This window comes from Cognatundibacterium aquatile, assembly GCF_014699135.1.
In the GTDB taxonomy this organism is placed as follows: domain Bacteria; phylum Pseudomonadota; class Gammaproteobacteria; order Burkholderiales; family Burkholderiaceae_D; genus Undibacterium; species Undibacterium aquatile.
On record NZ_JACOFT010000002.1, the window covers coordinates 634387 to 692057 of the forward strand.

Annotated in this window: 55 protein-coding genes and 1 other RNA gene (2 of these 56 only partly in view); 29 read left to right on the forward strand and 27 right to left on the reverse strand. The window is 51.0% G+C overall.

Annotated elements, in window-relative coordinates; genetic code table 11:
- The 6 genes from recR to ubiD all read right to left on the reverse strand — a co-directional run.
- On the reverse strand, positions 1 to 389 hold the 5' portion of the coding sequence (gene recR, locus H8K26_RS07210) for a recombination mediator RecR (protein WP_186883566.1). 208 nt of this gene lie to the left of the window's left edge; 389 of the gene's 597 nt are visible here — the first part of the coding sequence; its start codon is at positions 387 to 389; the stop codon falls past the left edge of the window.
- 2 nt (positions 390 to 391) lie between these two features.
- Complete coding sequence (locus tag H8K26_RS07215; protein WP_186883567.1) at positions 392 to 718, reverse strand: YbaB/EbfC family nucleoid-associated protein; 327 nt, start codon at positions 716 to 718, stop codon at positions 392 to 394.
- A gap of 79 nt (positions 719 to 797) precedes the next feature.
- A complete protein-coding gene (locus H8K26_RS07220; protein WP_190478410.1) occupies positions 798 to 3008 on the reverse strand; it encodes a DNA polymerase III subunit gamma/tau in 2211 nt (736 codons plus the stop codon).
- Between the two features lie 71 nt (positions 3009 to 3079).
- Positions 3080 to 3874 carry an ion channel gene (locus tag H8K26_RS07225; protein WP_190478412.1) on the reverse strand — a complete coding sequence of 265 codons (795 nt, stop codon included), beginning with the start codon at positions 3872 to 3874 and terminating at the stop codon, positions 3080 to 3082.
- 204 nt (positions 3875 to 4078) lie between these two features.
- Positions 4079 to 4177, reverse strand: an RNA gene (ffs, locus tag H8K26_RS07230) — signal recognition particle sRNA small type.
- Between the two features lie 367 nt (positions 4178 to 4544).
- Positions 4545 to 6029: a 4-hydroxy-3-polyprenylbenzoate decarboxylase gene (gene ubiD / locus H8K26_RS07235; RefSeq protein ID WP_190478833.1), complete on the reverse strand. Its 1485-nt coding sequence runs from the start codon at positions 6027 to 6029 to the stop codon at positions 4545 to 4547.
- 486 nt (positions 6030 to 6515) lie between these two features.
- Between ubiD and H8K26_RS07240 the strand changes: the two genes are divergently transcribed.
- Complete coding sequence (locus tag H8K26_RS07240) at positions 6516 to 7454, forward strand: transglycosylase SLT domain-containing protein (RefSeq protein ID WP_190478414.1); 939 nt, start codon at positions 6516 to 6518, stop codon at positions 7452 to 7454.
- Positions 7455 to 7504: 50 nt separating this feature from the next.
- Here H8K26_RS07240 and H8K26_RS07245 read toward each other — a convergent pair whose 3' ends face one another.
- The 7 genes from H8K26_RS07245 to H8K26_RS07275 all read right to left on the reverse strand — a co-directional run bounded on the left by H8K26_RS07245 (position 7505) and on the right by H8K26_RS07275 (position 14356).
- A complete protein-coding gene (locus H8K26_RS07245; RefSeq protein ID WP_190478416.1) occupies positions 7505 to 8683 on the reverse strand; it encodes a pyridoxal phosphate-dependent aminotransferase in 1179 nt (392 codons plus the stop codon).
- 83 nt (positions 8684 to 8766) lie between these two features.
- A complete protein-coding gene (nusB, locus tag H8K26_RS07250; protein WP_186883572.1) occupies positions 8767 to 9228 on the reverse strand; it encodes a transcription antitermination factor NusB in 462 nt (153 codons plus the stop codon).
- A 101-nt stretch (positions 9229 to 9329) separates the two neighbouring features.
- On the reverse strand, positions 9330 to 9827 hold the full coding sequence (gene ribH, locus H8K26_RS07255) for a 6,7-dimethyl-8-ribityllumazine synthase (RefSeq protein ID WP_186883573.1): 498 nt from the start codon (positions 9825 to 9827) through the stop codon (positions 9330 to 9332).
- Between the two features lie 84 nt (positions 9828 to 9911).
- Positions 9912 to 11033 carry a bifunctional 3,4-dihydroxy-2-butanone-4-phosphate synthase/GTP cyclohydrolase II gene (gene ribBA / locus H8K26_RS07260; protein ID WP_186898344.1) on the reverse strand — a complete coding sequence of 374 codons (1122 nt, stop codon included), beginning with the start codon at positions 11031 to 11033 and terminating at the stop codon, positions 9912 to 9914.
- A 132-nt stretch (positions 11034 to 11165) separates the two neighbouring features.
- Complete coding sequence (locus H8K26_RS07265; RefSeq protein WP_190478418.1) at positions 11166 to 12053, reverse strand: PhzF family phenazine biosynthesis protein; 888 nt, start codon at positions 12051 to 12053, stop codon at positions 11166 to 11168.
- 516 nt (positions 12054 to 12569) lie between these two features.
- Positions 12570 to 13922, reverse strand: a complete 1353-nt coding sequence (locus H8K26_RS07270; RefSeq protein WP_190478420.1) for a M56 family metallopeptidase — start codon at positions 13920 to 13922, stop codon at positions 12570 to 12572.
- Positions 13919 to 14356 (reverse strand): BlaI/MecI/CopY family transcriptional regulator, encoded by a 438-nt coding sequence (locus tag H8K26_RS07275; protein ID WP_190478422.1) that lies wholly within the window; start codon positions 14354 to 14356, stop codon positions 13919 to 13921. The genes H8K26_RS07270 and H8K26_RS07275 overlap by 4 nt, the downstream gene beginning before the upstream one ends.
- A gap of 317 nt (positions 14357 to 14673) precedes the next feature.
- Between H8K26_RS07275 and H8K26_RS07280 the strand changes: the two genes are divergently transcribed.
- Together H8K26_RS07280 and H8K26_RS07285 are read left to right on the forward strand one after the other, a co-directional pair.
- Positions 14674 to 14982: a DUF1272 domain-containing protein gene (locus H8K26_RS07280; protein ID WP_190478835.1), complete on the forward strand. Its 309-nt coding sequence runs from the start codon at positions 14674 to 14676 to the stop codon at positions 14980 to 14982.
- A 115-nt stretch (positions 14983 to 15097) separates the two neighbouring features.
- Positions 15098 to 15979, forward strand: a complete 882-nt coding sequence (locus H8K26_RS07285) for an EamA family transporter (RefSeq protein WP_263398850.1) — start codon at positions 15098 to 15100, stop codon at positions 15977 to 15979.
- Positions 15980 to 16128: 149 nt separating this feature from the next.
- Here the strand turns inward: H8K26_RS07285 and thrC are convergent, their stop codons facing one another.
- From thrC to H8K26_RS07315, 6 genes are all read right to left on the reverse strand, one after another.
- Complete coding sequence (gene thrC, locus H8K26_RS07290; RefSeq protein WP_190478426.1) at positions 16129 to 17589, reverse strand: threonine synthase; 1461 nt, start codon at positions 17587 to 17589, stop codon at positions 16129 to 16131.
- 184 nt (positions 17590 to 17773) lie between these two features.
- Entirely contained in the window at positions 17774 to 18661 is an 888-nt protein-coding gene (gene fdhD / locus H8K26_RS07295; RefSeq protein ID WP_223826884.1) for a formate dehydrogenase accessory sulfurtransferase FdhD, read from the reverse strand.
- A complete protein-coding gene (locus tag H8K26_RS07300; protein WP_190478428.1) occupies positions 18643 to 18936 on the reverse strand; it encodes a hypothetical protein in 294 nt (97 codons plus the stop codon). Before H8K26_RS07300 ends, fdhD begins: the two co-directional genes overlap by 19 nt.
- Positions 18929 to 21235 (reverse strand): FdhF/YdeP family oxidoreductase, encoded by a 2307-nt coding sequence (locus tag H8K26_RS07305; protein WP_190478430.1) that lies wholly within the window; start codon positions 21233 to 21235, stop codon positions 18929 to 18931. The genes H8K26_RS07300 and H8K26_RS07305 overlap by 8 nt, the downstream gene beginning before the upstream one ends.
- A 21-nt stretch (positions 21236 to 21256) precedes the next feature.
- Positions 21257 to 22900 carry an OFA family MFS transporter gene (locus tag H8K26_RS07310; RefSeq protein ID WP_190478432.1) on the reverse strand — a complete coding sequence of 548 codons (1644 nt, stop codon included), beginning with the start codon at positions 22898 to 22900 and terminating at the stop codon, positions 21257 to 21259.
- 261 nt (positions 22901 to 23161) lie between these two features.
- Complete coding sequence (locus H8K26_RS07315) at positions 23162 to 23734, reverse strand: helix-turn-helix domain-containing protein (RefSeq protein ID WP_186883585.1); 573 nt, start codon at positions 23732 to 23734, stop codon at positions 23162 to 23164.
- A 160-nt stretch (positions 23735 to 23894) separates the two neighbouring features.
- Here H8K26_RS07315 and kbl point away from each other — a divergent pair, with 160 nt between their 5' ends.
- Genes kbl through H8K26_RS07330 form a run of 3 tightly spaced genes read left to right on the forward strand, consistent with a single transcriptional unit; the run spans position 23895 to position 27491 of the window.
- On the forward strand, positions 23895 to 25100 hold the full coding sequence (kbl, locus tag H8K26_RS07320) for a glycine C-acetyltransferase (protein WP_190478434.1): 1206 nt from the start codon (positions 23895 to 23897) through the stop codon (positions 25098 to 25100).
- Between the two features lie 9 nt (positions 25101 to 25109).
- Entirely contained in the window at positions 25110 to 26081 is a 972-nt protein-coding gene (locus tag H8K26_RS07325; RefSeq protein WP_190478436.1) for an NAD-dependent epimerase/dehydratase family protein, read from the forward strand.
- A gap of 27 nt (positions 26082 to 26108) precedes the next feature.
- Positions 26109 to 27491: an L-serine ammonia-lyase gene (locus tag H8K26_RS07330; protein ID WP_190478438.1), complete on the forward strand. Its 1383-nt coding sequence runs from the start codon at positions 26109 to 26111 to the stop codon at positions 27489 to 27491.
- A gap of 50 nt (positions 27492 to 27541) precedes the next feature.
- Here the strand turns inward: H8K26_RS07330 and H8K26_RS07335 are convergent, their stop codons facing one another.
- Positions 27542 to 29728, reverse strand: coding sequence for a prolyl oligopeptidase family protein (locus tag H8K26_RS07335; protein ID WP_190478440.1), 2187 nt, complete (start codon positions 29726 to 29728; stop codon positions 27542 to 27544).
- Positions 29729 to 29917: 189 nt separating this feature from the next.
- Here H8K26_RS07335 and H8K26_RS07340 point away from each other — a divergent pair, with 189 nt between their 5' ends.
- Together H8K26_RS07340 and H8K26_RS07345 are read left to right on the forward strand one after the other, a co-directional pair.
- Positions 29918 to 30232 (forward strand): hypothetical protein, encoded by a 315-nt coding sequence (locus H8K26_RS07340; protein ID WP_186883590.1) that lies wholly within the window; start codon positions 29918 to 29920, stop codon positions 30230 to 30232.
- A 200-nt stretch (positions 30233 to 30432) separates the two neighbouring features.
- Entirely contained in the window at positions 30433 to 30678 is a 246-nt protein-coding gene (locus H8K26_RS07345; protein WP_186883591.1) for a hypothetical protein, read from the forward strand.
- Between the two features lie 107 nt (positions 30679 to 30785).
- Here the strand turns inward: H8K26_RS07345 and H8K26_RS07350 are convergent, their stop codons facing one another.
- Positions 30786 to 31232, reverse strand: a complete 447-nt coding sequence (locus H8K26_RS07350; protein ID WP_186883592.1) for an Lrp/AsnC family transcriptional regulator — start codon at positions 31230 to 31232, stop codon at positions 30786 to 30788.
- A gap of 144 nt (positions 31233 to 31376) precedes the next feature.
- Here H8K26_RS07350 and H8K26_RS07355 point away from each other — a divergent pair, with 144 nt between their 5' ends.
- From H8K26_RS07355 to H8K26_RS07440, 18 genes are all read left to right on the forward strand, one after another.
- Positions 31377 to 32468: a saccharopine dehydrogenase family protein gene (locus tag H8K26_RS07355; protein WP_186883593.1), complete on the forward strand. Its 1092-nt coding sequence runs from the start codon at positions 31377 to 31379 to the stop codon at positions 32466 to 32468.
- A gap of 99 nt (positions 32469 to 32567) precedes the next feature.
- The gene (gene amaB, locus H8K26_RS07360) at positions 32568 to 34079 is read left to right on the forward strand and encodes an L-piperidine-6-carboxylate dehydrogenase (protein ID WP_190478442.1); all 1512 of its coding nucleotides are present in this window, start codon (positions 32568 to 32570) and stop codon (positions 34077 to 34079) included.
- Positions 34080 to 34316: 237 nt separating this feature from the next.
- Entirely contained in the window at positions 34317 to 34517 is a 201-nt protein-coding gene (locus H8K26_RS07365) for a VF530 family protein (RefSeq protein WP_190478444.1), read from the forward strand.
- A 165-nt stretch (positions 34518 to 34682) separates the two neighbouring features.
- A complete protein-coding gene (gene iscR, locus H8K26_RS07370; RefSeq protein WP_186883596.1) occupies positions 34683 to 35165 on the forward strand; it encodes a Fe-S cluster assembly transcriptional regulator IscR in 483 nt (160 codons plus the stop codon).
- Between the two features lie 16 nt (positions 35166 to 35181).
- Positions 35182 to 36435, forward strand: a complete 1254-nt coding sequence (locus H8K26_RS07375) for an IscS subfamily cysteine desulfurase (RefSeq protein ID WP_186883597.1) — start codon at positions 35182 to 35184, stop codon at positions 36433 to 36435.
- A gap of 84 nt (positions 36436 to 36519) precedes the next feature.
- On the forward strand, positions 36520 to 36906 hold the full coding sequence (gene iscU / locus H8K26_RS07380; protein ID WP_190478446.1) for a Fe-S cluster assembly scaffold IscU: 387 nt from the start codon (positions 36520 to 36522) through the stop codon (positions 36904 to 36906).
- Between the two features lie 96 nt (positions 36907 to 37002).
- Complete coding sequence (gene iscA, locus H8K26_RS07385) at positions 37003 to 37326, forward strand: iron-sulfur cluster assembly protein IscA (protein WP_186883599.1); 324 nt, start codon at positions 37003 to 37005, stop codon at positions 37324 to 37326.
- Positions 37327 to 37334: 8 nt separating this feature from the next.
- Positions 37335 to 37838 (forward strand): Fe-S protein assembly co-chaperone HscB, encoded by a 504-nt coding sequence (gene hscB, locus H8K26_RS07390; RefSeq protein WP_190478447.1) that lies wholly within the window; start codon positions 37335 to 37337, stop codon positions 37836 to 37838.
- A gap of 63 nt (positions 37839 to 37901) precedes the next feature.
- A complete protein-coding gene (gene hscA / locus H8K26_RS07395) occupies positions 37902 to 39767 on the forward strand; it encodes a Fe-S protein assembly chaperone HscA (protein ID WP_190478449.1) in 1866 nt (621 codons plus the stop codon).
- Positions 39768 to 39821: 54 nt separating this feature from the next.
- Entirely contained in the window at positions 39822 to 40160 is a 339-nt protein-coding gene (gene fdx / locus H8K26_RS07400) for an ISC system 2Fe-2S type ferredoxin (RefSeq protein WP_186883602.1), read from the forward strand.
- 16 nt (positions 40161 to 40176) lie between these two features.
- Positions 40177 to 40371, forward strand: coding sequence for a Fe-S cluster assembly protein IscX (gene iscX / locus H8K26_RS07405; RefSeq protein WP_186883603.1), 195 nt, complete (start codon positions 40177 to 40179; stop codon positions 40369 to 40371).
- A 238-nt stretch (positions 40372 to 40609) separates the two neighbouring features.
- Complete coding sequence (locus tag H8K26_RS07410; protein WP_190478450.1) at positions 40610 to 42223, forward strand: sensor histidine kinase; 1614 nt, start codon at positions 40610 to 40612, stop codon at positions 42221 to 42223.
- Positions 42224 to 42462: 239 nt separating this feature from the next.
- A complete protein-coding gene (locus tag H8K26_RS07415) occupies positions 42463 to 43257 on the forward strand; it encodes a thymidylate synthase (RefSeq protein WP_186898326.1) in 795 nt (264 codons plus the stop codon).
- Between the two features lie 25 nt (positions 43258 to 43282).
- Positions 43283 to 43765 (forward strand): dihydrofolate reductase, encoded by a 483-nt coding sequence (locus tag H8K26_RS07420; protein WP_190478452.1) that lies wholly within the window; start codon positions 43283 to 43285, stop codon positions 43763 to 43765.
- A gap of 11 nt (positions 43766 to 43776) precedes the next feature.
- A complete protein-coding gene (locus tag H8K26_RS07425; protein ID WP_186883607.1) occupies positions 43777 to 44346 on the forward strand; it encodes a DUF4337 domain-containing protein in 570 nt (189 codons plus the stop codon).
- A 15-nt stretch (positions 44347 to 44361) separates the two neighbouring features.
- A complete protein-coding gene (locus H8K26_RS07430) occupies positions 44362 to 45150 on the forward strand; it encodes a MipA/OmpV family protein (RefSeq protein WP_190478454.1) in 789 nt (262 codons plus the stop codon).
- A gap of 303 nt (positions 45151 to 45453) precedes the next feature.
- Positions 45454 to 47724, forward strand: a complete 2271-nt coding sequence (locus H8K26_RS07435) for an arginine/lysine/ornithine decarboxylase (protein ID WP_186883609.1) — start codon at positions 45454 to 45456, stop codon at positions 47722 to 47724.
- A gap of 183 nt (positions 47725 to 47907) precedes the next feature.
- Complete coding sequence (locus H8K26_RS07440) at positions 47908 to 48831, forward strand: flagellar brake protein (RefSeq protein WP_190478456.1); 924 nt, start codon at positions 47908 to 47910, stop codon at positions 48829 to 48831.
- A gap of 91 nt (positions 48832 to 48922) precedes the next feature.
- Here H8K26_RS07440 and dcd read toward each other — a convergent pair whose 3' ends face one another.
- From dcd to H8K26_RS07465, 5 genes are all read right to left on the reverse strand, one after another.
- The gene (gene dcd / locus H8K26_RS07445; protein WP_186883611.1) at positions 48923 to 49489 is read right to left on the reverse strand and encodes a dCTP deaminase; all 567 of its coding nucleotides are present in this window, start codon (positions 49487 to 49489) and stop codon (positions 48923 to 48925) included.
- Positions 49490 to 49595: 106 nt separating this feature from the next.
- Positions 49596 to 50615 (reverse strand): XdhC family protein, encoded by a 1020-nt coding sequence (locus tag H8K26_RS07450; RefSeq protein ID WP_190478458.1) that lies wholly within the window; start codon positions 50613 to 50615, stop codon positions 49596 to 49598.
- Positions 50616 to 50746: 131 nt separating this feature from the next.
- Entirely contained in the window at positions 50747 to 51550 is an 804-nt protein-coding gene (locus H8K26_RS07455; protein ID WP_186898321.1) for an ABC transporter substrate-binding protein, read from the reverse strand.
- Between the two features lie 302 nt (positions 51551 to 51852).
- A complete protein-coding gene (locus H8K26_RS07460) occupies positions 51853 to 52077 on the reverse strand; it encodes a DUF1653 domain-containing protein (RefSeq protein ID WP_190478460.1) in 225 nt (74 codons plus the stop codon).
- Between the two features lie 82 nt (positions 52078 to 52159).
- A complete protein-coding gene (locus H8K26_RS07465; protein WP_190478462.1) occupies positions 52160 to 52783 on the reverse strand; it encodes a 3'-5' exonuclease in 624 nt (207 codons plus the stop codon).
- A gap of 262 nt (positions 52784 to 53045) precedes the next feature.
- On the opposite strand from H8K26_RS07465, the gene H8K26_RS07470 reads away from it, so the two are divergent.
- The 3 genes from H8K26_RS07470 to H8K26_RS07480 all read left to right on the forward strand — a co-directional run bounded on the left by H8K26_RS07470 (position 53046) and on the right by H8K26_RS07480 (position 57320).
- Positions 53046 to 54338, forward strand: coding sequence for an MFS transporter (locus tag H8K26_RS07470; protein ID WP_190478465.1), 1293 nt, complete (start codon positions 53046 to 53048; stop codon positions 54336 to 54338).
- Between the two features lie 287 nt (positions 54339 to 54625).
- Complete coding sequence (locus tag H8K26_RS07475; protein WP_190478467.1) at positions 54626 to 56884, forward strand: OPT family oligopeptide transporter; 2259 nt, start codon at positions 54626 to 54628, stop codon at positions 56882 to 56884.
- A 169-nt stretch (positions 56885 to 57053) separates the two neighbouring features.
- A complete protein-coding gene (locus H8K26_RS07480) occupies positions 57054 to 57320 on the forward strand; it encodes a hypothetical protein (RefSeq protein ID WP_190478469.1) in 267 nt (88 codons plus the stop codon).
- 52 nt (positions 57321 to 57372) lie between these two features.
- Here H8K26_RS07480 and flgL read toward each other — a convergent pair whose 3' ends face one another.
- A protein-coding gene (gene flgL, locus H8K26_RS07485) for a flagellar hook-associated protein FlgL (RefSeq protein WP_186883617.1) crosses the window boundary here: on the reverse strand, positions 57373 to 57671 show its final stretch. 916 nt of this gene lie beyond the right edge of the window; 299 of the gene's 1215 nt are visible here — the last part of the coding sequence; its start codon lies off the right edge, out of view; its stop codon occupies positions 57373 to 57375.

The following is a 57671-nucleotide window of genomic DNA, read 5'->3' on the forward strand; positions in this document are numbered from 1 at the left end:
CGTGCAATCAATTTTTCCAGATAGATGTCTTTCGGACCTATGCCATCAAGCGGCGACAAACGCCCCATCAGCACAAAGTACATACCTTTGAACGTCAGGGTCTGCTCTATCATCATCTGATCTGATGGCGTCTCGACGACGCACAGCATGCTGTCATCACGCTCAGCATCCTGACATGTTTCGCAGATGTCGATCTCAGTAAAGGTGTTACAGGAAGCGCAGTGATGAATGCGGTCAACCGCATTCAGTAAGGCATGACCGAGCCCGGATGCGGCTTCGCGGTCATGTTGCAGCAGATGATACGCCATGCGCTGCGCAGACTTTGGCCCTATGCCGGGCAAGCGGCGCAGGGCTTCCGCCAGATGTTCGAGGCTACCGTTTTTTTTCACGCTCAGAATGGCATTTTGAAGCCAGGAGGCAAAGGCATACCTGCCGTCAGACCTGACATTTTTTCAGCCGATGTTGCTTCTGCCTTACGCACAGCATCATTGAACGCCGCAGCGACCAGATCTTCCAGCATATCTTTATCATCGCCAAACAGGGATGGGTCAATGGTCACGCGCTTCACATCGTTTTTACATGTCATAACCACCTTCACCATGCCTGCTCCCGCCTGCCCTTCAACTTCGATCAGAGCGAGTTGATCCTGCGCTTTTTTCATATTGTCTTGCATAGCCTGCGCTTGTTTCATCAAGCCAGCGAGTTGATTTTTCATCATAAGAGTTGCTCCTGAAAAGTAAGGAAATAAATAAATTAGGAAGGAAATAAATAAATTAGGAAGGAATGAACAAACCAGATCAGATCGGACGCACGCTGCCAGTCACAATCGCAGCGCCAAATTCCCGCATCAGGGTTTGCACGAAAGAGTCGTTTTGTATTGCCAGCTCAGCCTGTTGCTGCCGCACCTCGCGGTCCGCGACTGCTTTTGCGTTGGCCGTCAGTTCAACAGCACCGATTTTGCTTTCCACCCGAATGTTTTTACCGAAACGTTCGGATAAAGCGGCAGCTAACTTATCGATACTCCCCGCAGACAATAAGGTCGATAGCGGAACGCGCAATTCAAACACAAAAGCATTCCCGTCTTGCTTGCAATGAATCAGTTCGCTTTGTTGCGCCAGTTGTTGCGCCACACCGCGCACAGGCAAACTCGCAGCCAGGACTGGCCAGTTACCATCCCATTCCAACGCTGGAACCGGGCCCGACCACAAAGTGCGGTCCATAGCCACTGGCTCGACGTTTGCCACCGGCGGAACTGTGGCAGTTGCCACAGCAGGCATTTCTGATACAGCCACTGGCGCCAAAGACTCAGCGACTGTATTTTGCTGAAAATTTCGTGTTACCGCAGGACTCGAAATCGGTGCAGATGCGGGCGCAGATGCGAATGCCGATGCCTGCCAGACGTCATCATCCCATGGCGGTGGCATATCATCCATGCCGACGGGCTCCATTTCCTGTGGTGCTCTGGCAGCCGCAGGCGTAGGTACCGGTGCAGGTTCAGTGGCGGGAGCAACTACTGGAGCAATCTTAGCAACAGCAACCGGGGCAGGCATTGCAGAGGCGACAGGAGAAACAGGAACAACTGGCGTCACAATCGGCGCGACATCATTTTCTTGCTTCGATGCCGCAGGCTTTGACGTCGATCCGGCTTTTGTGCTGGCCGCTCGGGCAGCCGCAAGCGCGGCCATTGCAGGGCTCATCGGCTTTGCAGCCGGAACAGCAGTTGCAACCGTCGCCGTTGGCTGAGTAGAGACATTCTGCTGAGTCTGAGCAGAGGCAGAATTGACCGCCGCCGTTGTAACAGGTATTGCAGGTGCCGCCGGTGTTGACGAAGCAGCTCCCCTTACCAGAGCAGAAGGCATCCCACTACCCGGCCGAGGAGCTGGCGATATACCCGTGCCGCCTGACTGCGTCAGCACGCCACCATCCACCGGACGGAAAGCCAGCATACGCAACAGCGTCATGCTGAAACCGGCATATTCATCGGGGGCCAGCGCCAGTTCATTCCGGCCATGCACAGCGATCTGGTAAAACAATTGCACTTCTTCTTTGTTAAATACGTTCGCCAGGCGCAACACCTGTTCACGCTCAGGCAAATCATCAGCAACCGCTGCTGGCACCATCTGCGCAATCGCCAGCTGATGCAGCAAAGTACCGAGATCCTGCAACGCAGATTTATACGACAAACTGCGTGCAGCCATTTCATCTGCCACATCCAGCAGAGCTTTGCCGTCATTCTCAGCCAGTGCATCCAATAAACGGATCAGATACGATTGATCCAGCGCACCGAGCATCCCTTGCACCGCGTCGAGACTCACTTTACCAGCGGCATAAGCAATCGCCTGATCGGTCAGAGATAAGGCATCGCGCATAGAACCATGCGCGCCTTGCGCCAGCAAACGCAGCGCTGGCTGCTCGAATTCAATGTGCTCCTGTCCGAGAATATTTTCCAGATGGCCGACAATATGGCCCGGTGGCATTTGTTTGAGATTAAATTGCAGGCAACGCGACAAGACTGTGACCGGAATTTTTTGCGGGTCTGTCGTTGCCAGAATGAATTTGACGTGTTCAGGCGGTTCTTCCAGCGTTTTCAACATGGCATTGAAAGCGTGGTTGGTCAGCATGTGTACCTCGTCAATCATATACACTTTAAATCGTGCATTCGACGGCGCATAAATTGCCTGCTCCAACAGTGATGCCATTTCATCGACACCACGGTTAGACGCCGCATCCATCTCTATATAATCGACAAAGCGGCCAGCATCAATGGCGACACAGGCATCACAGACACCACAAGGGTTGGCGGTAATGCCGGTTTCGCAGTTAAAGGATTTGGCCAGTATGCGTGACAACGTCGTTTTACCGACACCACGTGTTCCGGTAAACAGATAGGCGTGATGCAACCGCTGCTGCTCCAGCGCATGCGTTAAAGCACGGACCACGTGCTCTTGCCCCACCAGCGTGTCAAAGCTTTTGGGACGATATTTTCGGGCGAGAACTTGATAGGACATCCTGCGATTTTACCCTATTCGTTGCGCGACATAGTGCCTGCAGCAAAGGAAATTTAAATAACTGATCGCCATCATTCCCGCCCTTCATGTCTATCCAATTGCTCCTGCAAATGCAGCATGATCTTATCCCGCTGACGCAGCTCTTCACGTAGAGCCTGAACTTCGCGCGTCAGCACCCGGATATCAGCATGAAATTCCCGCTCGAACAGTTTTTCCTCTTCACCAACAAACAGCGCTGCGATATTTGCCGTGACTATAGAAAACATCGCGTAACCGAGCAGCACAATAAACACCGCAAAAATTTTTGATGCCGGGGTCGATGGCACAATATCCCCGTACCCAACAGTTGCTACCGTTGTAAACGCAAGCCAGACACCATTGGCGTAACTATTCACGTTCGGCTCCAGCCAGTAAAACCCGGCGCCGGCGGTGCTCAACATTAACAAAGCCAAACCAATCACCTGCATCAGGTGACTGGGTTTTAATTTCTGCAAGAGTAGCGTTGCCATCCTCAGCAGTATCACCGTGCAGAGAGAGAGTCGCAGCAACCACTCAATCACCCCCCACTCACCACTGGTCGGCCAGCCACTCAGCACACAACCAATAATAATGATGGCGTCCATAATCAGTTTGCCGTGGCGACGGCGACGACGATGACGGTTTTTTGCCCACTGCAGATAAACATCGATAGAGATAATGAGCGCGGAAAAAATGTATGTACCGTGCCCGATTTTCCGATACACATCGGTCTCACCAGCCAGCAACAAATAAAAGGCGGGGATAGACAACAACAAGCCGCCCAGCAAAATGGGACGAGAAAACCACGCAATAAATCTTTGCGTCATCGGATAGAGAGTACGACTCATTTCAAATATACATTTCAGAAGAAAAGACAGTGATTGGTAATTCTGCGGAAAAAACAATGGATGCAAACAGCCATGATTTCAGCTTTCATTCTGGTGTGCAATTAAAATCAAAACGATTCCAAAATGAACGATGCTGAACGCAACAATGCCGGCGAAAAGTAAAAGTGGGAGAGTAAAAAACAGACGGATGGGAAACGGAGGAAGGTTGGCGAGCCTGATCTGCGGCACTTGCGGTAAATGACTGTGGCTGCTTCGTTCCCGACCTGACCAGATTGGCCATGCCGCAATGCGCAGGGGCCCGCCAGTGCGCATTATAGCGCAATCCTGCATAGATATGCACAAGTTTCCGAGTGAGAAATGCTACTTCAAATTAAAGGGACGGATGATGCCAACGCTCGACAGGATATTTTGTCGCACTGACTCAGCTTAGAGTGACACCCTGCCCCAGAGAATACTCTGCTCAGACAAAAGATAACGCTGCCAGCAACACTAAAGAACCGACATACCGATAAACAATGTTGCTCATATATATACCAGCACACAATCAAGGGAGTATGTAGGAAATATAGCTCCTTGCCGTTAATAACAAACGACCTTCTAGCTATATAGCTCCATACTCCCCCCGAGTATGTGAACGGTGCAGAGGATGAACCTGCAAACTAAATATACGTCAGAGCCCGAGCTGTTGCCAGATCTGATCGACCCTGGCTTTAACTTCGGGAGCCATCGTGATTGTCGTTCCCCATTCGCGATCAGTTTCACCTGGCCATTTATTGGTCGCATCTATCCCCATCTTCCCGCCAAGCCCACTGACTGGCGAGGCGAAATCCAGATAATCGATAGGTGTGTTATCGACCAGCGTGGTATCCCGCACCGGATCGACGCGGGTGGTGATGGCCCAGATCACCTCTTTCCAATCACGAATATTCACGTCCTCATCCACCACCACGATGAACTTGGTATACATAAACTGACGCAGAAAGCTCCAGACGCCGAACATGACACGCTTGGCATGGCCTGCATACGATTTTTTCATTTGCACTACCGCCATACGGTAGCTGCAACCTTCCGGCGGCAGATAAAAATCAGTGATCTCGCTGAACTGCTTTTGCAGCAACGGGATAAACACTTCATTCAACGCAACGCCAAGTATCGCCGGCTCATCCGGTGGTTTGCCGGTATAAGTCGAGTGATATATAGGATCGCGTCGCATGGTGATTCTGTCTATCGTAAATACCGGAAACCAATCCTGTTCATTGTAATAGCCGGTATGGTCGCCATACGGCCCTTCGAGAGCATGTTCATACCCCGATGAATGGTTCTCATCAGGATAGATATGCCCTTCCAGCACAATTTCTGCCGATGCCGGCACGCGCAATTCACTGCCTATCGCTTTCACCAGCTCAGTGCGGCTGCCACGCAGCAAACCGGCAAACTGATATTCCGACAGACTATCCGGCACGGGCGTCACCGCACCTAAAATTGTCGCCGGATCAGCCCCCAGCGCCACGGCAATAGGATATGGTTTTCCTTTATTGACGATGCAATGCTCACGAAAATCCAGCGCACCGCCACGATGAGCGAGCCAGCGCATAATCACCTTATTCCGCCCCAGCACCTGCTGGCGATAGATACCCAGATTCTGGCGCTTCTTATTCGGTCCTTTGGTAATCACCAATCCCCATGTAATCAGCGGCGCGACATCGCCCGGCCAACAGTGCTGTATCGGCAGGCGGGAAAGATCAACATCATTTCCCTCCCATACGATCTCCTGACATTTAGCACCGCGAACTTCTTTCGGTGCCATATCCCACACTGCTTTCACCAGAGACCCCATACCCATCAGATCTTTGAGACCTTTTGGCGGCTCCGGTTCTTTGAGAGCCGATAACACATGGCCGATCTGGCGCAACTCACTGACGTCGTCAGCCCCCATACCGAGTGCAACGCGGCGTGGAGTACCGAATAAATTTGCTAACACAGGGATGCGATGGCCGGTTGGTTTATTGAATAAAAGCGCAGGGCCTTCAGCACGCAAGGTGCGGTCACAGACTTCAGTCATCTCCAGATGAGGTGAAACTTCGATATCGATCTGCTTTAACTCGTCGATTCGTTGCAGTTGAGAAATAAAATCTCTCAAATCAGAATATTTAATCATTTTTCGCTTTTTTACATGTCTGAATCAGATGATCAAGCTTAATTCGCCAAGTGCTTGATTTTATTGATTTTTGCTGCATTGCGGTAGATTTTATTATACCTATAAGTTATATAAAACAAGTTTGATAGTATTGACTCGATATAAAACCGCCCCTACAATTCGCCCAACTTGATGCAGAAGTCAAAACTTCCGCCACTTTCGATACAAGGAAAGTTTCGCCAATATCGGTAACATCATTCACGGGGATCGGGCCCCACACAACATTGTAAGGATTGTTTTCAAAAGGCGTCTGCCTTCCCCCGAAAATAGTTGTTTATCACTGGACACTCCAGTACCAAGTCTGACGGACTTAATTTGATAAACAGCTCCGGCGTCTTCCGATCGCGACTTGCGACGAGGACGATGTTTCTGATTCGCGAAAGTATAAATTTGCAAACGGCTTGTCGTTCGGCTTTTTTGCGACGCGTATATTCAGGAGGTAATATGTTTCAACGTTTTATTTTAGCTGTACAACAAAGTAGTTTAACTAAACAAGAGAAGCGCGCCGCGCTGCAATCAGTAGCACGTGATACAACCAGCGGTTTTATCACTTCCATGCGCCACCTGTTCATGGCTTTCGGTATCACCTCCATTGCTATGCTGGCGATGATGTTTATCAAACCTGAACTGGCTGACAAATTTAAAAATCTGTCCCCCTTCGCTGAGGCAGAAACCACTGTCGAAGCAGAAGTACCACCACCCAGCCTTGCGATGCTGATGCAAGCGCCAGGCAAGGCCAATACCAGTGCCAACGTACATGCGGCTGGATACTCTGAAGAAGATGCCAAAATGCTGGGCAATCAACGCCAGCAGGAATGGGTTACCAACTGGTTATCAAAACGTTATCGTGTCGCCAGTGATGCAACCAACATGCTGGTATCGGCAGCGTATCTGACAGCCAAAGAAATCAAGCTTGACCCTTTACTGATCCTGTCAGTGATGGCAATTGAATCTGGCCTGAATCCGTTCGCGGAAAGCCCTGTCGGCGCACAAGGCCTGATGCAGGTCATGTCCAAAGTCCATCATGAAAAATTTGAGGATATGGGCGGCGTCAAAGCAGCATTGAACCCTGTCGCCAATATCAAAGTCGGCGCTTTGATTCTGAAGGACTATGTGTCACGCACTGGCTCTGTTGAAGCTGGCCTGAAGATGTACGTTGGCGCAGGGGCTTTTGACTCTGATTCCGGCTACGGCTCAAGGGTTCTGACCGAATATAAACGCCTGAAAGACGTTTCTGCCGGTAAAAAAGTACCGACAACATTTGCCGCACCAGCGACCGCAACACCGTTACCGCGCCCACTGGAAGCGGCACCGGCGATAAAATCCGAACCAACGGAAGCAAAAGCAAAAACAACGCATACCGAACAGGTTGCTGCGCTGTAAGCTGTTCTGCTAAAAAAAAAGCAGCCTGACGTTACATCAGGCTGTTTTTTTTATTTGTATGCGAGTCTTGATTGCAAAAACTGGCTGAGCCGCGCCACGGCTTCTTGCAGATTCTCAAATGAATTCGCATACGAAAGACGCACATAGGTATTGGCTGTCGCCGGACCAAAGTCAAGACCAGGAACTATCACGACTCCTGCTTGCGTCAGGACTTCCTTTGCAAAAGCATCGGCATCGTCGGTAAAACGCGAACAATCGGCATAGACATAAAACGCGCCGTCAGGCATCACAGGAATCCCAAAACCCAATGCCCGCAAAGCAGGTACGATGTAATCACGACGGCGCTTAAACTCTGCTTTACGGTTTTCGTAAATCGCCATTGTTTCAGGCGTAAAACAGGCAAGTGCTGCATGCTGGGCGACAGACGACGCGCAGATGAACAGATTTTGCGCCAGTTTTTCAATTTGCGGCACGATGCGTTCCGGCACGACAATCCAGCCCAGACGCCAGCCCGTCATGTTGAAATACTTGCTGAAGCTGTTAATCACAACCACATCGTCATCCAGTGACAACGCAGAAAATGGCGCTGCATCATAGGATAAGCCCTGATATATCTCATCAACAATCGTAAAGCCACCGCGCTGCTTTACGCTGGCAATGATCGCCTTCAACTCGGAGGTGCTGATCGAGGTGCCCGTTGGATTGGATGGCGATGCCAATAATACGCCGCTGGTGTTGTCACCCCAGTTCTGACGCACCATCTGATCGGAAAGCTGAAAACGATCCTCGGCGCCGCTTGCCACCAGTTTCGCCTGACCATTAAACGCCGCAACAAAATGGCGATTACATGGATAACAAGGATCTGGCATCAAGACTTCTTTGCCTGGCTCAACCAAAGCCGCACATGCCAACAACAGCGCAGCCGAGGCGCCGGCAGTCACAATAATGCGTGAAGCCGGAATCGTCAGACCGTATTGCTGCAAGTAATACGTCGCAATGGCTTCGCGCAAAGCAGGCAGGCCGAGAGCGGACGTATATTGCAAACGTCCATCTGCCATCGCTTTAGCTGCAGCATCAATTACCGTCTGCGGCGCAGTGAAATCCGGCTCGCCTATCCCCATATGAATCAGATGACGCCCCTGCTCTTCCAGCGTCGAAGCCATCTTCATCAACTCCATGACATGAAACGGGGCAATATGATCGAGACGGGAGGCGAGATTATTATGCATACAAATGAAACCCTGAAAAAAAACCGCCTGTTTTCTTTTGTAGAAAAGAGGCGGTGTGATCTGTGTTACAGGAATACAAAGAATTACTTCGCAGCAACCTCGTTCGGACGCAATTTAGCGGCCAGCTTATCCAAAACACCATTGACGTATTTATGACCATCGAGGCCACCAAAAGATTTGGTCAACTCTACCGCTTCATTAATCACGACACGGTAAGGAATTTCTACGTGATTTTTTAGCTCATACGCACCGATCAATAAAACTGCATGTTCTATCGGTGACAATTCAGCAATCGTACGATCGATCAACGGTGCAAAATCTTCGCGCAAGGCGATGGAATTATTGATCGCGCCATGCAACAAGGCATCAAAATGCTCACGATCCGCTTTATCAAAGCCATGTGCCTGACGAATATGCGCATCAATCACGCCGGAATCTTCATTATTCAACAGCCATTGATACAGGCCTTGCAACGCAAACTCGCGCGCGCGGTGACGTGGTGAACGGCTTTTACTTGGATTGGCGTGTATGGAATTATTATTCATATTTTCTCTTGCTGAATTCTTGCTTGATCTTACTTGTTCTTCAACTGCGGTGTCAGCGCCGAACCTGCATCAATACAGATGCAAGCCGGCCTGAACACAACTTAAGCGTCGTAATCGACTTCTTCTGTGGCTTCGGCCAATTCTTCAAGCGCCAGGGTCAGATTCGCCATTTCAACTGCGACCCGTGCCGCATCTGTACCTTTTTCAAACATGCGCACTTCTGCCTGTTCATCGTTTTCCGTCGTCAGAATCGCATTCGCAATAGGAATGCCAGAATCCAGACCAACACGGGTGATACCGGCACCGGATTCATTCGATACCAACTCAAAGTGGTAAGTCTCACCACGGATAACAGCACCTAACGCGATCAACGCATCGAATTGATTGGTTTCAGCCAGTTTTTGCAATGCCAGTGGCACTTCCAGTGCGCCCGGTACAGTGACATGCAAAATATCCTCGTTCATCACACCAAGACGTGCGAGTTCAGCAAGACAAGCTGTCAGCAAGCCATTGCCGACGACTTCGTTAAAACGTGCCTGCACGATACCGACACGTACACCCGCGCCGTCCAGATTTGATTCGTAATGTCCTACTGTCATAATATTCTCTCTCGCGCTGACGCGCCTGAATGGGATGGGTTAACAAAAACTAGAAACCAGAAACAACTGAGCACGACGACAATATTATTGCGCTGCTTCCGGCTTATCCATGTAACCGACTACTTCCAGATTAAACCCTGTCATTGAAGGCATTTTACGCGGACTGGCCAACAGCTTCATCTTACGTACACCAACATCTTTCAAAATTTGTGCGCCGATACCATAGTTACGCAAATCCATGCGGGCAGCGCGACCAGTCGCAGGGCGGCTGTCTGGCGTTTGCAGCGCTTTAAACTGATCAAACATTTGCTCGGCAGTTTCTTCGCAATTTAACAACACGATGACGCCGGAATCCGCCGCTTGCACCGTCTGCATCGCCGCTGCGATATTCCATGAATGCGTGGTCGCCTTACTTTCCAGCAGATCCAGAATCGACACCGGCTGATGAACACGCACCAGCGTTTCTTTTTCTGCCGAAATATCACCGTGGATCAAAGCCAGATGCGCTGATCCGCTTGGTTTGTCGCGATACACCACCGCCTGAAAACTGCCATGCACTGTATCCATCTTACGTTCGGCAACGCGATCAACGATGCTTTCAGTCTGACTGCGGTAATGAATCAGATCAGCAATCGTACCGATTTTCAGTTGATGCTCTTTAGCGAATTCGATCAGATCCGGCAAACGTGCCATCGTGCCGTCGTCCTTCATGATCTCGCAAATAACAGAAGCCGGTGTCAGCCCCGCCATTTCAGTCAGATCGCAACCCGCTTCCGTATGGCCGGCACGCATCAGCACGCCGCCCTTTTGCGCTTTCAACGGGAACACGTGACCTGGCTGCACGATGTCATGCGCAGTCGATTTCTTGTCCACCGCCACTTGCACAGTACGGGCGCGGTCTGCGGCGGAAATACCCGTAGTCACACCTTCTGCAGCTTCAATCGATACCGTGAAATTAGTGCCGAACGATGTGCCGTTACGGCTCGTCATCATCGCCAGATTCAGCTCATCGCAACGTTCTTCTGTCAATGTCAGGCAGATCAGGCCACGGCCATATTTCGCCATGAAATTAATCGCTTCCGGCGTGACGAATTCCGCTGCCATCACCAGATCACCTTCATTTTCACGGTCTTCTTCATCAACCAGAATCACCATGCGTCCAGCACGCAATTCTGCGACGATTTCTAATGTATTTGACATGCTCATAGGGGAATATCCTGTAGTGGGCTCAGCACCGGCGCTTGAGGCGGCGCTCCACTGACTGCATTTGAATGAAGTCGCTATTTTAAAGGATTTCCAGAAACACTTCCCGTGCTTTCTGCGGATTCCGCCGTCTTTTTAGCTGATTTGAATCATGCCTCGGCCGATTTCGACAACTTTGCCGCCAACCCTGATCGTTTTATCAAGCGCCACGTCCAGATACAACTGGCTAGGGCGTCGCATTTGCACGCCCTGCTCCACCACGAGGCTGGCGGGTAGATCACGTCCTGACGTCAGCCACCAGCCGCCCAGATTGGCGCAGGCAGAGCCGGTCGCCGGGTCTTCACCAACGCCACCTTCAGGGCGGACAAAGAAATAACGCGCAGTCACCGGCTGGCGGCTTGCCGCATCCGCATCGGCAGTAGCGCCAAACGCAAAGAGATACGCAGTGCGCCGCCCCAGACTGCTTACAGGCCAGGTATCCAGCAAAGCGGCATCCGGTCGCGCGCGACGCACTGCATCCGGTGTTTTCAGAGCAACTAATAATTGATCAGACCCGGTACTCACCCACAGCGGCGCTGACAATAAGTCGTCTTCGCGTAAGCCCAGCAAGCGGGCAATCTCTGCCGGACTCACCTCACACTCGCGCGTCTGCACCGCCTGCGGTGCGGCAAACGTCCAGACCTGATCGCGCAGGTTCAGCGGCACTATTCCCGCTTTACATTCCAGCGTCAGCGCATCTCCAGCTGCATCTCCCACATGACAAAGCGCAGACACAACATGCGCAGTACCAATGCTGGGATGACCTGCAAACGCCATTTCTGTGCCCGGCGTAAAAATACGCATGCGGGCTGTTGCTGTGTCGGACGGCAGAATAAATGTTGTTTCTGATAAATTGAACTGCAAAGCCAGCGCCTGCATTTCAGCATCCGACAAGCCTTCGGCATGTTCAAACACACACAAAGGATTACCGCCAAAGTCAGACTCAGCAAACACATTCAGGATTCGGTATGGGTAGCTACGCATCATCATTCACCTTTAGGACTGGCGCAAAACCGCCCCAGCGGTGTTATGGCTCCTAGCCGTACTATTCGTACTGTCTTCGTCGCCATGCCTTGCCGGTGCAACTTTGCGTCAGTCCTGACCTTATTACATACGACTATGGTTGGTTGGAGTGGTCTCGCATCTGACTGGTGCAAAGCATTTTGCACTCGTCACAGAAAACCTCAAAAAACAAGAAAAGAAGGGAGTATGTGCAATTTTCGCCTTATTGTCAGCATAAAATAAGGCGCTTAAAAAATACTCCCGGGAGTATGTTTTTGAGCAAACACCCGTACCCACCGCATACGAGCTCACGCTTCCTGAGAATTCAATATGCAATATTAAATAACCGCATATCTTTATTGATGAGTCAGATTTTTTTCATGTCGAACTGATTTTATCGGCACGAAAAAATCGACAGGTAAGGAGCAATTCTCAACCTCACGAAGTCGGCTGCAAATCGTCGTAATGCTTCGCGCATGATGCAACCAAGTGAATTGCTTAGCGCGGAAGATCTGCGAGTCTCGGTTTAATAACGATGCGATATTGCTTGTCTGGGGTTGTGTATTCAAATGAGGGGGTTTGTGCAATAGCAGCAGACATATCTAGTTGCTGAATGAGAATCCAACCCTTGTCTCCGTTTTGATAAATAAGCGATTCCACATATGAACGCTGACCTTGAGGTTTTTGCGCTATGCTGACTATCTTTATCTGATTATCTACTTCGACGCTGGCTTTTTGACCAAATTCAGACAACAGTACGGGTTGTGCCAGAATTTCACCATTTCTCTTGATGGATATCTCAAAACGCACTCCTTTACCACGAATATCAAGATCAGCTTCATTCAACTTCAACAAGCTGCAACTAGCAATTGTCAGAGATAAGACAAGCAAACCAAAAACACTGGCTGTTTTTTTGAAGCCTTGCTGCGATTTGACTTCCCTCATAAACAAACGAAATACGCGCTGCTTTAACATCGTGTTCCTTTCAAAAAGTTGATTCCCAAAAGCTATTTGATGCGACACCGATAAATTCATTTCCGCGCACACTTGCAAGGTCCGCGCATATAAAAATGTATCGCCGCAAGCCTGAACCGCCAAATCATCGCAAGCATGCTCACGCTCCAGATCGGTGCAGCGTGAAAGATAAAGCAATGCTGGATTAAAAAAGAACACGATTTTCAACACAATCTGCACATAGTTAATCAGGACGTCGTTGCGTCTGATATGTGCCAATTCATGAAGGACAATCATCTCTATTTGCAGCGGACTCAAGCCGAGAAATACACTGCTTGGCAACAGTATGACGGGCTTAAAGTAACCGACAACACATGGAATAGATAATTTCTGAGACAAGCGAATAGCAACATCTCTACTTACACCGATATTCTTTTTTAATCGTGTCAATGTAATCTGCCATTCGGCGTTGCGTATCTCTGTACTATGTCGCTTCAACAGCCAGCTATGCATTACTTCAGTGACTAATTTCACCAGAAAAAATAGAATGCCGATGCCCCAGAATAATGCTATCAAAACCAGAAAGCGCATTTCAACTGGCTGCTCACTTGCTGACCATGCAGCCATTGTTTCGGTCAAACGACCTGTCGTTGGAGTGATTATGTCTTGTGTAACGCGTGATTTATACAACTGAGAAAAAGTGAGTGTGCTCCATGCTCCGCAAATCACCATACTAAGACTATATAGATTACAACGCAGGTTGGAATTATTTAGCGCCGTCAATTGTGAAATTGCCAGAGCAAATAGAGCAATCAAACTGCACTGCCATATTGAATGAATGACGGTCCATCCCAATGCAAAAACAATGGAAGAAATCGTTTCGGCATCGACACTCATAATTTTCCTCCCTTGTCTTCAATTAAACGGGCACTCAATGAGCTCCGAGGCTGAGTATCTGTTGGAGAGGAGGATTCAAGCTGATCCAGGAAGTTTTTTAACTCCAGAACTTCACCTTTACTCACAGCTTGATTTCCAAAGAGGCTCATCACTAGCGCTGTCTTTGATCCGGCAAATGCACTATTCAATAGCCGCTCGAGCAAAGACACTTGGGTCGATTGTTGATTTTCGAGTGGGTAGTAAATATGACTCCTACCATCCCTCCTCCGCCCAAGCAAACCTTTTTGCTCCATGATCTGCATGGTCTTGAGAGTAGTTGTGTAACCAACAGGGCGTATTTGGCAAAGTTCGTCATTTACCGCCTGGATTTTGCTTTCACCTAATCGCCACAAAATGGCAAGAATTTCTAGTTCAGCAGGGGTAGGAGGATTCATATAGCCACATTCCAAAAATATTAATTACGAAATTTATCGTAATAATATACGAAGTTTTTCGTAATTTGATGATATCTCTACTTATCCGTTGTTTTAACTCCGTCCTGAGCGAAGTTGCACGCCACATACGATCTGATCGTCCAGATACAAAAATAAGAATCATGGATCAGGCATAACTCCAATCAGGAAGCCCCAGGGATATCGACAAAAAATACACATACACTCAAGGTAACCGTAAAAGACAAGCAAAAATGTTTTTATCGCCAACAGAGGCTGTTATGCTGAAGGCATACTTTCCACCGACCATTTTGATCATCATGTTAGAACTTCGTCCCAGCTGTGAACATTGCGATACCGATTTACCGCCTGCCGCGAGCAATGCGCGGATTTGCAGTTTTGAATGTACTTTTTGTGCCGACTGTGCGGAGACGATATTGCATAACGTTTGCCCGAATTGTGGCGGTGGTTTCAGCCCGCGCCCTGTGCGTCCGGCACAGAACTGGAAAGGCGGCAATGATCTGACAAATTATCCGGCAAGCACCAGCAGAAAATACCGCCCTGCTGATCTTGCTGCGCATCAGGAGTTGCTGCAACGTTTGCAAGGACGCGCTGCGGATCAACGCTGACACTCTTGCATTCAAATAAGCAAAACCAGAGTAATCTGAAAGCAGCCCTCCACCTTCCCCACCTTTTTTGACGGACGATATGTCGCAGAACAGCCTTAGCCCCCGCCACCTTCTGATGGCATTGATCGTGGTGTTTTTGTGGGGGATGAATTTCGTCGTCATCAAAATCGGGCTGCGCGGCATTCCGCCGTTTCTGATGGGGACCCTGCGTTTCATGCTGGTCGCGTTTCCGGCAATACTGTTTTTGCCGCGTCCAAAGGTATCGCTGAAACTGTTGGTGGCGTATGCGATGACGATCAGCCTCGGGCAATTCGCTTTTCTGTTTTCCGCCATGGCGATAGGTATGCCAGCGGGTCTGGCATCACTGGTTTTGCAGGCGCAGGCTTTTTTTACGGTGGGTTTATCGGCGCTTGTTTTTGGCGACAAACTACGCCCCAGCAATCTGCTGGGCATGCTGATTGCCAGCACAGGGCTGGTCTTACTCGGCAGCGCCAGCATTGCCAGCTCGGCCAGTCAGGTCACCTTAGCGGGTTTTGCACTGACCATTTGCGCCGCCATTTCGTGGGCAAGCGGCAATGTGATCAGTAAGAAAATCGGCCCGACAGCCGTGCTGAGTCTGGTCTCATGGAGTGCGCTGGTGCCGGTGATTCCTTTTTTTCTGCTGTCGCTCTGGTTTGAAGGCAGTGAACAGATCAGCCACAGCCTGATGGATATGAGCCTGCCATCGGCGCTGACCATCGTTTATCTGGCGTTTGCCGCCACCCTGACCGGCTACACTTTATGGGGACGATTACTGGCTAGTTTGCCCACACACATGGTCGCGCCACTGACTTTGATGGTGCCGGTCATCGGCCTGACAGCCGCATGGGTATTACTCGGCGAGGCGCTCAGCGCGTTGCAGATTACCGGTGCGCTGATCGTGATGGGAGGTTTGCTGATCAATGTGTTCGGGCCGCGGTTACTGAACCACTTGCGGGACATTTTCCGCTCCCGCTGACCAGATCTCAAATACAAACCAAAAAAACAAAATCGCAGTCGAAAAAAAATACACTCTCAATAAAAATGCGCCTTAGCAGGCAAAAACCTGTGGCAAGGCGCATCAATAAACAGGTAATCAGCAGAAGTTACAAACCAATTAGAAACCAATTACAAACCGGTATTGGCAGCGATAAACGCTTTCATTTTGTCGACATCGGCTGTCATCACTTCAAAGCGCTGCGGCAGCGCTTCAATGTTTTCAAAACCGGCTGGACGTTCCGCATCGCGCCCCAGCGCTTCACGGATGGTTTCATTGAATTTCGCTGGCAAGGCAGTTTCCAGCACGATCATAGGCACGCCTTTTTCTATATGCTCCAGCGCGACCTTGATACCATCGGCGGTATGCGTATCGATCGTAATGCCATAGTTTTTTTCAACCTGACGTATGGTATTCAAGCGATCTGCATGTACCGATTTGCCTGATTGAAAACCGAAGCGGGCCACCTTTTTGAATTCGTCACCGTCGCTACCAGGCTGGCCGGACAAATCAAAACCGCCTGCCGTTTCTACTTTGCCAAACAAGGCTTTTACCCGGTCTGCATCGCCATCAAGCAAATCGTAAATGAAACGTTCAAAGTTTGAGGCTTTGGAAATGTCCATCGACGGGCTGGTGGTATGCCAGGTTTCAGCCGATTTACGTACGCGATACACGCCGGTGCGGAAAAACTCATCAAGCACATCATTTTCATTGGTTGCCACGACCAGCTTATCAATAGGCAAACCCATCATGCGTGCGATGTGTCCGGCACAGATATTGCCGAAATTACCCGAAGGCACAGTGAACGACACCTTTTGCGTATTGCTGGTCGTCGCACTCAGGTAGCCACGGAAGTAGTACACCACTTGCGCGACCACACGTGCCCAGTTAATCGAATTGACTGTGCCGATTTTCTGGCGTTCTTTATACGCCAGATCATTGGAAACTGCCTTCACCATATCCTGACAATCATCAAACACGCCTTCGACCGCGATATTAAAAATATTCGGGTCTTGCAGGCTGAACATTTGTGCGGTCTGGAACGCGCTCATTTTTTTATGCGGCGACAGCATGAAAACGCGTATGCCTTTTTTGCCACGCATTGCATATTCAGCTGCGCTGCCGGTATCGCCGGAAGTGGCACCAAAAATATTCAGCTCTGCCTGTTTTTTTGCCAGCGCATATTCAAACAGATTGCCGAGCAATTGCATCGCCATATCTTTAAACGCCAGCGTCGGGCCATTCGACAAGGCTTGCAGGATCAGCTTGCGGCCATCTTTATCTTCGAGCACGCGCAAGGGTGTGATCTGCGCTGCGTCTTCACCCTGACGCGCATTGCGATAGACATCGGCGGTATACGTTTTTTCAACAATCGCTTTCAGGTCGTCTGCCGGAATATCTGTCGCAAATTTTTTCAACACTTCAAACGCCAGACCGGCGTATGACAAACCGCGCCAGGCATCCAGTTCAGCACCGCTGACCTGTGGATAGCTGGTGGGCAAATACAATCCGCCATCCGGCGCCAGACCACCTAAGAGAATTTCTGAGAAATTTTGTGCGGCGGCATGTCCGCGGGTTGAAGCGTATTGCATAAGATGGCTGAAGTATATTAAGAGGTTAGATGAATTTTCCATCTATTATATCGCCCTTACCCCCTCAAAACCCAGGCAAAACGAATGAAAGTAAGTCTGGCGTTGTTACGGTGCGGCAGTCAGCAACACGAATCAGACGATGAGCTGTCGTAACAGCTAAGCACAGTTTTACAATGCAACAGCCTCATGCACTTCCAGCTTGCAGGCGTTGCGGATGAGTGTACACAACAAAGCCATGTTCGCGGACAAAACCGATCAGACAGATACCGGCTGATTCCGCCATGCTGATGGCTAAGCTGGTCGGGGCAGAAATCGTCGCCAGTATGCTGATGCCCGCACGCGCCGATTTCTGCAGCAACTCGTAACTGGCACGGCTGCTCATGATCGCGAAACCGGCTGCCAATGCGTTTCCCGCGACAGAATCACGAATATCGGTAACATCACTGCGCTCACAACGCAATGCCCCAATCAGTTTATCCAGCGCATTGTGACGGCCGACATCTTCCCGCACGCAAAGGATGTTGCCGTCCAGATCAGCCCATGCGGCCGCATGCATAGAGCCTGTAGCCGCATTGAGCACCTGCTTGCTGCTGAGTTGCCCAAACGCTTTGGCCAGTGCTGCTTTACTCACACGATGGTCAGCATTCAGACGCGGCGTGGCAAGATCCAATGACTGCAAACTTTCAAGACCGCACAAGCCACAACCGGTTTTACCCGACAGGCTACGACGTTTATTTTTGAGTCTAACAAAACATTCAGAGGCGATCTGTATCTGCAGTTCAATGCCGAGTATCGCGGTATTGCTGACCACCACAATATCGTAAATCTGCGAAGGCTGATCGACGATACGCTCTGCCAGACTGAAGCCGATTGCAAAATCCTCCAGATCCAGCGGCGTCGCCATCATTACCGCATGTGAAATGCCATTAAAGACCAGCGCAACCGGCACTTCCTCAGCAATACTGTCGCTGGTTTGCAAGAACCATCCATCGGCAAACTTATGTTGATCCACAGTCATTTCACGACTGCCGCGCGCAAATATATCCGGCGAATTCAGCGTTTCTGTTGCCATTTTTCCTGTTGCCATTGATCACGACCTTTTTGTGTCAGGCTCAACAAGGTTCTGTCGCCATCCAGATGTAGCTGCACCCAACCGGGACCGGGGTTGCCAGCGATAATGTCCTCCCCCAGATAAGCGACGCAACGCAGCAAGCTGCTCAGGCGCACGTGCAAACGCTTGGTAAGACGCAGGACGGGAACGGGGGCGCTGCTCAATGCCAATTCATCCAGTAAAACATCAGCCAAGGTTGACGATGCCGGATTCATCAATACCGCTTCATTATTCATGACCAGCCTGATGTGGATGCAAGATCACAGGTATCGATTTCGACGTCGGCGTGCGGGCGTAATCTGCAAAACTCGAAAGTGGAACAAGCCCGTTCGTTTCAGGGAAATAAGCCGCCAGACAACCGCGCGGGATATTGTATTCAACCAGCATAAACCGCTTTACCTGACGCCGGATGCCATCGTCAGACAGGCTTTCGATATCCACCCAGTCACCCGCCTGCATGCCGATGGCAGCAATATCTTCCGCATGAATAAATAAAACACGACGCTCGCCGAACACGCCGCGATAGCGATCATTCAAACCATAAATGGTCGTGTTGTACTGATCGTGAGAGCGCATCGTTGCGAGGTTAAATACCGGCGAATCACGCTGTTCACGCGCCTGATGAATTGGCAGATCAGTCGGTACCGGATGCGCATAGAAATTGGCTTTCGCCGATGTGGTCAGCCATTCCCGCTCGCCGGCAGAATTACGCAAATGAAAGCCGCCCGGCACTTTGACGCGCGTATTAAAGTCGGCAAACTCATCAAATACCAGCGCGATTTTGTCGCGGATGCGGTCGTAATCGGCCACCAGCCCCATCCAATCGGTGTTACTTTTTTCACCTAAAGTTGCCATCGCCAGCCGCGCCACGATCATGGGTTCCGATAGTAAATCAGCCGATGCCGGTGGATTGATGCCTGAAGATAAATGCACCATGCTCATCGAATCTTCCACCGTCACCGCTTGCGGCCCGCTGGCCTGAATGTCAATTTCAGTGCGCCCGAGACAAGGCAAAATCAATGCCTCGCGACCACAAACCAGATGACTGCGATTGAGCTTGGTTGTGACATGCACGGTCAGCGCGCAGTTTTGCAAAGCGCGATGGGTCAATGGTGTATCCGGCGTCGCCGTGGCAAAGTTACCGCCCATGGCAAAGAACACTTTATCCGGATTGTCGAGCATCGCCTGAATTGCGCTGACAGTGTCGTAACCATCTTCCAGCGGCGGAGCGAAATCAAACGCTTTACCAAGACGTTCAAGAAAAGCCCGCTTCGGTCTTTCATTGATGCCCATCGTGCGATCACCCTGCACATTGCTGTGCCCCCGTACAGGACATGGGCCGGCACCCGGCCTGCCGATATTGCCGCGCAACAGCAGCAGATTCAATATCATCTGTATCGTCGCCACCGAATGCTTATGCTGCGTGATTCCCATTCCCCAGCACGCGATCACCTTGCCTGCCGCCATGTAACTGTCAGCAGCACGTTGTATCTGCGCGCGATCCAGCCCGGATTCGTTAATGATTACATCCCAGGACTCGGCCAGCACATCCGCCGCAAAAACTTCAAAATTCGCCGTATGCTCTGCAATAAATGCAACATCGATCACACGCGGTTGAGCATTGGCCTGCGCGACGATATCAGCCTCCAGCACACACTTAATCATGCCTTTAACGGCGGCGAGATCGCCACCAATGTTGAGCTGAAAATAATCCGAGGAAATTGCCGTCACTTTGCCGCCCAGCATCTCAGACATATCTTGCGGATTCTGAAATTTTTCCAGACCACGTTCACGCAAAGGATTGAATGACATGATCGCGGCACCACGCTTTGCTGCTGCGCGTAACTCACCAAGCATACGCGGATGATTCGTACCTGGATTCTGTCCAAAAATCAGAATGGCATCCGCTTTCTGAAAATCAGCTAACAACACCGTACCCTTGCCAGTTCCGATGGCCTCACGCATCGCATATCCGGAGGGTTCGTGACACATGTTTGAACAATCAGGAAAATTATTTGTACCGAATTCACGCACAAACAGCTGATACAAAAATGCGGCTTCATTACTGGTACGACCAGAGGTATAAAAAATGGCATCGTCTGGCGTCGGCAGAGCACGCAAATGCATGGCAATTAATTCAAACGCGGTATCCCACGACACCGGCAGATACTTATCGCTAACCCTGTCATAAGCCAGTGGATGTGTCAGGCGCCCCTGCGCTTCCAGCCAGTGATCCGTTTTTTCAGCAAGCTGGGTCACGGTGTAGTCAGCAAACAAATCCGGTGTGGCTCGTCGCGCGGTTGACTCCGCAGCAACCGCCTTAGCGCCGTTTTCACAAAATTCAAAGGTTGATGTGTGATCAGCATCCGGCCAGGCGCAGCCGGGACAATCAAATCCATCAGGCTGATTCGCGGATAACAGCGTGCGTGCGCCCTTGGCAGGATTTCCTTGCTCAAGAATTTGTTGCGCCACGCTTTTCAGAGCGCCCCAGCCACCGGCAGGCTGGGTATAGACTTGTATGACCTTTTTATCCATCAGAACCTCTGTGACTATCCGTTACTTAAACAGCACAATGGCTTTCTGAAAGGTGATCCAGATTCCTGCCAACATAGGAATGCCGACCGCCGCCCATCCGGCAATCAGCAAGACAGGATGGCTGGATACGCTGGCAACCGGAGCAACGCCGTTGTCAGTAACGGTAACGCTGCGATCATGTGCGAGCTTACGTTCCAATGCCAGCTCTTCATCGCTCATGAAATTCTCCGGCTCCACGGGGTTTATCATTGAATTGCAGACAAAACCAAGCACCAACAATCCGGCGAGGATATACATCGTGACGTCGTAAGCATGTGCTTTTGGCACGCCCTGCGCGATCTGGTATTCGCGGATATACGTAATCAGCAAAGGCCCCAGCACACCAGCCGTTGCCCATGCAGTCAGCAAGCGGCCATGAATTGCCCCCACCATTTGCGAGCCAAACATATCTGCCAGATATGCAGGTACCGTGGCAAATCCGCCGCCGTACATCGATAAAATTATGCAGAACGCCAGCACGAACAGCGCCATGCTGCCAGCCTTACCTGCACTGGGGATGGACGCATACAAAACGAACCCGAGAACAAAGAAAATGAAATAAGTTGCCTTGCGCCCCAGGTAATCGGAACACGAAGCCCAGAAAAACCGCCCACCGATATTGAATAAAGACAGCAAACCGGTAAAGCCTGCCGCAATGGTTGCGATCTGCGTTTTTTGTGCCGCGGTCAGATCATTGAAAGCAACGTCAACGCCAATCAACTTACCGCCAAACACCTCCTGCAATAATGGCGATGCCATACCCAGAATGCCAATCCCCGCAGAAACATTGAGGCACAGCACACTCCATATCAGCCAGAATTGTGGCGTCTTCCACGCTTTTTCCAGATGAACATGGCGACTGGTAATCATGACATTGCTGATCTGGGTCGCCGCTGGCGCCCAGCCTGCAGGTGCCCAACCGGAAGCTGGTACGCGATAAGCAAAAGCACCGGCAAGCATAAAGACAAAGTAAATCGCCGCCATCGTCAGGAAGGTTTCCCATACACCGACGGACACCGGCGTCGCATAGAAACGCATCAGCCAGTCGGCCAGCGGAGCCCCCACCATCGCGCCGCCACCAAAACCCATAATCGCCATGCCCGTTGCCATACCGCGACGATCAGGAAACCATTTAATCAAAGTAGAGACCGGCGAAATGTAGCCAAGACCCAGCCCGATACCGCCGATCACACCGGCACCCAGCCACATCAGCCACATTTGATGGATATAAATACCAAAAGCAGAAATGACCAGCCCACCACACCAGCAGAGCGCAGACACAATGCCTGCCTTGCGTGGCCCGGCATGCTCGAGCCACTTACCGAATAAAGCGGCCGAACTGCCGAGAAACACAAAAAACAAGGTGTACATCCACGCCAGAGTAGAAATACGCCAGTCGCAATCGCTGGCGAACAACTCAGCCAGCAAACTCATATCCTGTGGGCAGGCGACCGGATTCTTAATCCCGATAGCACGCGACAAAGGCAACCAGAACACCGAAAAGCCATACGCCATACCTATGCACAAATGTATCGCTAGTGCGGCCGGCGGCACCAACCAGCGGTTAAAACCCTCGCCTGCGATCGTGCGCTCTTTAGCAAACCACCCCGGTTGCGTTTGCGACATACAACACTCCTGTTTAAAAATGCTTTTTCAACAATATGGCCTGAGCTTATCAAAGTAAGCGCTTTGATCCAGATCAATATTGCATTTTGTTACTAAAATTTAATTTTTTGACCACCTGCGCTACCGCTCTGATTAGGAAAATTTCTGATCAGGCAATTTACAAAGCGCCCGTTATCAATGTCCGCAAACCAGCGGTAAATCGGCAGTGCAACGCGGCGCTCTTGCTGTAACACTCTCAACAATAGCTGGCAAGGTGCTGCATCAACGATGTATCACCACCATCAACGCTTTTGCTTCAGTCTTACCAGTGTTTCTGATGGCGTGACTTTTGTCGGCTTCGTAACGCGCCGTGGCACCGACTTTAACTTTCTTGCGTGTGTTGTCCACTTCAATTTCGACACTGCCCTGCAGCACCGTCAGATGTTCAGTCGTGCCGGGATCATGCGGATTCGATACCAAGGCCCCGCCGGGAGCCAGCATTAACTCGTACCATTCATACTTACCGGCCAGATCCATAGGGCCAAGAATCCGTAAAACATAGCCAGCGTGTTCACCGGAGAGTGTCGGTGTTTCGTGTGACTCCAGCAAACGGATCACATCCTGCTGCGGCACTTCCGACGACAACAGCTCAGCCATCGTCACGCCCAGTGCATTTGCCAGTCGCCACGCAACGGCAATGGTGGGATTCGCTTTTTCACGTTCAATTTGAGATAGCATCGATTTGGAAACCCCCGCGGTACGCGACAAATCTTCCAGCGTCAGGCCGCGGTCGAGACGCAATTTCTGCAAGGTTGCGCCAACTTCTGGCGGCGTATTTGATAAAACTTTTTTCATAAAGGCTCTTGCATCATTAAAAATTAATGCTTAATATTCGATATATCGAATTTATGTTCCAGATATTGAATTTTTTAATTTATTCTAAACAAGTTAAAAAATTTCCTTTTTCCAGTCTAACAGCAGAAACCCGTCAGCCGCAGCAATTACCGAGACTATCATGAGCCAGACTACATCCAGACAACACTTCATCAGCAATTTAGCGGGAAATCTGAGCAATTTACGCGAGCAAGGTTTGTACAAATCAGAACGCGTGATTGCGTCGCGTCAGGGTGCGGTTGTCACTTGCGACGATGGTCGCCAGTTAATTAACCTGTGCGCAAATAACTATCTGGGTCTATCTGGCGACGAAGCGATGGTGCAGGCATCCATTGCTGCAACAGAACAATTTGGCTATGGCTTGTCATCGGTACGTTTCATCTGCGGCACGCAAACGGTACACAAGCAGCTGGAAAAAGCGATCGCAGAATTTCTCGGTACCGAAGATTGCATTTTGTATGCTGCCGCATTCGACGCTAACGGCGGTGTGTTTGAACCCCTGTTTGATGAAAATGACGCCATCATTTCCGACGCACTGAATCACGCATCGATTATCGACGGCATCCGTTTATGCAAGGCGGCACGTTATCGCTATGCACATAACGACATGGCTGATCTGGAAACGCAACTGCAAGCTGCTGCAGATAAACGCCATCGTATCATCGTCACTGACGGTGTATTTTCGATGGACGGTACGATTGCCCAGCTCGATAAAATCTGCGCACTGGCGGATAAATATGATGCACTGGTGATGATAGACGAGTGCCATGCCTCCGGTTTCATGGGTAAGACTGGTCGCGGTACGCATGAGCATCACAATGTGATCGGGCGCATCGACATCATCACCGGCACGCTGGGCAAAGCATTGGGCGGTGCGATGGGTGGCTTTACAGCGGGACGCAAAGAAGTGATCAACACCCTGCGTCAGAAATCACGCCCTTACCTGTTCTCGAATACGCTTGCGCCCTCAATCGCCGGTGCCTCTTTATCGGTATTGCAACGTCTGTCTTCTTCAACAGAACTACGGGATCGTCTGCATGCGAATACCGAGCACTTCCGCCGTGAGATCGTCTCGCTTGGATTCACGATTAAACCGGGTACGCACCCTGTCGTTCCGGTCATGCTGTTCGATGCGCCAGTTGCACAAAAATTTGCCGCACGCTTGTATGAGCTCGGCGTGTTTGTCACCGGCTTTTTCTATCCGGTAGTACCGATGGGACAAGCGCGGGTTCGCGTCCAGCTGTCTGCCGCACACACAACAGAACAACTCAACACTGCACTGGCTGCTTTTGCACAAGCTGGCCGCGAACTGGGTCTGATTAAATAAGGAATCAACATGGAAAAAATATTAGTCATTGGCGCGAACGGTCAGATCGGCAGTGAGCTGGTTGAAGCGCTCGCACTGCAGCATGGCGCAGACAACGTGGTGGCGGCCGATATCAGCCCCGCCAGCCTGTACGGCGCAAAAATTTATGAAATTATCGACGTACTGAATGCGGCTCGCATCAGCGAAGTGATAGAACAGTACAACATCACGCAGGTTTATCAGCTGGCAGCACTGTTATCGGCAACCGGCGAAAAAGCGCCGCTGAAAGCCTGGGAACTGAACATGGACGGTTTGCTGAATATTCTGGAAATCGCCCGCATCCGTGGTGAAGCCGGAAAGCCACTGAAAGTGTTCTGGCCTTCCTCCATCGCAGCGTTTGGCCCGAACACACCGCCGGTCAACACACCACAATATACTGTCATGGACCCAAGCACGATCTACGGCATCAGCAAACTCGCCGGTGAACGTCTGTGCGAATATTATTTTGAAAAATATGGCGTTGATGTTCGCAGCATTCGCTATCCCGGCATCATCAGTTACAAGTCTCCACCAGGCGGCGGCACTACTGATTATGCGATTGCGATTTTCCATTCAGCATTGCGTGGCGAATCCTATGAGTGTTTTCTGGAATCAGAAACCAAGCTGCCGATGATCTATATGCCAGATGCGATCCGCGCCACGATTTCGCTGATGGATGCAGACCCGACCAAACTTTCTGTACGTTCCTCCTATAATGTCGCAGGTTTAAGTTTCAATCCGCGTGAATTGGCCGCTGCAATCAAACAAAATTTGCCTGCATTTGAAATACACTACGCCCCAGACAGCAGACAAGCAATTGCCGCTTCCTGGCCACAAAGTCTGGACGACGGTCAGGCACAGAAGGACTGGAAATGGCAGGCGAACATCGGCCTCGATGCGTTGGTCGCTGACATGCTGAAAAATATCACCGTAGCAGCCAAAGGATTAGACAAGGCTGCATAAATAAAATTTGAGACTGGAGTGGCGACGATGGACATGCGTGTATTTGATTTATTTAAAATTGGCGTCGGCCCCTCCAGCTCTCATACCGTTGGCCCCATGCTGGCAGGCCGGCGTTTTTTACTGGAAACACCCGATCTTCATCTGGCAACAAAAGTGCAGGTTGCGCTGTATGGTTCACTCGCCCTGACCGGTGTCGGTCACGCCACCGACAAAGCGGTACTGCTTGGCCTGATGGGAGAAACTCCGCAAGATGTTGCGCCAGAAAGTGTCGAACAAAAGCTTGCTATTCTGAAGCAGACCCTACAGCTGAATTTACTCGGACAGCACAGCGTTGCGTTTGATCCGCAAACCGATCTGCGCTGGTTCAAACAGGAAGTCTTACCCGGCCATCCGAATGGTCTCAAATTTTTCCTCACGCGCAGCGACGGCAGTATTTCTGAAAAAACTTATTACTCTACCGGCGGCGGTTTTATTTACTCTGAAGAGGAATTAACAGCCACTCCCACAGAGAGTAAGAACACTACGAAACCAGTGCCATTCCCATTCAATACCATGACAGATTTACTCGCTCATGGCCAACGCACCGGCTTGTCGATCACGACGATGTTACGCGCGAACGAAAACTGTCACTGTAGTGACGAAGAGTTGAATGCGGGTATCGATAACATCTGGGCGGTGATGAAAGCCTGTATCGCCCGTGGTTTGCAAATGAGCGGTGAATTGCCTGGCGGCTTGCAGGTACAGAGGCGCGCTGCGAATCTATGGCGTGCGGCGAATTCCAGCGCAGATGTGTTGCCACACGATGGCTTGCATCGCGTCAGTTTGTACGCGATGGCCGTCAATGAAGAAAATGCGGCTGGTGGCCGTGTTGTGACGGCTCCGACCAATGGTGCCGCCGGCATTATTCCTGCGGTGTTGCGCTATTACGCGGAAGACTGTAAGCCATCTAACCCTGAGCAAGGCATCCGTAACTTTTTGCTTGCAGCGTCCGCGATTGGGATGTTGTGCAAAAAAAATGCCTCCATTTCCGGCGCTGAGATAGGTTGTCAGGGCGAGGTCGGCGTCGCCTGCGCGATGGCCGCCGCCGGTCTGACCGCTGCACTCGGCGGTACTAATGCACAGATCGAGGCTGCGGCTGAAATCGGCATAGAACATCATCTGGGTATGACCTGCGACCCTATCGGCGGGCTGGTACAGATTCCCTGCATAGAACGCAACGGCATGGGTGCCGTCAAAGCCATCACCGCCGCATCACTGGCGTTGCGCGGTGACGGTCAGCACAAAGTGACTTTAGATGATGCGATAGAAACGATGCGCCAGACTGGTGCTGACATGCAGGCAAAATACAAAGAAACCTCATTAGGTGGCCTCGCCATTCACGTTGTGACTGTGAACTATGCGGCTTGCTGACAAGGTATAAGCTGCGCCCACAATCGGATCGCGAAGTTTTCGCTATCCGATTATTTACTACCGATCAAAGAGAACTTCTTAACTCCGGCCTGCCATAACAGAAAAGCCCACGCATCAGCGCGCTCAGACTGTGCTGACTGTGCAATCTGCATTTCAGCATCAGACCTCTTTGCTGACGTTCGCAGTAAAACTGGGCGATTTTTATTGGCACTCAGTATTTGCACGCCAGCGGCTAATTTGGCAGACATCCACAGCGGAGCACTAGTCTCAGTGGCATCAGCCGATATCAGCATCGCAGGGTAAGCCACGCCAGAACGCAATTCATCAAACGCGAATGCCGTCTCTACTGCAGTCGTGCGATTTTTTTTCGGCGTGATTTTTTCATCGGCGGTGGGCAAAGCCTCACTACGCACGTTATGCACGTGCACCGCCGCGAACAAATCCGGGCGACGCAATGTCGCTTTAATCACAGCATCCTTGCCGGAGTCCAACTCCTCTGCAGCGAGTTTTCCGGGTGATGTATAAGCCTCCTTGATCAGATACTCTGCCGCCAGAATCACCTTCGCACTTTGGTCGTTTTTATTGTCCGCTGCAGTGTATTTCGCCAGTCTGGCGGCTTTTCTATCAACATCATTTGTTGCAGAACGCATTTGTGCAATTGCTACAATCCCTCCCTGCTCCAGCCACGCCATCCGGCTCGCATCAAACCCGGGAACAAAGAGCGGCGGTGTCATATAGTCGGTCACCAATAACGCAGGATGGCTGCCATCCATTTCCAGGCCTGCGTGATAAATCAGGGTTAAAGGAATACGCTCACCATTGGCGGCGGCCAAATAGAAAGTTTTACTCAGAATACCCGCCGTTTGCACCGAGGCTGCAACTGCGGGTGAAGCTGAAACAAGTTTCCCATCTTTGCCGAGACTGAATCTGGCTGGCGCAACACTGGCAGATTCCAGCACGAAAGTAAGCACACCGGAAGCGGGCTCCAGAGACAACTCACTCAAGCGCCCTTGCAAGGGCAAAGCGATAGCACTGATGTTCCCGCCATCCGCATCAGCTTTCAGCAATTGACTCACGCCCGCTTCGCTTACATGCCAATACACCGCGTCTTTTACTGCGAATAATTCATGCAAGATCGCGGCCCCCTCTTTCACCAATGGCTTTGCCTGATTCAGCTTCAGCGTTTTTAAATCGATTTTTAACAGGCTGCCATTGGTCGTTTTCTTACGCGATAGCAGATAGATTGCGTCACCGGCGAACGCCATACTTTCGATTTTATCCGCAGGTGCGGCAAATAATTTCCACGACGTGCCGATACCGGTCACTTCACTTTGTTTTGCGTAAAAATAGCTTTTTGCTTTGCCGTTCGCGTGCGTCACTTCAACGAATACCAGCGCCGCGTCCGGTACGATTCTCATGCGCACAGTGTCGTCAGACGACAAACGGGCAGGTTTTGCCATACCAGCACCGACGACCACTTTATCAATGCGCACCGGCTCGCCGATGATGTGCTGCGCAATTTCAGTTTTTCTCTGCTGAATTCCATTGCTATGGCGATCAGCAGAGCGGGTATAAAAAACTGCCTTGCTATCCGCTTTCCAGAACGCATTATTTTCAGCATCATCAGCCAGTGTAATGCGATCATCCAATAGCCGCCCCTCACTGATATGGACGATGCTGAGATGCAATTCTGTACGACCATTGTTATTAGTTTGTGTCAGTACGCCCAGTTTGCTCATGTCGGGCGCGGGTAACAGGCGCTGTATCTGCTCATTATCTGCGGTCAGAAACAAGACCCGCTCAGCGCCAACTGCCTTGCTCTGAATAATGACGCGTCTGTGCTGATCCGCACCCGCCTGCACATAAATCCTGCTGTCGGCGTTTTCTATATCTTCAATCGCAGCAGCTTTCCCGGTAACGGGAACAGTCGGCACTTCAGACAACATCTGTCCGCGCAGGCGTGCCAGCAAGGCGTCGCGCCCTTCCAGCCTTGCCATCACACTATCCGTTAGTGCATTTTGTCGTTGCAGCCAATACTTTATCTGCACATGTTCCGTTTGTTCAAACAGGCGAAAAGGGGCTGCCGCTTCACTGCTGGCATTGTCTCTGGCCGTCTGAACCGCCTGCACCACCGCTGGCGGCATCGCAGGATACGCTCCCCATGTCTGTGCTTGCGCCATTCCAGGCAGGAATGCACTCAATACCAACCACAGACAAGCACTTCTGAATTCAGGCATATCGCCTCCAGTAAAACGTCATTCCTAATCCCGGTTCACAAAATCGCAGTCAGGCCATCGCATTTCAGTCGTTGTTTTTTTAGCTTTAACCCTGACTTTCTGCATTTCATCGCATCTCGCTGGCGATATGTTGGGGCGTTATTTACAGTACAACCATCGCAACACCAATCAAACAACCGGAGAGCAACCATGAAATCACTGACTACATCCCAATTAAGCATCTTCAGCATCGCTGGATTTGCCGCAGCCATCGCACTGACAACAGCATTCCAGCAAACAGCCATCAGCGACCCACTGATTCCTGTCGTTACAATAACAGCCCAGAGAATGACGGAGCAACAGAAGATCGCTTTCGACCTTGCGCAATCCGCATCCACTGTACACACCGTGGAAATTACAGGAAAACGCCTGACAGCCGAAGAAAAACTGGCATTTGACCGCCAGGATCAAAGTATCCAGCAAGCCAGAACAAAATTGCATAAAAAGCCAGCATTGCTGGTATAAGTAAGCAACTATACTGACGATCTGAAAAAAATTTACACTAAATTGTTTGGCAAGTCACAACACTTACCTTATAGTTGCATGTACTTCCGTTTGCAGCATTCACATATCAGCAGGTAATCATGTTAAAAAAACCGCTACTCCTGAGTTTGCTTTCAGCCACTATGCTGGCTGGTACTGTCTTTTGCAGCAACGTGTTGGCCATGACATCCATGACAATTCCGCAGAATCCGCAAGACAGAAACACCGTTGACGTCGCTCAGGAATCTGCCTCTGCCAGCGCAAGCGCGCAAGTTCAGACACAGCTTGATCGTGGTGGCGTTGATCGCGCATCGGTACATTTGCAAATCCTGCAGCAGTCGAACACCCATTTTTCAGACAATAACGTCGCGAAAAAAACCGGTGCTTACGATAAAAAAGCGCAGATTAAAGCGTCCAGCAATTCCTGAACAAGCCCTGATTTCGTAAGATACTCCCCTATGCCATCGCGCCGGACTCAAGTAACGGCGCTGACTCTTTAAGCATACTCACCGGGAGTATGCCATCTCCAGCAGTATCATAAAGCGGCGCGGTCAATTCTTTTACTCAGGATGACTGAAGTCGAAGTCTGCCGCACCCCATCCATCGCACCGATCTGATCGAGCAAACGATCCAGTGTTTCTGTCGTATCGCAGCGCAAAGTCAGCATGTAGTCGATCGCTCCGCTAACCGCGCACAAGGTTTCGGTTTCCGGTAATTGCTGCAAATGACGGATCAGCGATGGCGCGCATTTAGCCTCGACCGACATCCCCACATATGCTCTGACTGCGGGCTGGCGCATCGTATGGCTGAGCCTGACGCCGTAGCCTTCGATAATGCCGCGCTTTTCCAATGCCGCAATTCTGGCGATCACGGTCGTGCGCGCAATCGCCACCTGCCGAGCAATCGTCGTCACCGGCGTGCGTGCATCATCCATCAGCAAGGCCAGTATTTTCTGATCAATATCATCGAGCGCAGGTTTCATATCGTCATTTTGTTTTTAAAAATGGTCATATTGAATTATTTAACTACATTTTGACGATATTTTACCTACTATTATCTGACAAAATTTACATCTACACTTGCTCCAGCACCTTTTTACAACGTCAATCAGGTTTTGGAGAACATCATGACAAGCAAACTCATCCTGCTCGGCGCAGGTAAAATCGGCGACGCAATTCTGAACCTGTTATCCCACACCGGCGACTACGAAATCACGGTGGCAGACCGCGACCCACAACGGCTGAAGTATGTAGAACAGGCAGCATTTCCACACACCCGTATCGTGCAGGCCGATCTGAGCGACAAAGCTGCGGTGACGGAACTGATACGCGGTCATCAGGTAACGCTGTCCGCTTGCCCCTATTTTCTGACTCCCATTATTGCCGGTGCTGCGCGCGAGGCAAATTCGCACTATTTCGATCTGACCGAAGATGTGGAAAGCACACGTATCGTCAAACAACTCGCCGAGGGAGCGCATTCTGCATTTGTGCCGCAATGTGGCCTGGCGCCGGGCTTTATCTCTATCGTTGCCAACGATGTCGCTCAGCGTTTCGACACCTTGCGTGATGTCAGCATGCGCGTCGGCGCCCTGCCGACATTTCCGAACAATGCGCTCAAATACAATCTGACCTGGAGCACTGACGGTCTGATCAACGAATACTGCAATCCTTGTGAAGCGATCGTCGATGGCCAACTACGTGAAACCGCGGCGCTCGAAGAAATCGAACACTTTTCACTCGACGGCATAGACTACGAAGCCTTTAACACTTCCGGCGGCCTCGGCACACTCTGCGAAAGTCTGGAGGGCAAGGTACAAAATCTGAATTACAAAACCGTGCGCTATCCAGGGCACCGTGATATCGTCAAAATGCTGATCCGCGATCTGGAACTCGGCAAAATCGAACGCCGCCCCATCCTGAAAGATGTACTGGAAACGTCCATTCCTATGACCAAGCAAGACGTGGTGCTGGTATTTGTCAGCGTGGTCGGTATGCGCGCTGGCCGGCTGGAACAAGAATCGTATGCGAAAAAAATCTATGCTCAGAATGTGAATGGTCAGTTGCTGTCTGCCATACAATTAACGACCGCTTCCGGCATCTGCGCGATGGTGGATCTGGTGGTCAGCGGCAAGCTGCCACAACGTGGACTGGTGCGGCAAGAGCAAACGAAGTTATCTGATTTCCTCAGTAACCGTTTTGGTCAGTATTACGCTGTCTGATATCCGGCAGGCTGACGTTCTGCTGCGACGTCATTATTTTTAACCGAAGCGGGTCATCCACAAGAAGACCCACTTCCACCCAAATGAGCAATCACGATCATGGATAACGCGACACTTCACACCTTACTCAATAGCATGGGAGTTGATCTCCGCCATTATCAGGGAACCGAACTGCACAGCATTTCCCCTGTCGATGGCACGCTGCTCGCCAGTCTGGCTGCCGACTCCGCTGGACAAATAGATGCCCGCATCGGCCGTGCACAAGCTGCATTTCAGCAATGGCGACAAGTGCCGGCACCACGCCGCGGCGAGCTGGTGCGCCTGTTTGGTGACGAGTTACGCACACACAAAGAAGCGCTGGGCAAAATCGTCACGCTCGAAGCTGGCAAAATTCTGCAGGAAGGTCTGGGCGAAGTGCAGGAAATGATCGACATCTGCGATTTCGCTGTCGGGCTTTCGCGCCAGTTATATGGTCTGACCATCGCATCCGAACGTCCGGGACACAGGATGATGGAACAATGGCTACCACTGGGCGTGGTCGGCGTGATTTCAGCGTTTAACTTCCCGGTCGCGGTCTGGGCATGGAATGCCACGCTGGCCTTTGTTTGCGGCGACAGCGTGATCTGGAAGCCATCAGAAAAAACGCCGCTGACCGCAATCGCTACCCACGCTTTATTTATGAAAGCCGTGGCCAGATTTGGCAGCGATGCACCCGAAGGTTTAGCCGAATTGATTATCGGCGGTCGTGATGCCGGTGCCAGCATGGTCGCCGATCCACGCATCGAACTCGTCAGCGCTACCGGCAGCACACGCATGGGAAAACAGGTCGCCGCCGTATGCTCGCAGCGACTCGCACGCAGCATACTGGAACTCGGCGGCAACAATGCGATGATCGTTGCGCCCAGCGCCGATCTGGAAATGGCAGTCCGTGCGATTACTTTCTCAGCGGTGGGTACAGCCGGACAACGCTGCACCACCCTGCGCCGCCTGTTCGTGCATGACAGCATCTACGACACACTGGTGCCACGCCTGCAGAAAATCTACGCTGACCTGCCTGTCGGCTCGCCACTGGAAAAAACCACGTTGGTCGGCCCTTTGATTGACCAGGCTGCATTTGAAGCAATGCAAAGTGCGCTGGCAATCGCCGTGGGCGAGCATGGCAAGGTTTACGGCGGCGAACGTATTACTATGTCCGGCTGCGAAGCCGGCTATTACGTACGCCCTGCCTTGGTTGAAATGCCAGCACAAACGACAGCCATGCATCACGAAACCTTCGCCCCTATTCTGTACATCGTGCGCTATCACGATCTGGCACAGGCGATCGAATGGAATAACGCGGTTCCGCAAGGTTTATCCTCTGCGATTTTCACCACCGACATGCGTGAAGCGGAAACCTTCGTCTCGGCAACTGGCAGTGATTGCGGTATCGCGAATGTGAATATCGGCCCGTCGGGTGCGGAAATCGGCGGGGCTTTTGGCGGCGAAAAAGATACCGGCGGCGGTCGTGAATCTGGTTCTGATGCGTGGAAAGCCTATATGCGCCGCACGACCAATACCTTTAATTACAGCAACTCGCTGCCGCTGGCGCAGGGAATCAGCTTCGATATCTGAATCAGGGTTTGCCTCCAGCCTTCAGCCTCGGCTATGTTGCCGGGGCTTTTTTTCAGGATGAGACAGACCAGATTGAGAGTGCCGAATACGCCGCCCAGTCCAACGCAGATGCTTAAAAGCCTTTGCAATCAGCAAAATATACTGGGGTGAGTATATTTAAAAGCCCAGACTTTACGCGGACATTCGCCGTAAAATCACACATACTCCCCCTTATTGGCATAAATATTGGCATATATCATGGAAAAACGCAGCCTCGACGGCATTACCCTAGAGCAAATTCTTCACCATCTGGTCGATCAGTATGGCTGGGAAGTATTAGGGCAAAAAATCCCGGTGCGCTGCTTCATTTTCGATCCGAGTGTAAAATCGAGCCTGAAATTTTTACGCAAAACGCCGTGGGCACGCGAAAAAGTCGAACAGCTATTTCTGCAATCCTGATCTGCGCTGACATTTGCGCCAAGCCGTGACAAACGCTGCACCTTCCCCGCCATCGCAAAAAAAGCCCTTGCCTGACAGAATTACTCAAGTTTGCTATACTTGATCAAAATGCTCAACAACTCAGGGCATTCAGGAATTTCTGTCTCAGGCACCAGGAGCTAGCGTATGCGCCTCACTACTAAAGGACGTTTTGCCGTTACGGCAATGATTGATCTGGCATTGCGTCAGGACAAGGGTCCTGTCACGCTCGCCGGCATCAGCCAACGTCAGGACATTTCCCTGTCCTATCTCGAACAGCTGTTTGGCAAACTGCGCCGACATGAAATCGTCGAATCGGTGCGCGGCCCCGGCGGCGGCTACAATCTTGCCCGCAAAGCACAACAGGTCACGGTGGCAGACATTATTATTGCCGTTGATGAGCCGCTCGATGCCACACAATGCGGCGGTAAAGGCAGTTGTCACGGCAGCGATCATGAAAATGGTCTGCACTGTATGACGCATGATTTATGGGCGACGCTGAACGCTAAAATGGTCGATTATCTTGACTCAGTTTCCCTGCAGGATCTGGTCAATCAGCAAAAACAGAAAATCTCGGAAAACCAGGTCGTTGTCGTGCGTCAGCCGCATGCCAATCACACTGCTACTTGAATATTTGGAGTCTTGAATGAATGCCCCTTTAGAACAAAGCTTGCTCGATACGCTGAAAACACCGCATTTTCCGATTTACATGGATTACTCGGCGACAACACCGGTTGATCCGCGTGTTGCCGACAAAATGATCCCGTTTCTGCGTGCCCAGTACGGCAATCCTGCATCCCGCAGTCACATGTACGGCTGGGATGCCGAAGCTGCGGTTGAAGAAGCACGCGGCAATGTCGCAGCACTGGTCAACGCTGACCCACGCGAAATCATCTGGACATCCGGCGCAACTGAAAGTAACAACCTTGCGTTAAAAGGTGCAGCGCATTTCTATAAGGCCAAAGGCAAGCACATTATTACGGTGAAAACCGAGCACAAAGCCGTGCTCGATACTGTGCGCGAACTGGAACGTCAGGGTTTTGAAGCTACCTACCTGCAACCGCAGGACAATGGCCTGATCACAGTCGAGCAATTAAAAGCCGCGATCCGCCCCGATACGATTCTGGTGTCGGTGATGTGGGTGAATAATGAAATCGGCGTGGTTCAGCCTATCGCTGAAATTGGTGAACTGTGCCGCGAAAAAGGCATCGTTTTTCATTCAGACGCAGCACAGGCAACCGGCAAAGTTGAAATCGATCTGGAAAAAGTCAAAGTCGATCTGGTGTCTTTTTCTGCGCATAAAACGTATGGCCCGAAAGGCATAGGTGCCTTGTACATTCGCCGCAAACCACGCGTGCGCCTCGAAGCGCAAATGCACGGTGGCGGTCATGAACGCGGCTTCCGTTCCGGTACTCTGGCTCCGCATCAATGCGTAGGCATGGGCGAAGCCTTCCGTATCGCAAAAGAAGAAATGCAAAGCGAGCTGGCACATGTACGCGCCATGCGCGATCGTCTGGCCAAAGGGCTGAATGAAATCGAAGAAACCTATGTGAATGGTGATATGGCGCACCGTGTTCCGCATAATCTGAACGTCAGCTTCAACTACGTTGAGGGTGAATCTCTGATCATGGCGGTCAAAGATATCGCCGTTTCATCCGGTTCCGCATGTACTTCCGCCAGCCTGGAACCATCGTATGTATTACGCGCACTGGGTCGCAGCGATGAACTCGCGCACAGCTCGATACGCTTTACGATCGGTCGTTTCACTACCGAAGAAGACATTGATTTCGCGATCAATCTGCTGAAAACAAAAGTAGAAAAACTGCGCGAATTATCACCACTGTGGGATATGTACAAAGAAGGCATCGATATCTCGACAATTCAGTGGGCAGCACACTAAGGCAGCACGTTCATTAACATATCCGGATTCTGGTGATATTGTTCACCAGAGAGAACGAACAGTAAAAAATTCAGGAGCATCATCATGGCATACTCAGATAAAGTTTTAGATCACTACGAACATCCACGCAACGTCGGCGCATTTGAAAAAGGCGACGAAACGGTTGGCACCGGTATGGTAGGCGCGCCTGCCTGCGGCGACGTAATGAAACTGCAAATTAAAGTCGGCGCGGATGGCGTGATTGAAGATGCAAAATTCAAAACTTATGGCTGCGGCTCTGCGATTGCTTCATCATCGCTCGTCACCGAATGGGTAAAAGGCAAAACGCTGGATCAGGCGCTGGAAATCAAAAATACAGCGATTGCAGAAGAACTTGCTTTGCCGCCGGTCAAGATCCACTGCTCAATTCTGGCGGAAGATGCGATCAAAGCTGCAGTGCTGGATTACAAAAACAAGCACGGCGCGCAATAAGCAAACCAGCAGCGAAGCATCAATCAGTATCAACAACGCAGCATCAGGCTTGACTATAAATACGGCAGCGGTGCTGCCGTAGAGATTGGAAATACCATGGCAATCACACTGACAGAAAAAGCAGCAAAACACGTTTCCCGTTATATGGAGCGTCGCGGCAAAGGCATAGGCCTGCGCTTTGGCGTACGCACGACCGGTTGCTCAGGCATGGCGTATAAACTCGAATACGTTGATGAAGTCGGCAGTGATGATCAGGTGTTTGAATCTCACGGTGTCAAGGTGTTTGTCGATCCGAAAAGCCTGCCTTACATTGACGGTACTGAACTCGACTTCGCGCGCGAAGGCCTGAACGAAGGCTTTAAATTTTATAACCCGAATGTCAAGGATGAATGCGGTTGCGGTGAAAGCTTCCGGATTTAAGGTTCAGCATGCAAAATCATTTTGAGCTGTTTCAATTGCCACAACAGTTCGCCGTAGATAGCGCACAACTCGACCGCGCTTATCGCGAGGTTCAGAACACCGTGCATCCGGACAAATTTGTGCAGGCCAGTGAAGCGGAAAAACGCGTTGCAATGCAATGGGCGACACACGCCAATGAGGCTTACCAGACGCTGAAAAAACCGTTAAAACGCGCAACTTACCTCTGTCAATTACAGGGCGTTGATTTACAGACCGAATCCAATACGAGCATGCCTGCCGCCTTTCTGATGCAGCAAATGGAATGGCGCGAAACGTTCGAAGACGCGCGTCATTCAAATAACATCAGCGCCCTGCTTGCACTCGAAAAAGAATTGCACGACGCACTGAAATCAGCGCTGCAACAAGTTGGCTCAGCGCTTGATGCGCAGGACTACAAGGCAGCGACGTTACATATCCGCACCTGCATGTTTTTGGAAAAATTCATCGCCGATATTGCAGCGCTGGAAGAGTGAATCCGAATAACCCGCGCATTCTTTGCGCCCATCTGATGGCTTGCCATCCACGCATATAACACCATGGCTTTACTGCAGATTTCCGAACCCGGCATGTCCACCGCTCCACACCAGCACCGTCTGGCCGTCGGAATTGATCTTGGTACGACTAACTCTCTGGTCGCGACTGTACGCAACAGTATCCCCGAAGTATTAAACGATGAAGAGGGACGCCCTTTACTTCCTTCTGTCGTACGCTATCTTCCGAATGGACATGCGCACATCGGCTTTAAAGCACAGGCAGAACAAAGTAACGACCCAAAAAATACGATCGCGTCAGTCAAACGTTTTATGGGACGTGGCCTGAAAGATATTAGCCACGCCGAAAATCTTCCGTATGACTTTATCGATGCGCCAGGCATGGTGCAACTCAGAACCATCGCCGGCATCAAAAGCCCGGTCGAAGTTTCCGCGCAAATTCTCGCAACGTTGCGCCAGCAAGCCGAAGATGCACTCGGCGATGATTTAGTCGGTGCCGTGATTACTGTTCCTGCTTATTTTGATGATGCACAACGGCAGGCAACCAAAGATGCGGCCAAGCTGGCTGGCCTCAATGTATTGCGGTTGCTGAATGAGCCGACCGCCGCCGCGATTGCGTATGGTCTGGATAATGCATCGGAAGGCACATATGCGGTCTATGACCTCGGCGGCGGCACTTTCGATATTTCGATACTGAAAATGAGCAAGGGTGTATTTGAAGTTTTATCGACCGGTGGCGACTCTGCACTCGGCGGCGATGACTTTGACCATCGCCTGTTTTGCTGGATTTTGCAGGAATCCCAGCTGGCGCCATTATCCGACGAAGATACCAGCACACTGATGATCAAGGCACGTGAAGCCAAAGAGATTCTATCCAGCAAAACCAGCACTTATATCGATGCCAAGCTGAATTCAGGCGAAAGCGTACATCTGCAGATCAGCGCCGCGCAATTCTCGGAAATGACGCAGAATCTGGTTTTGAAAACCATCACACCGTGCCGCAAAGCGCTGCGCGATGCCGGTTTGTCGGCTGACGACATCGACGGCGTCGTGCTGGTCGGCGGTGCCACGCGTATGCCGCATGTGCGCAAAGCGGTCGGTGAATTTTTCCATACAACGCCGCTGGCCAATATCGATCCGGATAAAGTGGTCGCCCTCGGTGCCGCAATACAGGCCAATCTGCTGGCGGGTAATCGCGCTGCTGGCGACGACTGGTTGCTGCTGGATGTGATTCCACTGTCGCTGGGCGTGGAAACCATGGGTGGACTAGCGGAAAAAGTCATTCCGCGCAATTCGACGATTCCTTGCGCCCGCGCGCAAGAATTCACGACGTTCAAAGATGGCCAGACCGCGATGGCAATTCATATCGTACAAGGCGAACGTGAACTGGTCAGCGACTGCCGCTCACTGGCGCGTTTCGAGTTACGCGGTATTCCACCAATGGCTGCGGGTGCTGCGCGCATCCGGATTACGTATCAAGTTGATGCCGACGGCCTGTTATCGGTCTCAGCGCGTGAATTGCGCTCCGGCGTTGAAGCGACGATCACCGTCAAGCCTTCGTACGGCCTTGCCGACGACGACATCACGCGCATGTTGCAAGATTCGTTCAGTTCCGCTGATCAGGACATGCAACAAAGAGCATTGCGCGAAGAACAGGTTGAAGCAGAAAGAATTTTGCTGGCAACCCAATCGGCGTTAGAGGCAGATCGCCATCTGATTTCAGAAGCAGAATACGACACGATCTCGCAGTTGATGCAACAAGTAAAAAATCTGGCACAGCAAGACGATCATCAGGCTTTACATAACGCGATTACTGCTCTGGCGCATGGCACCGAAGAATTCGCCGCCCGCCGCATGGATCAGAGCGTACGTTCAGCTCTGGCTGGAAAAAAACTTGACGAGATCGCCTGATTTTCGCCGCATCGCCATCGGCTAACACTGACTGAAACTGAGACTGAGACTGACATGCCACAAATTATCGTTCTGCCCCACCCTCAACTCTGCCCGGAAGGCACCGTGATCGACGCGCCGGAAGGAAAATCACTGTGTGAGGCATTGGTTGAAAGCGATGTTGAAATCGAACATGCGTGTGAAATGTCATGCGCCTGCACCACATGCCACGTAGTAATTCGTGAAGGCTTCCAGTCACTGAATGCATCGTCTGACGATGAAGAAGACTTACTCGACGCCGCCTGGGGACTCGAAGCAACTTCACGCCTGTCCTGCCAGGTCAAACTAGGGAAACAGGACATCACGATAGAGATTCCGAAATACACGATCAATCACGCTCGCGAAAATCATTAAACATCAGGTGAACGCCATGAAATGGTCTGAGACACACCGTATTGCTGAAGCTTTATACGATCAATTTCCGGATATTGATCCGCTAACCTTGCGCTTCACGGATTTGCACAACCTGATCGTCGATCTTGCAGAGTTTGACGATGACCACGCCCGTGGCGGCGAAAAAGTCCTCGAAGCTATCCAGGCTGCCTGGATAGAAGAAGCCAAATAAAAGCTATTTGTTGCTATCACAACGCAATGCATGTGAATTGCCCAAACAATCACATGCATGTCTTGCTCAAAAACAAAAAACCTCTTAATATTTCCTGATTGTCTACCGATTTGCCGATGCAAAATCATGCGTCTCCGGTCACCCGGTTGACTCGTCTGACATTATGCTCAGGATCAATTCGCAGCAAGCGCAACTGGCCCCGGCATTCCACACAACTGTGACGTTCAAGGACATAGTAATGCGGTTTCGAAACTTTCTTTCTTCCATCCGCAGCCGCATCACACTTCGCCTTGCCATTATCTTAGCGGTCGTTTTCGGTGTCGCAGTTCCTTCCGCCATTCTGGTTCCCTACCATCTGGGCACAATAGAAAGTGCAGCACGGATTCGCAATAACGAAGATCACAATCGTCTGGTTGATATTTTGTCTGTGATTCTGAGCGAACCGTTATGGCAAATCACACCGGAAATCGCCAATATTTCCAGCGAAGTTGTTTATTCCGATCCGCGCGTTGCGAAGATCGAAGTCATCACCCTGCCAGACCGCAAAGAATTCATTAAAAATGACGTTCACATGCAAAACCAGGTGGGGCCATTCACCAGCATGGTTCGTGAGATCAAGCACGGCGGCCAGGTCATCGGTGAAGTCAAACTGACACTCGCTGAAGATTTACTGCGCGAAAGCCTGCGTTCTGACTTCCGCCGTTATGTGACAACCGCCGTGCTCTCATTATTTCTGGCAATCGTCTTTATTCTGATGGTATTGCAATGGCGTCTGGTGAAGCCAGTGCGCCTGCTGATGGACGAATCTGACCGTCTCGCCAATGGTGAACTTAACGCACCGATCACCCTCAATCGTGAAGACGAACTGGGCCACCTCGCCACCAGTCTGGAAGTCACCCGTCAGGCACTCAAGCGCTCATTTGGCGAACTCGAAATCAAAAACCAGCAATTACTGGAATACTCAGGCACGCTGGAATCCAAAGTACGGCAAAGAACGCAAGAGCTGGAGTCGGTCAATCGCAACCTTGAAGCCGCACTGCACAATGTCAACACGGCGCAATCTGAGCTGGCAAGGGTAGAACGCATGGCGGCACTGGGTTCTATGGTGGCCGGTGTCGCGCATGAACTGAATACGCCGCTGGGTAACTGTTTGCTCGTTGCCAGCACACTGGAAGAAGAAACCCGTCAGTTGTTGAAAATGGTGGAAGACAACCAGATCAGGCGTTCCGACCTGACCCGTTACGCCACCACCGCGCTGGACTCGTCCAAACTGTTATTGCGCGGCTTGCAGCAATCTGCTCATCTGGTCGGTGATTTCAAACAAGTGGCGGTCGATCAGTCGAGTGCACAACGGCGCACGTTTGGCCTGAAGGTCACGCTGCAGGAACTATCCGCACTGCTGCATTCTAGTTTGCGCAAAACACCCTTCACGCTGGAACTCGATATCCCCGACGACATTCAGCTCAACAGCTATCCCGGCTTGCTGGGACAAGTGTTCACCAACCTCGTTAACAACTCTGTGATTCACGGGCTGGAAGGTCGCAGCCACGGCGTTATGCACTGCACTGCAGTCAAGCAAGGCGAGTTCGTCCTCATCATCTTTACCGATGACGGCAAAGGAATCCCTCCGGAAATCATCAATCGTATTTTCGAACCGTTTTTCACCACCAAGTTTGGTCAGGGCGGTAGTGGCCTGGGCCTGAGTATCACGTTTAACATTATCACCAATGTGCTTGGCGGCACGATCCATGTCACCAGCAAACCAGATCAGGGTTCCCGCTTCGAAATCAGATTGCCCCTCATCGCACCGGGCGACCCCGATTCCAATGATCCATTGCTGACAGAGCGTTAATCCGCCCCAAATATACTCCCCCCAGTATATAAAAAGCCCCAATATTGACGCTGAGATTTAGCGGTTTTTAGTGATTTACCGGGGGGAGTATCTGAAATATCTGCATTTCCCGTAGTACAACAGATGTTTGATCGTGTGCAGCGCAACAAATACCGTTGTTCATAGAGCAGATACGAGCAGGCAAGTGTCTGGCTGATGTATACTGCTGCCTCATTTCATTCCGCTTTCACCTCATCTTTATGCGTCAATATCTGGAATTCATGCGTCACGTGCGCGATCACGGAACAAAAAAAACTGACCGTACCGGCACCGGCACGGTGTCCGTTTTCGGCTATCAGATGCGTTTTGACCTGAATGAGGGTTTTCCGCTGGTCACGACAAAAAAACTGCATCTGAAATCCATCGTGCATGAACTGATCTGGTTCCTGGCCGGGTCAACCAATATCAAGTATCTCAAGGACAATGGCGTCTCTATATGGGACGACTGGGCGGATCAGAATGGCGATCTCGGGCCTGTCTATGGCTCGCAATGGCGCAACTGGCCAACGCCGGATGGCCAGCATATCGATCAGATTCAACAGTTAATTGAACAGATCAAAAACAATCCTGACTCACGTCGTTTAATCGTTTCGGCATGGAATGTGGCCGATATTCCACAGATGAAACTGCCGCCCTGCCACGCGCTGTTTCAGTTTTATGTCGCCGACGGCAAGCTGTCCTGCCAGTTGTATCAGCGCAGCGCCGATATTTTTCTCGGAGTACCATTTAATATCGCCTCATATGCCCTGCTGACGCACATGATTGCGCAGCAAACGGGTCTTGGCGTTGGTGACTTTATCTGGACCGGCGGTGATTGCCACTTGTATTCGAATCACATGGAACAAGTTGACTTACAGCTGTCGCGCGCGCCGCTACCGTTGCCGCAGCTGGTAATTCAGCGCCAGCCAGCATCGATTTTCGATTATAAGTTTGAGGATTTCGAATTCCGCAACTACGAATTCCATCCCCATATTAAAGCGCCGGTCGCGGTGTAATGAAAAAGAACAGAAAGTCATCAGCATGTCATCCATGACCATTATCGTTGCTACGGATAGCCAGTCAGGCATAGGGATCAACAACACCCTGCCCTGGCATCTGCCGGAAGATCTTGCGCATTTCAAACGGACAACCAGCGGTCATACGATCATTATGGGACGGAAGACTTTTGAGTCCATCGGGCGACCATTGCCGAACCGGCGTAATATCGTCATCAGCCGCAATCCGGCATGGCAGCATGAAGGAGTAGAAACTTATCCATCAATAACAGCAGCGCAAGCGGCATTGGATGGACAAGACGCCTTCATCATCGGTGGCGCGCAAATTTATCAGCAGGCATTACCGCTCGCCGATAAGTTAATTGTCACCGAAATCAGCCAGACATTTGCCTGCGACGCCTTCTTTCCGGCGATAGCGCCGGAGGCATGGAAAGAAACGCAACGCGAAGAGCATTTTTCAGAACAAAAACAATTACATTACGCATTCGTTACATACGAAAAAATTTAAAGGGAAACACAATGTCAGGACACGGCTTTCACGTACACGGCCCACATGACCATGAATTAGAGCATGCAGCGCATGGCAACGATGATTTTGCCAGCCGTATCGCCGTCATGACCGCGATTATGGCGACCGTCGGCGCCTTGTTTGGTTACGAAGGTGGCGCTACACAAAATGACGCAGCCATGTTTAAAAACGAAGCAGCGATCAAAAAAACCGAAGCAGCGAACCAATGGAATTTTTATCAGTCAAAATCGAGCAAGCAAAATCTGGCTGAGCTCGCCATGGTATTGCCCGGTGCCGATGCAGAAAAATACAAAGCTAAGGTAGCCCGTTACGAAAGCGAGAAAGAAGCGATCAAGAAAGACGCTGAAAAGCTCGAAGCGGAATCGAAAGAGTGGGAAGAAAAATCAGAAAACGCCTTGCATCAGCACCATCGCTGGGCGCAAGCAATGACGGCGGTGCAGATTGCAATTTCACTTGCTGCCATCACATTACTGACTAAAAAGAAATGGTTGCAATATGCCTCTTATGGTGTGGCCGGTATTGGCGTAGCGCTTGCCGGGCTCGCCTGGTTTCATATTTAATATTGAGAGATCAGAATGAAAAAACTTTTTAGCCTTATTTTACTGGTCAGTGCCTGTTCAGCGCAGGCGCAGACGGCAGAATTCGTCAATCTGGTGCCGGAAGCTTATTTACCTAAAGACGTTAACTTCTCGCTTGGTGGCGCCGTATTGTTCATCCCTAAATACAAAGGTTCCGATGAACACCGCGTTGCCGCTTATCCCCTGTTCGATGCGCAATGGAAAAATGGCGCGTTTTTCAGCGCATTCAACGGCCTGGGCTATAACTTCTCGAAAAACGCCAATTTGCAATACGGCCTGCGCATGTCGCTGGAAGCCGCGCGTGACGAATCCCGTTCTGGCAAATTGCGTGGACTCGGCGATGTCAGCACTGCGCTGGAGCCTGGTGCGTTCCTGAACTACTCGTTCAATCCGAATTATTCACTGGTGTCGTCGTTACGCTATGGTTCCGGCGTCGATCATAATGGTTTGCAAGTCAGCCTCGGTGCGCGTGCGACAACTGCTGTAAACAAAGATCACCGGATCTCAGCCAGCATCGGTGCGAACTGGGCGAATAGTCATTATGCACAATCCTATTTCGGCGTGAATGCCCGTCAGTCAGCTGCCAGCGGTTACGCGCAGTTCACACCTTCCGCCGGCATTACCGATGTCCGCATCGGCGCCAGCTGGCACTGGACTATCGATACCAACTGGTCGCTGACGACCGGCGCCTCCATCAGCCGCTTGTCTGGTGATGCGGCGAAAAGCCCGTTCGTCTTTGACAAAACACCGGTCTCCGTCTTCTCTGCAGCAAGTTATCGCTTCTGAGTTGTACGCATGCTGACAGCCAAAGTGAGTATCGCCAGCGGTACTCACTTTTTTCTTTTGAAGAGATGATTTTAATCAGAAGAACACGGCTCAATTAGCTTTTTTAACATCAAAAAATAGCGATATTCCGTAGTCGATGACAATCCCGTGAAATTACACTCCGATTGCTTAAAATCACTGTTTTTTTTCACATGACAGACCACATATCTGAGAGAATTCGCTTCTTTGAATTTTTCGGCGCGCAAGCGGTTGATTTAACTTGCCCAGGCGTCTCCCCCGTACCAGGCTTTTTTGGAGACCTCAATGAAATTCCGCTTCCCCATCGTCATCATTGACGAAGACTTCCGTTCTGAAAACACCTCAGGTCTCGGCATCCGCGCACTCGCCGATGCGATCGAAACTGAGGGCATGGAAGTGCTGGGTGTAACCAGCTATGGTGATTTGTCCCAGTTTGCGCAACAGCAATCGCGCGCCTCTGCCTTCATTCTCTCGATTGATGATGAAGAGTTTGGCGGCGGCACCGACGAAGAAACCGATTACGCGCTGAAATCGCTGCGCGCCTTCGTCGAAGAAATCCGCTATAAAAACGCAGATATCCCGATTTATCTGTACGGTGAGACACGTACATCCCGCCACATTCCGAATGATATCCTGCGCGAATTGCACGGGTTCATTCACATGTTTGAAGACACGCCGGAATTCGTCGCGCGCCACATCATCCGCGAAGCGAAATCCTATCTGGATGGTTTATCACCACCGTTCTTCCGCGCGCTGGTGCATTACGCGAATGACGGTTCATATTCGTGGCATTGCCCGGGACACTCAGGTGGCGTCGCCTTCCTGAAGTCACCGATAGGACAGATGTTCCATCAATTTTTTGGTGAAAACATGCTGCGTGCCGACGTGTGTAACGCAGTTGAAGAACTCGGTCAGTTGCTCGATCATACCGGCCCGGTTGCTGCTTCAGAACGGAATGCCGCACGCATTTTCAATGCTGATCACTGCTACTTCGTCACCAACGGTACGTCCACCTCGAACAAGATGGTATGGCATTCCACTGTGGCGCCCGGCGACATCGTGGTCGTTGACCGCAACTGCCATAAATCGATTTTGCATTCGATTATTATGTGCGGAGCGATTCCCGTTTTCCTGATGCCAACCCGCAATCACCTCGGTATTATCGGCCCGATTCCGCTGGAAGAATTCAGCATGGAAAGCATACGCCGCAAGATCGAGGCGAATCCGTTTGCACGCGAAGCGAAAAATAAGAAGCCACGCATTCTGACTATCACACAATCGACCTACGATGGTGTGCTGTACAACGTCGAAGTGTTGAAAGACTTGCTGGATGGTGAAATCGACACTTTGCATTTCGACGAAGCCTGGTTACCACATGCGACCTTCCACGAGTTCTACAAAGACATGCATGCGATAGGCAAAGATCGCCCACGCGCCAAGCAATCCATGATTTTCTCAACGCAATCGACACATAAATTGCTGGCGGGGATTTCTCAGGCATCGCAAATTCTGGTGCGCGAATCGCAGACCGTTAAACTGGATCGCGACAGCTTCAATGAAGCTTACCTGATGCATACCTCAACCTCGCCGCAATACTCCATCATCGCCTCATGCGATGTGGCAGCCGCCATGATGGAAGCGCCGGGCGGCACTGCGCTGGTGGAAGAGTCGATTCTGGAAGCACTGGATTTCCGCCGTGCGATGCGTAAAGTTGATCAGGAATGGGGTAAAGACTGGTGGTTCCAGGTCTGGGGACCAGAAGAGTTTTCTGATGACGGCATAGGCTCACGCGAAGACTGGGTCATCCGCGCGGAAGACAACTGGCATGGTTTCGGCAACCTCGCGTCGGGCTTTAACATGCTCGATCCGATCAAGGCAACCATCGTCACACCGGGCTTGTCGCTGGAAGGCAAATTTGGCGAAACCGGCATTCCGGCATCGATCGTGACCAAGTACCTGGCGGAACACGGCGTGATTGTTGAAAAATGCGGCCTGTATTCCTTCTTCATCATGTTTACCATCGGCATTACCAAAGGTCGCTGGAATACATTACTGACTGCACTGCAACAGTTCAAAGATGATTACGACAAAAATCAGCCGATTTGGCGCATTTTGCCTGAGTTTGCGGCAGCAAACCCACGCTATGAAGGCGCTGGGCTGAAAGACCTGTGCCAGGGCATTCATGAAGCCTACAAAGGCCATGATGTCGCCCGTCTGACAACAGAAATGTATCTGTCTGATATGCAACCGGCGATGAAACCATCCGATGCATTTGCGATGATGGCGCACCGCGAGATTGAGCGTGTTTCGATTGATGAACTGGAAGGACGTGTCACCGCGATTCTGCTGACACCGTATCCACCAGGTATTCCGCTGCTGATTCCGGGCGAGCGTTTCAACCGCACTATCGTTGATTATCTGCGTTTCGTCCGCGACTTCAATGATCGCTTCCCCGGCTTTGAAACTGACTGTCACGGATTAGTCAAAGCAGAGCTGAATGGCAAATTGGGTTACTTTGTTGACTGTGTGAAACTCGGCGCAGAAAACGGCAAATAAACCTCACGCAAGCCCCGATAAAACATCAAAAGCACCTGAAAATCTTTCAATTTTCAGGTGCTTGTTTTATTGTTACATGCAATCATGTAACACCGGAATAACCGGGCGGCCCGGCAATAAAAGTAATGCCTGCTGCCGATCACAGAATAACAATGCGCTGCGACCAATTGATGGAAATGACAGATGGGTGAAGTACAAGGATTAATGTCTCTGAAACATGCCGATGTTGCCGTCGGCCAGACGATACACTGGCCCATTTATAATCAGGCTGGTCAGATATTATTTAAATCAGGCGTTCACATTGCGGATCAACAGCAACTGAATCATCTGTTAGAAGTCGGTTACTGCGATGCGAATAATTTGTGGGATAGTATCCCTTCAAAACTGCCAAGCCTCGAACAACTCGGCGCAAAGACCGTACCCGACACAACATCAAAACCAGCAGAAGAACTGAATAAAGAAACCATTGTCGAGCTCGACAGTGTGCGCTGGACCGTCGGCGAAATATTTCATCTGCAAACGCATGATCAGGCCGCAACTCGCTACACGGTCAGACTGATAGGCTATGTAAAAAATAAATCATTGCTCGTCACCGCGCCAACTATCGATGGGCGATCTGCATCTATCCGTGAAGGACAGGCATTTATCATCCGTGCTTTCCCCGGTAAAAAAGCCTACGCATTTACCGCGAATCTGCTCAAATACGTGTACATGCCCTTTTCTTATCTGCACCTCAGCTATCCGAGACAGGTGCGCTCGACCACCATCCGCCAGGGTGCGCGTGCAACCGTCAGAATCATCGCTTCTGTCACGATCGGTAATCCGGAACAAACTGCTGCCGCCACGCTGGGAGACCTCAGCATGGGCGGCACTTCCGGTGTAGTGAAAAAATCCATAGGAAAAAAAGGCGATGTCGGTGTCATCAAATTCAAAGTCAACGCCGCTGGCAACGATGAGTATCTGGTGCTGGACGTGATTCTGCGTTCGGTGGCCATCACCGAAACCGGCGAAGAATTCCGTCTCGGTTTCGAGTTTATTAATCTGACACCGCAGTCCAGATTAATTTTGTCTGCGTTTGTGCATCAGACACTGGCAGAGATGGATTAAGTTCCGCATAGTCAAGGCCACAAAATAAAAACGGACGGTTTCAATCACCGTCCGTTTTTGTTTGCCGAAACGCCAGACAATGGCGACGACATCAGGTTTTTGGCAAAGTCACGCCATGCTGACCCTGATATTTTCCGCCGCGATCTTTGTAAGACGTTTCGCATACTTCATCGCTTTCGAAAAACAAGACCTGCGCACAACCTTCGCCTGCATAAATCTTGGCTGGCAGCGGCGTGGTATTCGAGAATTCCAGCGTCACGTAGCCTTCCCATTCAGGCTCAAACGGCGTCACATTAACGATAATGCCGCAGCGCGCGTAGGTTGATTTGCCGAGGCAGATCGTCAGCACATTGCGCGGAATACGGAAATACTCCATGGTTCGTGCCAGCGCAAAAGAATTTGGCGGGATAATGCAAACATCACCTTTAAAATCGACAAACGATTTTTCATCGAAATTTTTTGGGTCGACGATCGTGCTGTTGATATTGGTGAAGATTTTGAATTCGTCGGCACAACGGATATCGTAGCCATACGATGACGTGCCGTAGCTGACGATGCGCTGACCGTCACGCTCGCGCACCTGACCAGCCTCAAACGGCTCGATCATGTTCGTCGATTCCGCCATCCGGCGTATCCATTTATCTGATTTGATACTCATGCAAAATCTCCTGCCCGATTGATATTGGGTGGAATTTTACGCGAAATCGCCCCGTGAATTAAGCTTATTACATGCGCTACCCTGCAGAAAACACATGTCGTGATGATCAGACGCCGCAAACCGCGTCGGATGCCGCCTGCGTCGCCAGCGTTTTTGCCTCTTCAACGCGCATGCCAGCTGGGAGTTGCACTTTATTTTTCACAGCGGTCATTTCCGCCAGAATGGAAATCGCAATCTCAGCCGGTGTCTTGCTACCGATATACAAACCGACCGGGCCATGCAATTTTGCGAGTTGCGCTTCGCTGACATCAAACTGTTGCAAACGTTCGCGCCGCTTCGCATTGTTCAGACGGGAGCCAATCGCACCGACATAAAACGCCTCAGTCTTTAACGCTTCCATCAGCGCCAGATCATCGAGTTTAGGATCATGCGTCAAGGCCACCACAGCGCTACGGCTGTCGAGTTGCATCTCCAGCACAAGATCATCCGGCATCGCATGGACGACTTGCACACCATCCACCTGCCAGCCAACACGATATTCTTCGCGTGGATCGCACACCGTCACCTGATAATCCATGCCGACGGCAATGCTCGCCAGAAAACGTGATAACTGACCAGCACCGATAATCAGCAAGCGCCAACGCGGGCCGTGCACCGTGATCAGGCGTTCAGATGTCAGCAGCAATTGCGCATGCGCATCGGCTTTACTCAGTGTTACAGCACCCGACGCGAGATCTAATTCACGGGTTGTCAGTTCATGGTCGGCAAGTCTGTCGAGCAATTCGCCTATCTTGCTGCTATCCGTCAACGGCTCTATCGCCAGTTGTATCGTGCCGCCACACGGCAAGCCAAAACGATGCGCCTCATCGGCGGAAATGCCGTAAGTGACGATTTCAGGAGCATTACGGGTAATGCCGTGCTGCTGAACACGGGCAATCAAATCGTCTTCTATGCAACCACCGGAAACCGAGCCGATGACGCGCCCATCTTCGCAAATACCCAGCATAGCCCCCTCAGGACGCGGGCTGGAGCCCCAGGTCTTGATAACTGTCACCAGCTCGCAACGACGCCCGCTTTTGACCCAGGCATCACAGGATTTGAGCACTTCGAGATCGACACTATCCATATTTTTCGTTCATGGTGTTAATGCATCTCTGGCACCTTCTCGCAGAACCAGAGATGTCTGCAACGGTGATCGTGTGACGACGACCGTTGCCATTGAAACTGAAGAAGCTAAAAAAACTAAAGAAACTCAGCTTATTTTTTATACGAAGGGAAAAACAATTGCTGGCCATCGACTTTATAGTCGGCAATTTTCTTCTGGCCTTCTGCTGATGTCATCCATTCAATCAGGCTGTTGGCGCCGCGAATATTGATGTCTTTGTACTTCGCAGGATTGACTGCAATGATGCCGTAGGGATTAAACATTTTGGCATCGCCCTCGACCTGTACATCCAATCCTGTCTTCGCTTTATACGCGCCGTAAGTCGCGCGATCAGTCAGTGTATAAGCCTGCATCTGCGCTGCCATTGTCAGCACTTCGCCCATCCCCAGACCGGCAGATACATAGGCGCTGCCAGCAGGTTTCACGCCGGCTTCTTTCCAGTACGCCTGCTCCATCTGATCTGTGCCGGAATTGTCGCCACGGGAAATAAATTTCGCTTTGCTGGCCACCAGTTTGCGCAAAGCGTTGATTACATCTTTACTACCTTTCAGACCAGCCGGATCTGCCACCGGGCCGACGATAATGAAGTCGTTATACATCACGTCGCGGCGATTAATGCCATGGCCTTCGGCGATGAATTTATCTTCCGCTGCACGCGCATGCACCAGCGTGACATCCACGTCACCGTTTTTCGCCAGCTCCAGTGCCTTGCCTGTGCCGACGGAAATCACATGCACCTTCATGTGCGTTTTCGCTTCAAAATCCGGCAAAATGGCTTTCAGCAAGCCGGAGTTTTCGGTACTGGTCGTGGTGGACAAGCGCAACACTTCCTGCGCGCTGATCTGCGCCTGAGCGCCGAGCAAAGTCAGTGAAATAGCGAGGATAAGACGTTTCATGATTTCTCCTGTAAATGAGTGCGGGTATTTTCTCACGAAACCCAGTTTCCCTCGCGGGAGCGGTATCGTGCGAAAACACATTAACAATGGGCTGATTTCGTCGGTTAAATTTTCTGTTACAACGATTTTAGGGGGAGTATCTGCCTATTTTGCCTTTATGTCCGCATAAACAAAGGGGCTTTCAATATACTGGGGGGAGTATATTTTGGCACTGTTCGGCACCATCCGGCATCATTCTGTACTATGCGGCGCGATCAGGCAGTGAGCAGAGCAAGATCCGGGAAGCTGACAGCAGCCTGTAGTTACAAGCCGGTCCGCACCTCGTCGTCATCGATCGCGGCGAAACGCGGCACGAGTACACCATCCACTTCCACCATTTCAAAAAATACCGCCTTCGGACGCGTCCAGATACTGCCATTGTGTGAACGGTAAACGATCACGGGACTGAGATCCGATTCTTGTATTGCTTCGCAAACCAATTCGTACACACCACCTTTGTAGTGCCGGTATTTTTGTGGCTGATTCATCGTCAGAGCTCTTTCATCCATTCAACATCAGGCCGCGATTATGCCTCGTCCGCCGCAACTCTGCCGACGACCAGCCGCACACTCACACCGCAGCAAACTGCTTTTTCAAAAATGCCGGCACCTTGGCAGCACTGAGCTGATTCACTGCGATCAGCAATTGCGGATCAATTGCCGCAACGGCATAACGGCGGCGCAATTCTTCTGCGACATGCAGCATCAATGCAGCAGTGACTTCGGCGTCGGCCTCGGCTCTGTGTGCCGCGCCTTGAAAACGGATGCCGAGTGCAGCAGCCAGTCGCCCCAGCGAATAACTCGCCATACCGGGAAAAATCCGCCGCGCCAGCTTGACCGAGCAGACCAGCCCATCATGCTCAGGCCATAAGCCCTGGCGGTCACTTTCTGCCTTCAGAAATTTTTCATCGAAACTGGCGTTGTGCGCAACCAGCGTATCGTTGCCGATAAAATCCACCAACGCTGGCATCACCTCACTGACCGCAGGTGCACGATCCACCATCGTTTGCGTAATCCCGGTCAACTCGGTGATGAAATATGGAATCCGTACACCACAATTAATCAGGGACACATAACGATCAACGACTTCACCCCCCACCACACGCAAGGCCGCGACTTCAGTCACCCGACCGCCCTGCTCCGGACTCATGCCCGAGGTTTCAAAGTCGATCACGACTATCGCTTGTGCAAACATATTTTTTATTCACCGGAACTAAAATTGTGTAAGAGTATCTATCAATATCATTATTGTGCGCCCTGATGCATCCACGCACACCGGGCAGCAGCGCCAGAAGAAATAGAACTTTAAAAGCTTTCCATCCATGCACAGCTGCCCAACATTGTAATCGCTGATGCAGCGCGGTTCTGCATACAATAATAATGAACAATAATGATCTCATTCATCACGACAGCGCCACAGCTATCGTGTGAACAAAAAACAAAACCAGACGCCATTCATGCGCAAGAATTTTTTACAACGGCGATTTTCGCTGCCAGCCAACGATCTTTTACGGGACCGGATCTACCGTCGCTTGTGGACGTCGATACTGATCAGCTCGTTTGGCGCGCAGATCACCATGCTGGCGTTGCCACTGACCGCCGCCGTCATGCTCAATGCCAGCGCCAGCCAGATGGGCATACTGACGATGATGGAAACGCTGCCGTTTGTATTGCTGTCGCTGCCAACCGGGGTCTGGCTTGACCGCATGCGCAAGCTGCCGGTGTATATTGCGGGCGAAACCATCATAGGCTTGGCCGTCATCAGTGTACCGGTGGTCTGGTGGCTGGACATGGTGAACATGCGCTGGCTATATGTCGTCGGCTTCATCATCGGTATGGTCAATACCATGGCCGGAACCGCTGCACAAATCGTTCTGACGCAAATCGTACCGCGGGAACGTCTGGTCGAAGCCCATGCAAAAAATGCGCTGGCAACCTCCGGCGCTGAAGTTGCCGGACCGGCGACCGCAGGTGCCTTAATCAAACTGCTAGGCGCACCGCTTGCGCTGATCGCCGACGCCGCTTTACTGATCAGCTCGGCGATGATACTGCGTGGAATCAAGGTCACCGAGAACCGACCGGTTGCCAAGGATGCGGCGTTCTGGCGCGACCTGAAAGCCGGCATCCATTTCGTCGCTAAAAAACCTCTGTTACTGGCGCTGGCCGCAACTGTCGGCGGCTGGCAACTTTGCTATAACGCCGCCTTAGTCGTGCAGATTTTGTATGCGACCCGCATCCTCGGTTTGTCAGAGCAAACCGTCGGTCTGAGTTACATGGGTATGGGCTTGGGTACCATCCTTGCCAGTGTTTATGGTTATCGCATCAGCCGCGCGATCGGCCCCGGGCCTTGTATGGTGCTGGGTATCACGATCTGCGGCGCGGGTTGGAGTTTGCTCGCCATCGCACCAGTCAATCATTGGGGTATTGCGGCATTCGCTTTAATGCTGATGTGTTTTTCTGTCGGTGCGGTGCTGATATTCATCAATTTCCTCGCTTTACGTCAGGCAGTCACCCCTGAGCCTATGCTGGGGCGCATGACCAGCACCATGCGCTGGCTGATCCTGTTACCCGCAGGCCCCGGTGCTCTGATCGGTGGCTGGATGGGGGAACACGCGGGTCTGCATTATTCACTGGCGTTCGCAGGCGTTACCGCACTGCTGCTGGCAACATTCGCGTGGCGTAATCCTATTATTCGTGGCATCAGTGTTTTACCAACGCTAAGCCCGCAGGAAGAAAGGCAGTCGTTGTGACCGGTTGCGTAAAGGATTCAGCGTCATTGGGATTCAGCATCATTGCGCTGAATACTGGCCAATACGCATGTTCATTCCGTGCAGGCGAGTGATCCGGTGGCGGTCAGTAAATATTTCGCAGCACGGTGCGCATACGATTGCGCAGAAAAGAAAAAAAGCGTGATAATGCGCGATCGGTGTTAATTGCTTAACGTTTCGTCACAACGTAATAACGATAAGCAATATCAGGCGGGCCCGGGGAAATACAGCAATACGGGCTCTTCATTGACAATAAAAAAGGTAATTCAATGCCAAAAGAAACGTCAGCTTCTTCATTCAAGCCGTACATACCGGCATCGGCACAACTACCGGAAATGACAGCACGCGCTTTAATCATGGGCGTCATTCTCGGTATGATCTTTGGTGCTTCGTCGCTGTATCTGGTACTCAAAGTCGGTTTAACGGTCAGCGCATCGATTCCGGTCGCCGTCATCGCGATCACGCTATTCCGCCTGTTTAATAAGTTCGGCGGTAAAGATTCAACCATCCTTGAAAACAGTATTACGCAGACCGCCGGCTCTGCAGGTGAATCACTGGCATTTGGTCTCGGCGTCACCATGCCGGCGATACTGATTCTGGGTTTTGATCTGGAAATTTCGCGGGTAATGCTGGTCGGCTGCCTCGGTGGCTTGCTGGGCATTCTGATGATGATTCCTATGCGCCGGACGATGATCGTCGAAAAGCATGGCGAACTGAAATATCCGGAAGGCACGGCATGTGCGGAAGTATTGAAAGCCGCAGCGACCGATACGTCACGCGAAGCGGCCGGAGAAAGCAGCAACCCGCATGCGCAGGACGATGCCAATCGCCGCGCTAAAATTATCTTTGCGGGTTTCGGCATAGGCTTGCTGTACAAAATTGCAAACGTTGCGTTTAAAGGCTGGAAAGACACACCGGAAGTCACCTTCGGCGCACCTCTCAAAGCTGGTTCGCTGGGTGCCGAAGTGTCGCCAGAATTACTCGGCGTTGGCTACATCATCGGTCCGCGCATCGCCGCCGTGATGGCTGCGGGTGGCGTCATGTCTTACCTGTTGCTGATTCCGATGATCAAATTTTTCGGCGACGCACTGCTAACACCTCTGGCACCTGCAACCAAACTCATCAGCGAAATGAGCCCGCATGATATCCGCAGCTCGTATATTCTTTACATCGGTGCAGGTGCAGTTGCGGCGGGCGGACTGATCAGTCTGGTACGCGCGATGCCAACCATCTGGCGCAGCCTTTCAGCTGGTCTGGCTGGTATGCGCAATGGTAAAAACGATGATGCAGCAACATTGCGTACAGATCAGGATATTCCGATGAAATGGGTTGTGATCGGCGCACTCGCCATCATTGCCATCATTACCTTCGCCACACCGTTACACATGAATTTTCTCGGTGCCTTGCTGATACTGGTATTCGGCTTTCTGTTTGTCACCGTATCATCGCGCCTGACGGGTGAAATCGGTTCCTCATCCAATCCAATTTCCGGCATGACAGTGGCAACGCTGTTATTCACTTGCTTGATTTTCTTGCTGATGGGCTGGACTGGTGGTCAGTATTACGTCACGGCTTTGTCGGTCGGCGCGATCGTCTGTATCGCTTCGAGCAACGGTGGCACAACTTCGCAAGACTTAAAAACCGGCTACCTGGTGGGTTCAACACCACGTCTGCAACAATATGCAATTCTGGCAGGAGCGCTGTCGTCTGCATTGATTCTCGGCCCTATTCTGTTGAAACTGAATGATGCTGGCACGGTGTATGTACCAGCTGCACAGGTCGCACCTGCCTTGAGCACGGATGCGAGCAAACTGACAGAAACAGCCAGTTTGCAAGGTCCGCAGGCAGAGCAGGATAAAGCGAGTTACAAGGTCTGGCATAAAACCGATACTGTTGGCGGCCCGGCAGGCAAGTATCTGGTCGATAACGCTGGCAAAGCCGTGTATCTGGTTGATCCGGGCATTAACGGCGCTTACAACAAACGCCCTGATGGCACGGAAGTCAAAAAATATGATGCCCCGAAAGCCGTACTGATGTCTTACATCATCAAGGGCATACTCGATCAGCAACTGCCTTGGACGCTGGTTTTGTTTGGCGTCATGATCGCACTGGTACTGGAAATGGCGGGCATCCCATCGCTGGCATTTGCGGTCGGCGTCTATCTGCCTTTATCTTCGTCCGCCCCTTTGTTTGTCGGCGGCATGATACGGTGGCTGGTGGATCGCCGTAATAACAAACTCGATCAGTATAAATCGCTGAATGAGGAAGAAATGCAGGCTGCTGGCGACCGCAGTTCCGGTGTCTTGCTTTCCTCCGGCTATATCGCAGGTGGTGCGCTGGCGGGCATCGTGATTGCATTTACTGCGGGCATTCTGACCGGTTTCGACAAAGCGATCGGTGACTGGGCTACTGCACACAATCCATTCTTTGAAGGCGCTTACGCGAATGGATTAACGCTAATCCCGTATGCCGTCATCATTGTGACCCTGTATCTGGTTGCGCGTGAAAAGAATGTAAAAGCAAGCTGACCAGCCAGACTTAGCCAGACTTAAGCCAGCTCTGAACCGAGCGGCGAAAAAATGAAAAGGACTTAAATCAGTATAGATTTAAGTCCTTTTTCATTGGCATGGTCAGCACGCTTCTTCGTCCGGAAATTTGCCAGTACAATGACAGCCACACCAATTTAAAATTAAATTCATGTCCACCAAACCCATCCTCGACTGCAAAAATCAAGCCGTCGCTATCGGCGATATTGTCCGCGTCATCACTCTCAGTAAAAAATTTATTAATAATTTCCCCGAAGACGAGCGCATCTTAATTGAATCGATGATCGGGCAATTTTTCAAAGTGATCGATCTGGATGAAGACGGTTATCCGTGCGTTATGCGGGAATGGCACGATGAGCGCGGCATACTGCAAACGCATGTCATCGCTTTGGATTCCGAAGAAATGGAAAAGGTGTGAATCTGCATCTCTGACAGACTCACACCTTAAAGAGTACCCAGCAAAAAATTATTTAATTAATATAGTTAAACAGGGACAGCCCGGCAGTTTTTACAAACGATTGCTGCGCTGCCTGTAAAGTAGTTTGCTGTTGTGATAACGACGTCAGCGCTTTCACATAATCCAGATCCTGAATATCTGACAACGCAGATTTATAGTTCAGTGCATTTGCGGAGCCAAAACTATCAAGATCATCAATTTCCTTCAGACTTGAACCTAATTGCGCACGTGCCGTTAACACGTTACTTAGGGACGCATCCAGATTGTTATTCCCCTGCGCTAAAGCAGCTGCCAGATCTTTCTTTGCGCTGC

Coding starts and splice junctions, on each gene's coding strand:
- H8K26_RS07215 (WP_186883567.1), bottom strand. CDS start 718: ATGATGAAAAATCAACTCGCTGGCTTGATGAAACAAGCGCAGGCTATG.
- H8K26_RS07220 (WP_190478410.1), bottom strand. CDS start 3,008: ATGTCCTATCAAGTTCTCGCCCGAAAATATCGTCCCAAAAGCTTTGAC.
- H8K26_RS07225 (WP_190478412.1), bottom strand. CDS start 3,874: ATGAGTCGTACTCTCTATCCGATGACGCAAAGATTTATTGCGTGGTTT.
- H8K26_RS07240 (WP_190478414.1), top strand. CDS start 6,516: ATGTTTCAACGTTTTATTTTAGCTGTACAACAAAGTAGTTTAACTAAA.
- H8K26_RS07245 (WP_190478416.1), bottom strand. CDS start 8,683: ATGCATAATAATCTCGCCTCCCGTCTCGATCATATTGCCCCGTTTCAT.
- nusB (WP_186883572.1), bottom strand. CDS start 9,228: ATGAATAATAATTCCATACACGCCAATCCAAGTAAAAGCCGTTCACCA.
- ribH (WP_186883573.1), bottom strand. CDS start 9,827: ATGACAGTAGGACATTACGAATCAAATCTGGACGGCGCGGGTGTACGT.
- ribBA (WP_186898344.1), bottom strand. CDS start 11,033: ATGAGCATGTCAAATACATTAGAAATCGTCGCAGAATTGCGTGCTGGA.
- H8K26_RS07265 (WP_190478418.1), bottom strand. CDS start 12,053: ATGCGTAGCTACCCATACCGAATCCTGAATGTGTTTGCTGAGTCTGAC.
- H8K26_RS07270 (WP_190478420.1), bottom strand. CDS start 13,922: ATGAGTGTCGATGCCGAAACGATTTCTTCCATTGTTTTTGCATTGGGA.
- H8K26_RS07275 (WP_190478422.1), bottom strand. CDS start 14,356: ATGAATCCTCCTACCCCTGCTGAACTAGAAATTCTTGCCATTTTGTGG.
- H8K26_RS07280 (WP_190478835.1), top strand. CDS start 14,674: ATGTTAGAACTTCGTCCCAGCTGTGAACATTGCGATACCGATTTACCG.
- H8K26_RS07285 (WP_263398850.1), top strand. CDS start 15,098: ATGGCATTGATCGTGGTGTTTTTGTGGGGGATGAATTTCGTCGTCATC.
- thrC (WP_190478426.1), bottom strand. CDS start 17,589: ATGCAATACGCTTCAACCCGCGGACATGCCGCCGCACAAAATTTCTCA.
- fdhD (WP_223826884.1), bottom strand. CDS start 18,661: ATGGCAACAGAAACGCTGAATTCGCCGGATATATTTGCGCGCGGCAGT.
- H8K26_RS07300 (WP_190478428.1), bottom strand. CDS start 18,936: ATGAATAATGAAGCGGTATTGATGAATCCGGCATCGTCAACCTTGGCT.
- H8K26_RS07305 (WP_190478430.1), bottom strand. CDS start 21,235: ATGGATAAAAAGGTCATACAAGTCTATACCCAGCCTGCCGGTGGCTGG.
- H8K26_RS07310 (WP_190478432.1), bottom strand. CDS start 22,900: ATGTCGCAAACGCAACCGGGGTGGTTTGCTAAAGAGCGCACGATCGCA.
- H8K26_RS07315 (WP_186883585.1), bottom strand. CDS start 23,734: ATGAAAAAAGTTTTATCAAATACGCCGCCAGAAGTTGGCGCAACCTTG.
- kbl (WP_190478434.1), top strand. CDS start 23,895: ATGAGCCAGACTACATCCAGACAACACTTCATCAGCAATTTAGCGGGA.
- H8K26_RS07325 (WP_190478436.1), top strand. CDS start 25,110: ATGGAAAAAATATTAGTCATTGGCGCGAACGGTCAGATCGGCAGTGAG.
- H8K26_RS07330 (WP_190478438.1), top strand. CDS start 26,109: ATGGACATGCGTGTATTTGATTTATTTAAAATTGGCGTCGGCCCCTCC.
- H8K26_RS07335 (WP_190478440.1), bottom strand. CDS start 29,728: ATGCCTGAATTCAGAAGTGCTTGTCTGTGGTTGGTATTGAGTGCATTC.
- H8K26_RS07340 (WP_186883590.1), top strand. CDS start 29,918: ATGAAATCACTGACTACATCCCAATTAAGCATCTTCAGCATCGCTGGA.
- H8K26_RS07345 (WP_186883591.1), top strand. CDS start 30,433: ATGACATCCATGACAATTCCGCAGAATCCGCAAGACAGAAACACCGTT.
- H8K26_RS07350 (WP_186883592.1), bottom strand. CDS start 31,232: ATGAAACCTGCGCTCGATGATATTGATCAGAAAATACTGGCCTTGCTG.
- H8K26_RS07355 (WP_186883593.1), top strand. CDS start 31,377: ATGACAAGCAAACTCATCCTGCTCGGCGCAGGTAAAATCGGCGACGCA.
- amaB (WP_190478442.1), top strand. CDS start 32,568: ATGGATAACGCGACACTTCACACCTTACTCAATAGCATGGGAGTTGAT.
- H8K26_RS07365 (WP_190478444.1), top strand. CDS start 34,317: ATGGAAAAACGCAGCCTCGACGGCATTACCCTAGAGCAAATTCTTCAC.
- iscR (WP_186883596.1), top strand. CDS start 34,683: ATGCGCCTCACTACTAAAGGACGTTTTGCCGTTACGGCAATGATTGAT.
- H8K26_RS07375 (WP_186883597.1), top strand. CDS start 35,182: ATGAATGCCCCTTTAGAACAAAGCTTGCTCGATACGCTGAAAACACCG.
- iscU (WP_190478446.1), top strand. CDS start 36,520: ATGGCATACTCAGATAAAGTTTTAGATCACTACGAACATCCACGCAAC.
- iscA (WP_186883599.1), top strand. CDS start 37,003: ATGGCAATCACACTGACAGAAAAAGCAGCAAAACACGTTTCCCGTTAT.
- hscB (WP_190478447.1), top strand. CDS start 37,335: ATGCAAAATCATTTTGAGCTGTTTCAATTGCCACAACAGTTCGCCGTA.
- hscA (WP_190478449.1), top strand. CDS start 37,902: ATGGCTTTACTGCAGATTTCCGAACCCGGCATGTCCACCGCTCCACAC.
- fdx (WP_186883602.1), top strand. CDS start 39,822: ATGCCACAAATTATCGTTCTGCCCCACCCTCAACTCTGCCCGGAAGGC.
- iscX (WP_186883603.1), top strand. CDS start 40,177: ATGAAATGGTCTGAGACACACCGTATTGCTGAAGCTTTATACGATCAA.
- H8K26_RS07410 (WP_190478450.1), top strand. CDS start 40,610: ATGCGGTTTCGAAACTTTCTTTCTTCCATCCGCAGCCGCATCACACTT.
- H8K26_RS07415 (WP_186898326.1), top strand. CDS start 42,463: ATGCGTCAATATCTGGAATTCATGCGTCACGTGCGCGATCACGGAACA.
- H8K26_RS07420 (WP_190478452.1), top strand. CDS start 43,283: ATGTCATCCATGACCATTATCGTTGCTACGGATAGCCAGTCAGGCATA.
- H8K26_RS07425 (WP_186883607.1), top strand. CDS start 43,777: ATGTCAGGACACGGCTTTCACGTACACGGCCCACATGACCATGAATTA.
- H8K26_RS07430 (WP_190478454.1), top strand. CDS start 44,362: ATGAAAAAACTTTTTAGCCTTATTTTACTGGTCAGTGCCTGTTCAGCG.
- H8K26_RS07435 (WP_186883609.1), top strand. CDS start 45,454: ATGAAATTCCGCTTCCCCATCGTCATCATTGACGAAGACTTCCGTTCT.
- H8K26_RS07440 (WP_190478456.1), top strand. CDS start 47,908: ATGGGTGAAGTACAAGGATTAATGTCTCTGAAACATGCCGATGTTGCC.
- dcd (WP_186883611.1), bottom strand. CDS start 49,489: ATGAGTATCAAATCAGATAAATGGATACGCCGGATGGCGGAATCGACG.
- H8K26_RS07450 (WP_190478458.1), bottom strand. CDS start 50,615: ATGGATAGTGTCGATCTCGAAGTGCTCAAATCCTGTGATGCCTGGGTC.
- H8K26_RS07455 (WP_186898321.1), bottom strand. CDS start 51,550: ATGAAACGTCTTATCCTCGCTATTTCACTGACTTTGCTCGGCGCTCAG.
- H8K26_RS07460 (WP_190478460.1), bottom strand. CDS start 52,077: ATGAATCAGCCACAAAAATACCGGCACTACAAAGGTGGTGTGTACGAA.
- H8K26_RS07465 (WP_190478462.1), bottom strand. CDS start 52,783: ATGTTTGCACAAGCGATAGTCGTGATCGACTTTGAAACCTCGGGCATG.
- H8K26_RS07470 (WP_190478465.1), top strand. CDS start 53,046: ATGCGCAAGAATTTTTTACAACGGCGATTTTCGCTGCCAGCCAACGAT.
- H8K26_RS07475 (WP_190478467.1), top strand. CDS start 54,626: ATGCCAAAAGAAACGTCAGCTTCTTCATTCAAGCCGTACATACCGGCA.
- H8K26_RS07480 (WP_190478469.1), top strand. CDS start 57,054: ATGTCCACCAAACCCATCCTCGACTGCAAAAATCAAGCCGTCGCTATC.